This window comes from Ruminococcus sp. (genome assembly GCF_017549005.1).
Lineage (GTDB): Bacteria > Bacillota > Clostridia > Oscillospirales > Ruminococcaceae > Ruminococcus.
This window is the reverse complement of record NZ_JAFYYT010000054.1, coordinates 1-57,671: the sequence shown is the minus strand read 5'-3', so window position 1 is coordinate 57,671 and position 57,671 is coordinate 1. Positions and strand designations below refer to the sequence as shown.

General features: G+C 47.8%; 45 protein-coding genes, 1 tRNA gene and 1 other annotated feature (1 of these 47 running past the window's edge). Of the genes, 31 read left to right on the top strand and 15 right to left on the bottom strand.

Annotated features, from left to right (window positions below; genetic code table 11):
- Together IKW96_RS13460 and IKW96_RS13455 are read right to left on the bottom strand one after the other, a co-directional pair.
- Positions 1-476: the 5' portion of a hypothetical protein gene (locus IKW96_RS13460; RefSeq protein WP_296575931.1), read on the bottom strand. It extends 61 nt beyond the left edge of the window; the window shows 476 of its 537 coding nt (coding positions 1-476); the start codon lies at positions 474-476; its stop codon lies off the left edge, out of view.
- 27 nt (positions 477-503) lie between these two features.
- Positions 504-1,475 (bottom strand): RING finger protein, encoded by a 972-nt coding sequence (locus tag IKW96_RS13455; protein WP_296575928.1) that lies wholly within the window; start codon positions 1,473-1,475, stop codon positions 504-506.
- 211 nt (positions 1,476-1,686) lie between these two features.
- Here IKW96_RS13455 and IKW96_RS13450 point away from each other — a divergent pair, with 211 nt between their 5' ends.
- The 8 genes from IKW96_RS13450 (at position 1,687) to IKW96_RS13415 (ending at position 12,268) form a co-directional block, all read left to right on the top strand.
- Positions 1,687-2,955, top strand: coding sequence for an insulinase family protein (locus tag IKW96_RS13450; RefSeq protein ID WP_296575925.1), 1,269 nt, complete (start codon positions 1,687-1,689; stop codon positions 2,953-2,955).
- On the top strand, positions 2,952-4,232 hold the full coding sequence (locus IKW96_RS13445) for a pitrilysin family protein (protein ID WP_296575922.1): 1,281 nt from the start codon (positions 2,952-2,954) through the stop codon (positions 4,230-4,232). Before IKW96_RS13450 ends, IKW96_RS13445 begins: the two co-directional genes overlap by 4 nt.
- A complete protein-coding gene (gene lgt / locus IKW96_RS13440; protein WP_296575919.1) occupies positions 4,232-5,386 on the top strand; it encodes a prolipoprotein diacylglyceryl transferase in 1,155 nt (384 codons plus the stop codon). Before IKW96_RS13445 ends, lgt begins: the two co-directional genes overlap by 1 nt.
- Position 5,387: 1 nt before the next feature.
- Positions 5,388-6,245: a bifunctional methylenetetrahydrofolate dehydrogenase/methenyltetrahydrofolate cyclohydrolase FolD gene (gene folD / locus IKW96_RS13435; RefSeq protein WP_296575917.1), complete on the top strand. Its 858-nt coding sequence runs from the start codon at positions 5,388-5,390 to the stop codon at positions 6,243-6,245.
- 373 nt (positions 6,246-6,618) lie between these two features.
- Complete coding sequence (locus IKW96_RS13430) at positions 6,619-8,022, top strand: sodium-dependent transporter (protein ID WP_296575914.1); 1,404 nt, start codon at positions 6,619-6,621, stop codon at positions 8,020-8,022.
- Between the two features lie 248 nt (positions 8,023-8,270).
- A complete protein-coding gene (locus tag IKW96_RS13425) occupies positions 8,271-9,962 on the top strand; it encodes an MBOAT family O-acyltransferase (protein ID WP_296575911.1) in 1,692 nt (563 codons plus the stop codon).
- Positions 9,963-9,974: 12 nt separating this feature from the next.
- Positions 9,975-10,928 (top strand): GDSL-type esterase/lipase family protein, encoded by a 954-nt coding sequence (locus IKW96_RS13420; protein ID WP_296575908.1) that lies wholly within the window; start codon positions 9,975-9,977, stop codon positions 10,926-10,928.
- A 23-nt stretch (positions 10,929-10,951) separates the two neighbouring features.
- Positions 10,952-12,268: a protein kinase gene (locus tag IKW96_RS13415; protein WP_296575905.1), complete on the top strand. Its 1,317-nt coding sequence runs from the start codon at positions 10,952-10,954 to the stop codon at positions 12,266-12,268.
- Between the two features lie 106 nt (positions 12,269-12,374).
- On the opposite strand, the gene IKW96_RS13410 is transcribed toward IKW96_RS13415, so the two are convergent.
- Positions 12,375-13,646: a hemolysin family protein gene (locus tag IKW96_RS13410; protein WP_296575901.1), complete on the bottom strand. Its 1,272-nt coding sequence runs from the start codon at positions 13,644-13,646 to the stop codon at positions 12,375-12,377.
- Between the two features lie 276 nt (positions 13,647-13,922).
- Between IKW96_RS13410 and IKW96_RS13405 the strand changes: the two genes are divergently transcribed.
- A complete protein-coding gene (locus IKW96_RS13405) occupies positions 13,923-15,467 on the top strand; it encodes a trypsin-like peptidase domain-containing protein (RefSeq protein ID WP_296575897.1) in 1,545 nt (514 codons plus the stop codon).
- A gap of 150 nt (positions 15,468-15,617) precedes the next feature.
- Here IKW96_RS13405 and IKW96_RS13400 read toward each other — a convergent pair whose 3' ends face one another.
- Complete coding sequence (locus IKW96_RS13400; protein WP_296575893.1) at positions 15,618-18,239, bottom strand: valine--tRNA ligase; 2,622 nt, start codon at positions 18,237-18,239, stop codon at positions 15,618-15,620.
- Positions 18,240-18,323: 84 nt separating this feature from the next.
- Positions 18,324-18,560: a binding site (T-box leader), on the bottom strand.
- Between the two features lie 212 nt (positions 18,561-18,772).
- On the opposite strand from IKW96_RS13400, the gene prfB reads away from it, so the two are divergent.
- Entirely contained in the window at positions 18,773-19,891 is a 1,119-nt protein-coding gene (prfB, locus tag IKW96_RS13395; protein WP_296575889.1) for a peptide chain release factor 2, read from the top strand.
- 302 nt (positions 19,892-20,193) lie between these two features.
- Here prfB and IKW96_RS13390 read toward each other — a convergent pair whose 3' ends face one another.
- The 4 genes from IKW96_RS13390 to gdhA all read right to left on the bottom strand — a co-directional run bounded on the left by IKW96_RS13390 (position 20,194) and on the right by gdhA (position 23,627).
- Positions 20,194-20,580 (bottom strand): DUF4363 family protein, encoded by a 387-nt coding sequence (locus IKW96_RS13390; protein ID WP_296575884.1) that lies wholly within the window; start codon positions 20,578-20,580, stop codon positions 20,194-20,196.
- Positions 20,552-21,277: a DUF421 domain-containing protein gene (locus IKW96_RS13385; protein WP_296575879.1), complete on the bottom strand. Its 726-nt coding sequence runs from the start codon at positions 21,275-21,277 to the stop codon at positions 20,552-20,554. The genes IKW96_RS13390 and IKW96_RS13385 overlap by 29 nt, the downstream gene beginning before the upstream one ends.
- 96 nt (positions 21,278-21,373) lie before the next feature.
- Positions 21,374-21,997 carry an AAA family ATPase gene (locus tag IKW96_RS13380; RefSeq protein ID WP_296575876.1) on the bottom strand — a complete coding sequence of 208 codons (624 nt, stop codon included), beginning with the start codon at positions 21,995-21,997 and terminating at the stop codon, positions 21,374-21,376.
- Positions 21,998-22,259: 262 nt separating this feature from the next.
- Positions 22,260-23,627 carry an NADP-specific glutamate dehydrogenase gene (gdhA, locus tag IKW96_RS13375; protein ID WP_296575873.1) on the bottom strand — a complete coding sequence of 456 codons (1,368 nt, stop codon included), beginning with the start codon at positions 23,625-23,627 and terminating at the stop codon, positions 22,260-22,262.
- A gap of 361 nt (positions 23,628-23,988) precedes the next feature.
- On the opposite strand from gdhA, the gene IKW96_RS13370 reads away from it, so the two are divergent.
- From IKW96_RS13370 to IKW96_RS13360, 3 genes are read left to right on the top strand one after another with little or no spacing between them, the layout of a single operon-like run.
- Complete coding sequence (locus tag IKW96_RS13370; RefSeq protein ID WP_296575870.1) at positions 23,989-24,495, top strand: HD domain-containing protein; 507 nt, start codon at positions 23,989-23,991, stop codon at positions 24,493-24,495.
- Positions 24,496-24,525: 30 nt separating this feature from the next.
- Positions 24,526-25,791: an O-acetylhomoserine aminocarboxypropyltransferase/cysteine synthase family protein gene (locus IKW96_RS13365; RefSeq protein ID WP_296575866.1), complete on the top strand. Its 1,266-nt coding sequence runs from the start codon at positions 24,526-24,528 to the stop codon at positions 25,789-25,791.
- A 14-nt stretch (positions 25,792-25,805) separates the two neighbouring features.
- Complete coding sequence (locus tag IKW96_RS13360; protein WP_296575863.1) at positions 25,806-26,336, top strand: flavodoxin domain-containing protein; 531 nt, start codon at positions 25,806-25,808, stop codon at positions 26,334-26,336.
- Between the two features lie 103 nt (positions 26,337-26,439).
- On the opposite strand, the gene IKW96_RS13355 is transcribed toward IKW96_RS13360, so the two are convergent.
- Positions 26,440-27,096, bottom strand: a complete 657-nt coding sequence (locus IKW96_RS13355; RefSeq protein WP_296575859.1) for a hypothetical protein — start codon at positions 27,094-27,096, stop codon at positions 26,440-26,442.
- 313 nt (positions 27,097-27,409) lie between these two features.
- Between IKW96_RS13355 and IKW96_RS13350 the strand changes: the two genes are divergently transcribed.
- Positions 27,410-28,834, top strand: a complete 1,425-nt coding sequence (locus IKW96_RS13350) for a glycoside hydrolase family 16 protein (protein ID WP_296575856.1) — start codon at positions 27,410-27,412, stop codon at positions 28,832-28,834.
- 120 nt (positions 28,835-28,954) lie between these two features.
- Here IKW96_RS13350 and IKW96_RS13345 read toward each other — a convergent pair whose 3' ends face one another.
- Positions 28,955-29,419: a hypothetical protein gene (locus IKW96_RS13345; RefSeq protein ID WP_295092276.1), complete on the bottom strand. Its 465-nt coding sequence runs from the start codon at positions 29,417-29,419 to the stop codon at positions 28,955-28,957.
- Between the two features lie 206 nt (positions 29,420-29,625).
- On the opposite strand from IKW96_RS13345, the gene IKW96_RS13340 reads away from it, so the two are divergent.
- The 9 genes from IKW96_RS13340 to IKW96_RS13300 all read left to right on the top strand — a co-directional run bounded on the left by IKW96_RS13340 (position 29,626) and on the right by IKW96_RS13300 (position 39,230).
- Positions 29,626-30,600, top strand: coding sequence for a metal ABC transporter substrate-binding protein (locus tag IKW96_RS13340; RefSeq protein WP_296575853.1), 975 nt, complete (start codon positions 29,626-29,628; stop codon positions 30,598-30,600).
- Positions 30,601-31,323 (top strand): metal ABC transporter ATP-binding protein, encoded by a 723-nt coding sequence (locus IKW96_RS13335; protein ID WP_296575850.1) that lies wholly within the window; start codon positions 30,601-30,603, stop codon positions 31,321-31,323.
- Positions 31,316-32,185 carry a metal ABC transporter permease gene (locus IKW96_RS13330; RefSeq protein WP_296575847.1) on the top strand — a complete coding sequence of 290 codons (870 nt, stop codon included), beginning with the start codon at positions 31,316-31,318 and terminating at the stop codon, positions 32,183-32,185. Before IKW96_RS13335 ends, IKW96_RS13330 begins: the two co-directional genes overlap by 8 nt.
- 148 nt (positions 32,186-32,333) lie before the next feature.
- On the top strand, positions 32,334-32,879 hold the full coding sequence (locus tag IKW96_RS13325) for a cupin domain-containing protein (protein ID WP_296575844.1): 546 nt from the start codon (positions 32,334-32,336) through the stop codon (positions 32,877-32,879).
- A 39-nt stretch (positions 32,880-32,918) separates the two neighbouring features.
- Positions 32,919-34,595 carry an AMP-binding protein gene (locus tag IKW96_RS13320; RefSeq protein ID WP_296575842.1) on the top strand — a complete coding sequence of 559 codons (1,677 nt, stop codon included), beginning with the start codon at positions 32,919-32,921 and terminating at the stop codon, positions 34,593-34,595.
- Positions 34,596-34,730: 135 nt separating this feature from the next.
- A complete protein-coding gene (locus tag IKW96_RS13315; RefSeq protein WP_296575839.1) occupies positions 34,731-35,453 on the top strand; it encodes a sigma-70 family RNA polymerase sigma factor in 723 nt (240 codons plus the stop codon).
- Positions 35,450-36,784: a hypothetical protein gene (locus IKW96_RS13310; RefSeq protein ID WP_296575836.1), complete on the top strand. Its 1,335-nt coding sequence runs from the start codon at positions 35,450-35,452 to the stop codon at positions 36,782-36,784. Before IKW96_RS13315 ends, IKW96_RS13310 begins: the two co-directional genes overlap by 4 nt.
- 231 nt (positions 36,785-37,015) lie before the next feature.
- The gene (locus IKW96_RS13305; RefSeq protein WP_296575834.1) at positions 37,016-37,954 is read left to right on the top strand and encodes a hypothetical protein; all 939 of its coding nucleotides are present in this window, start codon (positions 37,016-37,018) and stop codon (positions 37,952-37,954) included.
- A 304-nt stretch (positions 37,955-38,258) separates the two neighbouring features.
- The gene (locus IKW96_RS13300; RefSeq protein ID WP_296575829.1) at positions 38,259-39,230 is read left to right on the top strand and encodes a hypothetical protein; all 972 of its coding nucleotides are present in this window, start codon (positions 38,259-38,261) and stop codon (positions 39,228-39,230) included.
- Between the two features lie 45 nt (positions 39,231-39,275).
- Here the strand turns inward: IKW96_RS13300 and IKW96_RS13295 are convergent, their stop codons facing one another.
- Positions 39,276-40,265: an SGNH/GDSL hydrolase family protein gene (locus tag IKW96_RS13295; protein ID WP_296575824.1), complete on the bottom strand. Its 990-nt coding sequence runs from the start codon at positions 40,263-40,265 to the stop codon at positions 39,276-39,278.
- Between the two features lie 279 nt (positions 40,266-40,544).
- On the opposite strand from IKW96_RS13295, the gene IKW96_RS13290 reads away from it, so the two are divergent.
- The 7 genes from IKW96_RS13290 to IKW96_RS13260 all read left to right on the top strand — a co-directional run bounded on the left by IKW96_RS13290 (position 40,545) and on the right by IKW96_RS13260 (position 51,659).
- Complete coding sequence (locus IKW96_RS13290) at positions 40,545-41,969, top strand: sensor domain-containing diguanylate cyclase (RefSeq protein WP_296575821.1); 1,425 nt, start codon at positions 40,545-40,547, stop codon at positions 41,967-41,969.
- A 434-nt stretch (positions 41,970-42,403) separates the two neighbouring features.
- A complete protein-coding gene (locus IKW96_RS13285) occupies positions 42,404-45,115 on the top strand; it encodes a CotH kinase family protein (protein ID WP_296575818.1) in 2,712 nt (903 codons plus the stop codon).
- Between the two features lie 494 nt (positions 45,116-45,609).
- A complete protein-coding gene (locus IKW96_RS13280) occupies positions 45,610-46,164 on the top strand; it encodes an RNA polymerase sigma factor (RefSeq protein WP_296575815.1) in 555 nt (184 codons plus the stop codon).
- Positions 46,151-48,160: a dockerin type I repeat-containing protein gene (locus IKW96_RS13275; protein ID WP_296575813.1), complete on the top strand. Its 2,010-nt coding sequence runs from the start codon at positions 46,151-46,153 to the stop codon at positions 48,158-48,160. Before IKW96_RS13280 ends, IKW96_RS13275 begins: the two co-directional genes overlap by 14 nt.
- A 176-nt stretch (positions 48,161-48,336) precedes the next feature.
- Positions 48,337-48,954 carry a pseudouridine synthase gene (locus tag IKW96_RS13270; RefSeq protein ID WP_296575809.1) on the top strand — a complete coding sequence of 206 codons (618 nt, stop codon included), beginning with the start codon at positions 48,337-48,339 and terminating at the stop codon, positions 48,952-48,954.
- A 193-nt stretch (positions 48,955-49,147) separates the two neighbouring features.
- Positions 49,148-49,714: a sigma-70 family RNA polymerase sigma factor gene (locus tag IKW96_RS13265; RefSeq protein ID WP_296575807.1), complete on the top strand. Its 567-nt coding sequence runs from the start codon at positions 49,148-49,150 to the stop codon at positions 49,712-49,714.
- A 13-nt stretch (positions 49,715-49,727) separates the two neighbouring features.
- A complete protein-coding gene (locus IKW96_RS13260; RefSeq protein ID WP_296575805.1) occupies positions 49,728-51,659 on the top strand; it encodes a hypothetical protein in 1,932 nt (643 codons plus the stop codon).
- A gap of 143 nt (positions 51,660-51,802) precedes the next feature.
- Here the strand turns inward: IKW96_RS13260 and IKW96_RS13255 are convergent, their stop codons facing one another.
- The 4 genes from IKW96_RS13255 to IKW96_RS13240 all read right to left on the bottom strand — a co-directional run bounded on the left by IKW96_RS13255 (position 51,803) and on the right by IKW96_RS13240 (position 57,124).
- Positions 51,803-54,778, bottom strand: coding sequence for a glycoside hydrolase family 11 protein (locus IKW96_RS13255; RefSeq protein WP_296575803.1), 2,976 nt, complete (start codon positions 54,776-54,778; stop codon positions 51,803-51,805).
- Positions 54,779-55,022: 244 nt separating this feature from the next.
- Positions 55,023-55,424 carry a hypothetical protein gene (locus tag IKW96_RS13250; protein ID WP_296575801.1) on the bottom strand — a complete coding sequence of 134 codons (402 nt, stop codon included), beginning with the start codon at positions 55,422-55,424 and terminating at the stop codon, positions 55,023-55,025.
- A gap of 16 nt (positions 55,425-55,440) precedes the next feature.
- The gene (locus tag IKW96_RS13245) at positions 55,441-56,757 is read right to left on the bottom strand and encodes a hypothetical protein (RefSeq protein WP_296575800.1); all 1,317 of its coding nucleotides are present in this window, start codon (positions 56,755-56,757) and stop codon (positions 55,441-55,443) included.
- A gap of 139 nt (positions 56,758-56,896) precedes the next feature.
- Entirely contained in the window at positions 56,897-57,124 is a 228-nt protein-coding gene (locus IKW96_RS13240; RefSeq protein WP_296575799.1) for a hypothetical protein, read from the bottom strand.
- A 470-nt stretch (positions 57,125-57,594) separates the two neighbouring features.
- Here IKW96_RS13240 and IKW96_RS13235 point away from each other — a divergent pair.
- Positions 57,595-57,671, top strand: a tRNA-Met gene (locus tag IKW96_RS13235).

Genomic DNA, 57,671 nt, shown 5'->3' with positions numbered 1-57,671 from the left:
TTCTTCTGTATGCTGTCAGCCGCCTCCGCTTTTCTGACGGTCTCCGACAGCTTTTTGTATGTATTCTTCTCCTGCTCAGTCATATCCTCCGCAGCTTTACCGAGAAGAAGCATATTGAAGTTCATTTTCAGGTCCGCAACTCCGTCAGCAACGATGTATTCTCCGCTCTGCGTCCTGAGATAATAGTAATCCACCTTGTCCGCATTGCAGACGAACATCATCTGCGACGGTATATACGAATCACAGCCCGCATATGCGCCGCCGTTATAGTCGCTTATCTTGTCCTTTTCCCTGAAAACCTTTACACGGGTTATATTCTCGGGATAATCCGTCTGCTCGCAGTAATTTATGAGATAATCCTCCCCGAGCCCGTTTTTCAGCTCATAGGTATAAGTCGGATAGTCCCTGAGTCCGCAGCCAGAAAGTATCAGGCAGAAAAGCGGCACGAACAGGATACGTCCCCTTCTGAAGCTCATATTATTCCCCCCTGTTGAATAAAAGCGTCACCTGATGCACAGATCGCTGAAATCCCTGACTGTCGTCAGCATTTCGTATCCCATGTACAGCGCAATCACAGCAAATACACCGATGCCGTACTTGATGATAGTGATGAGCACCATGTTCAGCGGTTTAACTCCGCCGACAGTCTTTATTTCCTCCGCAGGTCTGCGGTTTTTCTTTATTCTCTTCAGGGAGTTCAGTGAGAAACGGTAATAGAACCAGTTGGAGAACAGTCCGAATATCACTCTCACGACTATATCAGCCATAACGAATATCTCGCTCATCAGCTCGAGAGTAGGCTTGTTGCTTTTCAGAAAGCTTATTATATCCGAGGGAAGCCCCTTGTCATACATAAGAAGATTTGCAGGCAGATTGAATATTATCCCCAGTGACGCCGCAAGTATTGCCCAGCCCCACATTTTTCTGTTTGCGAAGAAAAGTGACGGGAACAGGAGACAGAAGAGGTTGAATGACGGCCTTACGCCCTCCTCCTTCATCTTCTTGAACTTCGGTATATAGTAGATAGTGCTCGGTCCCACAAAATCCGACATTTCCTTGACTGTCGCGCCGCCCATGTCCTCATCCGGGTCAAGTCCCAGGTATTTTATGGGATTCATCAGGTCCTCAGCGTCAGGCATTGTGAATGTATCTCTCCACGGTCTTTCGCCGTTTCCTCCCGTACTGCCGCTCTCAGGCTGTTCCTGAGCCGCGGTCAGCTCAGCTCCGCAGCGCTGGCAGGCTGTATCCGTTAGTCTGTTGGGGAAGCTGCAGAAAGGGCACACCTTGTACCGTGACGGCTTTCCCTTGCGCTCCCATTTCTCTCCCCTGGCATGAAGTTCCTCATTGGCGCACCTGTTTTTTATCTGATAGCACTCCCTGTGGTGTGGAGTTCCGCATTCGGGACATACTACTATATCGTCCTCATCTGTGAAGATATTATCGCAGACAGGGCATTTCTCTCCAATGTATCTCATATTCATGCCTCCTTTCTGATATCATTTATCGCTCTGCCTTATATTATACCACTTCTGCATGGAAAAAATCAAGCTTTTCAGTATATTATGAAGCCGCAGCCATAAAAATTCAAAAAAAATTAAAAATACTATGGCAATTCTTATCAGGTTGTGGTATAATAGTATATAGTTTTGCAAAAATAAAGCTTTTAATGATTGGAGTGCAAGCTTTATGACATACAACAGGACCGATCTTGGCGGTGGTATAGGTTTCACCTCCATTATCGACAGTAAATTCAAGACCTGTTCAATAGCTGTCTACTTCCTCACAGAGCTCAGCGCTGAAACTGCCGCTGTGAACAATCTCGCAGCAAGCATACTCACTGTCTCAAACAGCAGGTACAGAACGTATGCGGCTCTTTCGGAGAAGCTTTCCGAGCTCTACGGCGCAGGTCTCAGTTCTTCCACGCGGAAAAAGGGTGACGCACAGACCTTATGCATAAAAGCCTCATGGCTCTGCAATAAATACACTATCGACGGCGAGGACATCGGCGGAGAGATGAGGGAGCTCCTGAGAGACTGCCTTTTCGCTCCCAATGCCGAGAACGGCGCTTTCGACGGGGAATCGTTCAGGATAGTGCAGAAGGACCTCCTCGACAATATTAGCAGCGAGCTCAACGACAAGCGCACCTACGCCCTCATGCAGGCTGCAAAGACCGCATACCGCGGCGAGCCTGCCGCTACCTCAAGCTACGGCGTAAGGGAAGCAGCTCTTGCCGCAGGTCCGAAGGACGCCTACCGTGCATACAAGGAGCTCATGAGAACGGCTCAGATAGAGATATACTACGTTTCACCCGAAAAGGACGACTCTTTTGCGGAAATGTTCCGCGAAAGCTTCAAAAACACGGAAAGAGCGCCAAAAACAGTGGATTTCCGCAACCACAGCCCTCTCAAGCCCGAGGTCGAAACTGTTTCCGAGGAGTTCGACGTGAACCAGTGCAAGGCGGTACTTGCTTTCAAGACCGATTCCGACGACAGGTACGCTCTGAAAATGCTGAGCATAATCTACGGGGAAATGCCGTTTTCAAAGCTTTTCCTCAACGTCCGCGAGAAGCTCAGCCTGTGCTATTACTGCACCAGCAGCTCAGTATCGGTAAAGGGCTCGTTCTTCGTTGATATCGGCGTGGAACGCTCGAACATCGAAAAGGCAAAGGCGGAGATACTCGCCCAGCTCGAAGAGATAAAGAACGGCAATATCACCGATGAGGAGCTCTCAAGCTCGATTATGGCGCTGGACAACGCAGTACTGCAGATAGGCGATACTCCGTCCTCATATATAGGCTGGTATTTCGACTGCTTCTGCGACAGGGACCTCATAACTCCCGAAGAGCACTTCAGGCGCTTCACCGAGGTCACCAAAGAGAGGATAATACAGACTGCAAGGTCGCTGAGACCAGACAGCGTCTACCTCATGCTCAGCAAGGAGGTACAGGCTCAATGAAGAGAGAAACAATAACAAGTCAGCGCACAGGCGACAGCTGCGTACACATCAAGCACGACAGCGGACTTGATATCTATATATGTGAAATGCAGGGCTTCAGCGGTATCGACGCCCTTATCGGAACAAAGTACGGCTCTGTGAACACCATGTTCAGGACCGCCGCCGACAGCGGTTATACCACAGTCCCCGAGGGAATAGCACACTTCCTCGAGCATAAGCTCTTCGAGAACGAGGACTGCGGAGTTTTCGAGCTCTATGCAGGTACGGGCGCAATGTGCAACGCTTTCACTTCCTTCGACAAGACCTGCTATCTGTTCAGCTGCTCGAAGAATTACGAGGAAAACCTCAAAATACTCCTCGAATTTGTTCAGAAGCCCTATTTCACAAAGGAAAACGTTGAAAAGGAAATGGGTATCATCGGTCAGGAGATACAGATGACCAATGATAACCCCGAATGGCGCGTTTTCTTCAATATGCTCAGGTGTATGTACCATGCACACCCTGTAAAGACGGATATCGCAGGTACTGTCGCGAGCATTTCAAAGATAGACGCTCCCCTGCTCTACAAGTGCTACGACACTTTCTACAACCTCAACAACATGGTGCTTTCCATTGCAGGAAACATCAGCGCGGACAAGGTGCTGGAAATATGCGACAAGTACCTCAGACCCTGCGAGGACAAAGGGCTCGAAACTGTTTTCCCCGAGGAGCCCCTCGGTATCGTATCGCCCGAGATACGCGAGACCCAGCCTATCGGAGCTTCAATATTCCAGATAGGCTACAAGTGCAGACCTGCGTCGGGAATAGAGCTGCTGAAACAGGTTGCCGCCGCTTCCACGGCTTCTTCCCTGCTCACTGACCCTGCGCTCCCCATGTATGAAAGGCTTCTTAAAGACGGTATCATAAACTCCACTTTCTGCGGAGAGGTATTCTACGGGAACGGCTATTTCACCGTGATATTCTCGGGCGAATCCGAGGCCCCCGATACTATCCGCGAAGCTCTTGCCGCCGAGATAAACAGGCTCCTCACAGAGGGAATAAACGAAAAGGACTTCCAGCGTATCAAGAAATCAGCCTACGGCATGATGATAAGAGAGCTCAACAACGTGGAAGCCGTTTCAAACCTCATGCTCAACGCTCATATGGAAAACGTAGGTCCCTATGATTCCATAGAAGTGCTTTCCGAGCTCACAAGCGGCGATGTAACGGAATTCATGAAAAATGAAATGCACAGTGACAGATGCGTTCTGTCTGTAATAGGAAAGGAGACTGAATAATGACTACTGAAACATTTCTGGAAGAACACGAAATAGTCTTTCCGAAGCTTGGCTGGTCTTTCCACATCGACCCGACTGCCTTTACCATTTTCGGCTTTGAGATACAGTGGTACGGCATAATCATAACTCTCGGACTTATCCTTGCGTTATGCTACGTGCTGCCGAAAATGAAGCGCTTCGGTATCGACTACGACAGAGCCATAGACGTTATAATCTGCGGTGTCATCGGCGGAATAATCGGCGCAAGAGCCTACTACGTCCTGATGAAATGGGACGAGTACAAGTGGGACTGGAAAGCCATTATCAACACCCGCAACGGCGGACTTGCCATATACGGCGGTATCATAGGCGCGTTCCTTGTGGGATATATTGTCGCGAAGATACGCAAGGTCAGGGTGCTCCCCATGCTGGATATAACAGTCATAGGACTGCTCCTCGGACAGGGTATCGGACGCTGGGGCAACTTCATCAATCAGGAAGCCTTCGGCGTGAACACGGACAGTATACTCGGTATGACAGGCGGTACAATACAGCGCACTATCAGCAATAATATGCAGATAGGCGGCGATATGTACTTCAATAACGTGAAGGTGCTGTGGGAAAATCCCGTTCACCCATGCTTCCTTTACGAATCCGCATGGTGTCTGCTGGGATTTGCAGTCCTTGCCTTCCTGTCAAAGCACAGAAAGTACGACGGACAGATATTCCTCATGTACCTTACATGGTACGGCGCAGAGCGCTTCATAGTAGAGGGACTCCGCACGGACAGCCTCATGCTCGGAAATATCCGCATATCACAGGCTCTTTCGGCAGTACTCTTCGTATTGTCCGTAATTTTGCAGATACTCCTCTTCGCAAGGAGAAAACGTGACCCCGAGAGCATGACGCTCTATGTAAATACGGAGGAATCACACCAGCTTATCGAGGAATCGCGCAGAAAGCGCATGGGAATGTCCCATGAGGACGCAAAGATCGGCGACGACAAGGATCTCGATATACTTAACGATGACGATGACGACTTCGATATGTCGGAACTGGACGCCCACGACGATGACGATGACGACTACGACGATGAGGACGAGAACAGCAGCGACGAAAAGCACGAAGCCGACAGCCCGGCTGAAAAGTCCGGGGATAACAAGGAGGATAAATAAAATGGCACAGATCATTGACGGAAAAGCAGTTTCAGTAGCAGTAAAGGCAGAGGTTGCCGAGGAAGCTGCAAAGCTCAAGGAAGAAAAAGGACTCAAGGTAGGTCTTGCGGTTGTTATCGTAGGCAACAACCCTGCCTCAAGAGTATACGTCAACAATAAAAAGAAAGCCTGCGAGGCAGTAGGCTTCCAGTCATTCGAGTACGCTCTCGAGGAATCCACCACACAGGAACAGCTCCTCGACCTTGTAAACGTACTCAACCGCGACGACAGGGTAAACGGTATACTTGTACAGCTCCCCCTGCCCAAGCACATCGACGAAAAGGCAATAATCAACGCTATCTCCCCCGACAAGGACGTTGACGCATTCCACCCTGTCAACGTGGGCAGGATAATGATAGGCGACTACGCTTTCCTCCCCTGCACTCCCGCAGGCGTTATGCGCCTTATAGAGAGCACAGGCACGGATATCACAGGCAAGCAGTGCGTAGTCATCGGCAGAAGCAATATCGTAGGCAAGCCCCAGGCTATGCTGCTTCTCCAGAAGAACGGAACTGTTACTATATGCCACTCCAAGACCAAGAACCTCAGGGAAGTATGCCTCGGCGCTGATATCCTTGTAGTTGCTATCGGAAAAGCTAACTTCGTTACAGGCGATATGATAAAGGAAGGCGCTGTAGTTATCGACGTGGGCATGAACCGCCTTGACAACGGCAAGCTCTGCGGAGATGTAGAGTTCGAGTCCGCAGAAAAGAAGGCTTCGTTCATCACTCCCGTACCGGGCGGCGTTGGTCCCATGACTATCGCAATGCTCATGAAGAACACCCTCACAGCCGCTAAACAGCAGGCAGGGATAGAATGAGCCTTTAGCCGTTAGCAGAACTAAGAGCTAAGCCGTGTAGGGGCGGATATTATCCGCCTGAAAAATAAAAGCGCAGCAGGTATTATCCTTGCTGCGCTGTGTTTTTTATGGGAGCCAGGACATCTTTACTTTGGTCAGGAACCGTCGTTAAAGAAAAATCTGTAGCCGCTGTTTGCTATAAGTTCCTCCGGCGTTGTTTTGTCAGGAATGGAAAGCTCGATTCCCTGACCGGTTTCCGCATCTGATGTCTTATCCCATAAAGTTGTCACGGACGCGGATTTTTGTCAGACTTCATATTGATTTTTCTTATTACTAATGCTATAATTGTATTTGTATCGCACTATTCGACACCATACGAAAGGACAGTCACACTATGAAAGAAAAAACAAATCCCTCGTCAAGAGGCAGCTTCGGTTCAAAAATAGGCTTTGTGCTCGCCGCGGCAGGCTCGGCGATAGGACTGGGAAATATCTGGCGTTTTCCATATCTTGCCGCTAAGTACGGCGGCGGAATATTCCTGCTCATATACCTTATCTTTGCCATAACCTTCGGTTTTGCCCTCATGCTGACCGAGATAGCCATAGGCAGGCGAACGGGCAAGAGCGTTATCGGCGCATACAAGGAAGTTGACAAGCGATTTTCTCCCCTCGGAGTCCTCGCAGCAGTCATTCCTGCTCTTATACTCCCATATTACTGCGTTATAGGCGGCTGGGTGCTGAAATATATGACGGTTTTTGCCAAGGGCGACGGTGAAGCTGTTTCCGTTGCGGAATACGCGGTCAAAGGCTCGGACGAAACTCTCACGTTTTTCGAGCATTTCATCGGACTTCTCGAACAGCCCTCCGTGTTTTTCATAATTTTCGTGCTTCTCACGTCAGTTGTAGTCTTTTTCGGCGTTGAAAAGGGCATAGAAAAGGTAAGCAAGTTCCTCATGCCCGTGCTGCTTGTGCTGATAATCGGCATAGCAGTCTATACTCTTACCCTCAAAGGCGCGGGAGAGGGGCTGAAATACTATGTTCTCCCCAATTTCAAGGGCTTCACATTCTCAAGGCTCCTTCAGACCATAGCGGCAGCCTGCGGACAGCTTTTCTACTCGATGTCCATCGCTATGGGAATAATGGTCACATACGGCTCATATATGCGAAAAGAGGACTCCCTTGAGAGCTCGGTCCGTCAGATTGAGATATTCGACACACTTGTCGCATTCCTTGCCGGAATGATAATAGTTCCTGCGGTATTCGTATTCTCGGGCGGAGATGAGTCTGCCCTCAACAAGGGTCCCGGACTTATGTTCATCACTCTCCCGAAGGTATTCGCTTCAATGCCGGCAGGACAGGTATTGGGCACAGCTTTCTTCATACTCGTTACCCTTGCGGCGCTCACCTCCTCAATATCCCTTATGGAGACCGTAGTTGCGGTGGTAATGGAGAAGTTCAGACTAAACCGCGCAAAGAGCTGCTTAATAGTGATATTCGTTACCATTGCCGTAGGAATGCTCTCTGTCCTCGGCTACAGCACATGGTCTGATTTCAGCATATTCGGTATGCAGATACTGGACCTTTTCGACTTCACCACGAACAATATAATGATGCCGGTGCTCTCTCTCCTCACCTGCATACTCATAGGATACGCCGTAAAGACGAAGTACATCGAGGAAGAGGTTATGTACGGCGAAAAGCGTTTCCGCTCGAAGCTACTCTACAGCGTCATGATAAAGTACATCTGCCCCGTATGCATGGCAATGATACTTATCACGCCCTTTGTGACGGAAATATAAGTACATATGAACATGAAGTGAACGCCGTTTCCGGCGTTCATTTTTTACCCTGTCAAAAACACCGAAAAGCCGCCTGCCCGTCCGACTGTTTACTGCAAATTGCTACATTATCCCAAAGCTATTGACATTTAATTGGCAAACGTGTAAAATAATAATGTATGAGTTTTTATAATGCTATTTTCCGCAGATTTACAGGCAAACCAAACAGCGGAAGCTCTAACAAATGATTTAACTGAAGGGTGATATATTTGGTATTCAGCAGCTTGGAATTTATCTTCATATTCCTGCCTGTTTTTATGATAGCCTATTCGGCGTCTGAAAATAAATATAGAAATATCGTTTTAGTAACAGCGAGCGTTATAGCCGGCATAGATATGTTCTATGTCATGAGGCTCATAAGGCCGCTCCCCATACTTATCTATCTCGCGTCGGTGGTGTGGCTCCTGTTTGAATCCGCAACGGCTTCCGAGAAGCGGTTCCGATGTGTGGTCATACTCTTCGGAAGCGCAGTCGCAGGCTATATCCTGTTCCATAATATGGAGCTTTTCAAGCCTGTCCCGGTAGCCCTCTTCCTTGCAGCGGCAGTCTTTCTGCTCATGCAGGCGTATTCCTCATCGCGGATAGGTTATCAGAACCTTATCATATTCACGGGAAGCGTCATCTTCTACAGCTTCGGCGTAAAGAAGCCCGTTTATATCATGCTGTTCCTGCTGACGGTGCTTCTCAACTTCATAGTGGGACAGTTCATCGAGCACAGCCGCCATATCAAGAAGCTTTGGCTCACATTCGGCATTCTTTTCAACTTCTGGTGGCTGATCTTCTTCAAATACTGGACATTCGGCACTGAAAACATCAATCACTGGTTCGGACAGAGTTTCACCGTAAAGGATATTATCCTGCCTATAGGTATCAGCTTCTACACCTTCCAGAACGTCTCCTACATAATCGATGTATACAGAGGCAAGGCTCAGGCCGAAAAGAACCTCATAAACTACGGAGCCTACATAACAATGTTCCCGCAGCTCATTGCAGGTCCTATTGTTACCTACGACCACGTTGCCAAAGAGCTGAAAAGCCGTACTCACAGCATACACAATGTCGAGGACGGTCTCAAGACCTTTACCATCGGTCTCGGCTACAAGGTGCTCATAGCCAATCAGATAGGCGGACTGTGGAGCGACATCTCTGCCATAGGCTACGAGAGCATATCATCACGGCTGGCATGGCTGGGTATATTCGCCTATTCTTTCCAGCTCTACTTCGACTTCTGCGGATATTCCCTCATGGCCATCGGACTCGGAAAAGTAATGGGCTTCAATATTCCACGCAACTTCGACCACCCCTATATGTCGCTGACCATGACGGAATTCTGGCGCCGCTGGCACATGACCCTCGGCACCTGGTTCAAGGACTACATCTACATCCCCCTCGGCGGAAACCGCAGGGGCGAGGGACGAATGGTATTCAATATGCTGGTGGTGTGGCTGTTCACAGGACTGTGGCACGGCGCGAGCTGGAACTTCGTCATGTGGGGACTTGTGCTTTTCGCAATAATCATGAGCGAAAAATTCTGGACAGGCAAGACGCTGAACAGGATAAAGCCCCTCGGTCACGCCTACATGATACTGATAATCCCGCTCACATGGCTTATCTTTGCGATAACGGACTTTCACGAGCTGGGCATCTATTTCAGGAGACTTCTCCCGTTCCTGCCGCAGAAGACCTATGCCGTAATGGATAACGACTACATTGAAAAATGGAAAATATACTGGAAATACTTCGCTGCAGCCATAGTTTTCTCCACAAGGCTGCCCGAGCTGGTATACAAGAAGATCAAGCACTCATTCATTACAGCCATAGCGCTGATTGCGGTATTCCTCGCAGCAGTCTACTGTATGTACATGGGAATGGACGACCCGTTCATGTATTTCAGATTTTAAGGAGAGAAAGAATTGAGCAAGTTAAAACAATGCATATATACACTGATACTGCTGGTCACCTGCGTTGTGGCTTCGCCGTTCATATATAAGCAGATATGGGATAGCAGCAATATCAAAAAGCCAAAGGCTGCCGTAAAGGAGCCTACGGCGGTAACTCAGCCTGCCGAGACCACCACGACAGCCGGTCAGGACGTCACATCCGAGACTCAGACCACATCAGAGGGCACTGAGACTGCCACGGAAGCTCCCACAGAGCCTGCAACTCCGCCGTCAAGCTTTATTGAAAGCGGCCCCGAGTACTTCGACGACGCCCTGTTTATCGGCGACTCCCGAACAGTGGGCATAAGCCTCTACGGTACGCTGAAAAATGCGGACTATTTCTGCGACAAGGGCCTCATGGTGGCGCGAATAGACGAATCCACCGTGGACGGCATGACCGTATGGGACAAGCTCCGCAAGAAGCAGTACGCCAAGATATACGTAATGCTCGGCATTAACGAGATAGGCAACGATATCGAGGGAACAACCGCAAAGTACAGGCGCCTCGTTGACGGTATCCGCGAGATACAGAAGGACGCCCTGATATATTTGCAGGCAAACCTCCACGTTACAACCTCAGGCGAGACCCAGTATATCACCAATGAGAGAATAAATGCGCTGAATACAAATATACAGGGAATGGCTGACGACAACAAGAAGATATACTACCTGGACGTCAATCCCTTATTCGACGATGATTACGGCTATCTTACAGCCGAGTACGCAAGCGACGGCGTACACGTCCTTGCAAAGTACTACACCACATGGTGTGAATGGCTCTGCATGAATACCGTGGCTGCTGCCCCTGCCGCGACTACAGCCCCCGCTGCAACAGAAGACAAGCCGCAGACAGAATCCACCTCCGATACAGCAGAGACTACCACACAAAACAAGAAACCTCAGAACGAAGAATTTTCCAACCTATAAGCTGAAAGCGAAAGGAGCATAAAATGGCAGAACTCAAAGTAGGCTACACAGGCAGGACAGTATACAATTCCACATTCACCATACTCGAATTTCTCGGCGGCGGCGGACAGGGAAATGTATACCGCGTTGAGTGCAACGGCAAGCAGATGGCGCTCAAATGGTACCACAAGTCCACTATCGACAAGATGAAAAACCCCCAGGAATTCTACGAAAACCTCAAGGCAAACATAAAAAAGGGCGCTCCCACAAAGGCATTTCTCTGGCCTGAGGAGCTCTCCAACTGGATAGACGGCTCTTTCGGCTATATCATGCCACTCCGCCCGTCAGGCTATGAGGAGCTGACACGCTTCCTGCTTTGGGACCCCAAAACACGCCGCATGAAGGCAAGCTTCGCAAATATAACCGCCCGCTGCAACGCAGCCATCAATATCATCGAGGGCTTCCGCGCTCTCCACAACGACGGCTACAGCTATCAGGACCTCAATAACGGCAACTTCTTCATAGACCCGAAAAACGGCGATGTGCTCATATGTGACAACGACAACGTTTCCGAGCGCGGCGTCAACTTCGGAATTGCCGGCAAACAGCGCTATATGGCTCCCGAGGTAGTTCTCGGCGGAGCTCCCGACAAGCGTTCCGACCGCTTCTCGCTGGCAGTCATACTCTTCCGTATGCTGTTCATCGAGCACCCGCTGGAGGGCAAATACTCTACTCCTCCGTGCATGACTCCCGAGCTTGAAAAGAAGTTCTACGGCTCAGACCCCGTATTCGTTCTCGACCCCGAGGACGACCGCAATGCCGCAAACAATCAGCTCAACACCAATACTCTCCGCTTCTGGAAGATATATCCCGACTATATCCGCGACCTTTTCATAGAATCATTCGGAAAGAAGTCGGTACAGCCCCCTTACGACCGCGTTATCGAAATGACATGGCTTGACGCCTTTGTTAAACTGAGAAGCGAGACAGTCCCCTGTCCTCACTGCGGCAAGGAAACCTTTATCGCCCCGAAGTATTCCGTGAACTGTATGTACTGCAACGGTCAGCTGACCTGCACCGAAAGTATCAAGTTCAAGCGCTTCGAGCTCCCTGCATTCGGCGGAGCTAAGCTCTATGAGGGCATGGCAGGCGACACGGAGGGCGACTTCCATAAGATAATCGGTGAGGTGGTCCGCAACAAGAAGGACCCAAGCAAACACGCTCTCCGCAACCTCTCCAATGATACATGGAGCGTAAAGCTCCCCGACAATACGGTAAAAACAGTTGACCCACAGGGCATAATGCCCATAAACAAAGGCTTCGTCCTCACTATAGGCAGAAGCGAGGGCACTGTAGAATGATAAACACCCGAAACAGTTAAACTGTTTCGGGTGTTTCAGTTATCAGCAATCAGCAAAAAGGGCTGCCAAAGGCAGCCCCTACGATCTTGGTTCCGAGTTCTCAGCACTATTTATCTTCATCTTCTTCGTCATCATCGTCGTCGGTGGGGAGCACCTCGATAATGACCTTTTCTACGTTCTGCTCGTTGACCTCAGCGGCAGTAATGCGGAAAATTCCGCTTTCGGCAGTCTCGCCTGCCTCGGGGATATGCTCCATAACATCTGTCACCCAGCCGCCCACGGAGGTGTAGTCCGTAGTTATCATGTCCTCGTCAAGATCCAGCATTTCAAGCATATCGCTTATGCTCATATCGCCTGCCACCTCGTATTTGTCAGGTGCAAGCATCATTATATTTGTCTCTATCTCGTCGTCCTCGTCGTAGATCTCGCCGACGAGCTCCTCGATGATGTCCTCGAGGGTGACTATTCCCTTAGTACCGCCGTACTGGTCAATGACTACCGCAAGGTGTACCTTTGAGCGCTGCATATCGCGCATAGCCTCGCTTATGAGCTTTGTATCGGCAATGTGGGGAACTTCCTGAATGATAGGCGTGATATCGCTTCCGCCCTCCACCAGCATTTTGAAAAACGCCTTGTTTGTGATGATACCCTTGATCTCATCAAGACTTTTTTCATACACAGGCAGACGGGAGTACATCTCACGGCTGAAAAGCTCCTTTATCTCGTCGATAGTCGAGCCAAGCTCAACGCCGATGACCTTAACGCGGGGAATGAGTATCTCATTTACGGTTATCTCGTCAAATTCAAGCGCACTTTTTACCAGCTCGCTCTCCTGCTCCTCAATAACGCCCTGCTCTTCGATCTCATCGATCATGTACTTTAGCTCGTCCTCGGTAACGCTGGGAGCTTCATCACCCTTTGAAACAAGGGACGAGAGCTTATTGAGCAGCCACACAAAGGGCTTGAAAAGTCCCACCAGGAACGTAAGGGGCGGAGCGAATGCGAGCGCAAGCTTCTCCGCGTTTTTCTTGGCATAGGATTTCGGCAGTACCTCGCAGAACACCAGCACAAGCACAGTGACAACAATAGTTGACAGCGCAGGACCTTTCGGCCCCACAAGCTTGATAAAAATAAGGGTGCTAACCGACGAAGTGGCGATATTCACGATATTATTGCCGATAAGCACTGCTGTGAGGACTTCGTCGAAGCGGTTTGCGAGCCTGAGAGCTTTTTTCGCTTTTTTGCTGCCCTGTGCCTCGTAGTTTTTCAGGCGAAGCTTGTTAACACTGGAATAAGCCGTTTCAGTCCCCGAAAACAGGGCTGAAAAGATCATCATAGCAATGACGAGAACTATCTTCCATATATCTGAACTGTCCATATTATTCCTTTCCTTATATAATAATGTTACTATTATAACATATAATAAAAAATAATGCAAGTCTTTGACGCAGCCCTTTACCATTCATGCGGCGGAATACCGACTGTCCTTAACATCAATTTCACAAAGCGCCGGGAATTGTGATAAAATTTACACATAAAATTCTCAAAAACAATACAAATGCCGCAAATCAATATCACAAAGGGCTAATATAATATAATCACAGGCTGAGGGAGAACCTCAGAAATAAAATAACCGAAAAGGAAAGTGAATATTATGAATGAGTATAATTACAATTTTAATAACAATGAAAACCAGCAGAACAACGGCGAGGGCTACAACGGCTTCAGTACAGACGGACAGCAGCCTCAGGAGCAGAAGCCCAGGAAAAAGCATTCCTTCTTGAAGGTAGCTGCTTTCGTTGTAGCTATGGGAGTCGTTTCCGCAGGCTCTATCGAGGGCTACCGCATATTCAACCGCGAGAGCAATATCCGCAGCGCAGCAGTAGTTGATGCGGAAGACGGCAAGAAAACCGAAAAGGCCACAACTGCCACAAAGGAAGCAAAGTCCGAGTCAGTAACAGCTCAGAACGTAAGCATAATCAAGCCAGAAGAGGTAGGCGGCAGCACTCTTTCAACAGAGGATATCGTTGAGAAAATGCTCCCGTCTGTAGTAGGTATAGAATCCACATTCACAACAGAAGTGCGGCAGTCAATGAACGACTTCTTTGATTTCGGCTTCGGCGGTGGATTTGACTTCGGCTTCGGAAACGGAAACAACGACGGCGGTACTACTTCAAAAGAGTACAAGGGAACAGGTACAGGCGTTATCATATCCGAAAACGGCTATATCGTAACAAACGCCCATGTTATCTATGACAGTGAGAACGGCGGCGAACAAGCAGACAGCGTTTCTGTTCTCCTTAACAACGATGAAGCATTTGAAGCAGAGATCGTCGGCTATGATGTTGACTACGACCTCGCAGTTTTAAAGATAGACGAAACAGATCTCACAGCAGCTGAATTCGGCAACAGCGACGAGCTCATGCTTGGCGAGTCAGTAATAGCTATCGGCAACCCCCTCGGCTTTGACCTTATGGACACAGTTACAGGCGGTATGATCTCAGGTCTCGGACGTCACATCACTATCAACGACAAGACCATGAACCTTATTCAGACCGACGCAGCTATCAACTCGGGCAACTCTGGCGGACCGCTCATCAATAAGTACGGTCAGGTAATAGGCATCAACTCCTCAAAGATGTCCTCCTCATACGGTTCATCTGAGGCTTCTATCGAGGGTATCGGCTTTGCTATCCCATCCAACCTTACAGCTAACGTTATCGACGACCTTATGAAGTACGGCTACGTAACAGGTAAGCCGCAGCTCGGTATATCCTGCTATGACGTTACCGAAACTGCTGCAAAGATGTACAATCTCCCTGTAGGTATATTCGTATCCGATGTCAAGAAGGGCAGCGGCGCTGAAAAGGCAGGCCTCCAGAACGGCGATATCATCGTAGCTCTCAACGGCAAGAAGGTAAAGAGCTATGAGGAGCTCTCAGCTGAAAAGAACATTTACTCCGCAGGTGACGAGGTTGAAGTAACATTCATCAGAAACGGCGATGAAAAGACTGTAAAGCTCATACTTGACGAGGTAGATAAGCCGCAGGCTGACGAAGAGAACGAAGAAAAGACTTCCAAGAAGTCAAAGAAGAGCGCTTCCGACAATGAAAATGCCGAGGAAGACAACGGCGGCGAAGAGGAAGCTCCCGCAAGAAAAAACAGAAATAACGCAGAAGCTCCTGATATTGCAGAATAACACCCAATGCAATCTTCATTGATACTCCTTTACATAAAAAAACGGAAACAGCACTCCCGAACTTTCGGGAGTGCTGTTTTTTCAGTACGCTTATAATAATACATATATCGGCAACATCTTTATGAAGAAGTTTTTCCACGATAAAACATATTACTTCTTGAAAGCAGCGATAGACTGCTCTATCTTAGCCATTTTCTCCTCAGCCTTTGCAAGCTTTGCCTTCTCGGCGTCTATGAGCTGTGTGGGAGCCTTTGCGATAAAGCCCTGATTATTGAGCTTTCCGCTGAGGAAGTCGATATCCTTCTGTACCTTTGCCTTTTCCTTTTCAAGACGTGCTATTTCCTTATCCTTGTCAACAAGCTCGTCCATAGGAATGAATATACGTGCGGAATCGGTAACAGCGTTTGCCGAATCAGGTATATCGAACTTGTCCCCTGTCTCGACTGCTGAAGCGGAAGCAAGCTTCTCGAAGAATACAGCGCAGGAGTTGAAAAGCTCCTTGTCGGCAGTCTCGATGAAGAGCTTGGCCTTTACCGACGGAGGTACGTTCATTTCTGTACGTGTATTTCTTACAGCCTTGATAGCTGAGATTATCTTCTCGAATGCCTTCTCCTCGGCGTTGAAGTCGATAGAAGCGTCATATGTGGGGTAAGTCTCCAGGATTATCATTGACTTCTCGTTTGTGAGTACCTGCCATATCTCCTCGGTAATGAACGGCATGAATGGGTGAAGGAGCTTCAGCATACCCTGCATAGCCCATACCAGAACTGCCTGAGCCTTTGCCATTGTCTCGCCGCCTGCCTGTATTCTCGGCTTTGTGAGCTCGATGTACCAGTCGCAGAATACATCCCAGATAAAGTCGTATATCTTCTGTGAAGCAACGCCAAGCTCATATCTTTCGAGGTTCTCGCCTACTTCCTTTGCAAGCTGATTGAACTTGTTCACGAGCCACTTGTCCTCGAGCTCCAGCTCCGCAGGAAGTCCCCTGAACTCAAAGTCCTCGGGAAGGTTCATCATAATGAAACGTGAAGCGTTCCAGAGCTTATTCGCAAAGTTACGGGCAGCCTTTACCTTGTCGTCGATATAACGCATATCATTTCCGGGCGAGTTTCCTGTAGCCAGCATAAATCTGAGAGCGTCAGCACCGTATTCGTTGATAACTTCAAGAGGGTCGATACCGTTTCCGAGAGACTTGGACATCTTGCGTCCCTGGGCGTCACGTACAAGTCCGTGGATAAGAACTGTATCGAAAGGAACTTTTCCCATGTTCTCCAGTCCGCTGAACATCATTCTGATTACCCAGAAGAAGATGATATCATAGCCTGTTACGAGGGTATTTGTAGGATAGAAATACTTCAGGTCCTCGGTATTCTCAGGCCAGCCGAGAGTCGAGAAAGGCCACAGTGCCGAGCTGAACCATGTATCAAGGGTATCGGGGTCCTGTCTCATGGGCTTTCCGCACTTGGGACAAACCGCGCTGCTCTCCTTGGTAACGACCATTTCGCCGCACTCGTCACAGTAGAATGCAGGTATCTGATGTCCCCACCATATCTGACGGGAGATACACCAGTCCTTGATGTTTTCAAGCCAGTGGAAGTATATCTTATCAAAACGCTCGGGAACGAACTTTGTATCGCCGTTCTTTACAGCCTTGATAGCAGGCTCTGCAAGGGGCTTCATCTTAACGAACCACTGAGTCGATACCTTTGGCTCAACTGTAGTTCCGCAGCGGTAGCAGGTACCTACATTATGGCTGTACTCCTCTATCTTAACAAGAGCGCCTTCCTTTTCGAGGTCCTCAACTATCTTCTTTCTTGCCTCATAGCGGTCCATGCCTGCGTATGCGGGATAATCGTCATTTATTGTAGCGTCGTCGTTCATTACGTTGATAACCGGCAGATTATGACGGAGACCTACTTCAAAGTCGTTGGGGTCGTGAGCAGGAGTTATCTTAACTACACCTGTACCGAAGTCCATTTCAACATAATCATCAGCAACGATAGGTATCTCGCGGTGTACGATAGGCAGGATAACAGTCTTTCCTACAAGAGCTGTATAGCGCTCGTCCTTCGGATTTACTGCAACAGCCGTATCGCCGAGAAGAGTCTCGGGACGTGTCGTAGCAAGCTCCAGATAGCCGTCGCTGTCCTTTATCTTATAGCGGAGGTGCCAGAAATGACCTGCCTGATCCTCATATGTTACCTCTGCGTCGGAAAGGGAGGTGCGGCACTTGGGACACCAGTTGATTATACGCTCGCCTCTGTAGATGAGACCTTTTTCGTAGTACTTGATGAATACTTCCTTTACAGCCTTTGAGCAGCCCTCGTCCATAGTGAAGCGCTCGCGTGACCAGTCGCAGGAAGAGCCAAGCTTCTTGAGCTGTTCAACGATACGGCCGCCGTACTGCTTCTTCCACTCCCATGCGCGCTTCATGAAGCCCTCACGTCCGAGGTCCTCCTTTGTAACGCCTTCCTTGCGCATAGCTTCAACTATCTTAGCCTCAGTAGCTATAGCTGCGTGGTCCGTACCCGGGAGCCACAGTGCGCTGTAGCCGCTCATTCTCTTCCAGCGGATAAGTATATCCTGCAATGTTTCATCAAGGGCGTGTCCCATATGGAGCTGTCCTGTGATGTTCGGAGGGGGAATAACTATAGTGTAGGGCGTTTTCTTTGGATCAGCCTCTGCACGGAAGCAGCCCTTGTCGTTCCATGCGGCGTAGATACGATCCTCAAAGTCCTTGGGGTTATAAGCCTTTGCAAGTTCCTTTGCCATTTTCATTCTCCTTTTCGTGACAGTCAGCCGACGTCACCGTGTTTTTGTCGGTCAGAGCAAATAAAAAGCCCCGAACCGTTAAAGGTTCAGGGCGAACTAAGTCCGTGTTACCACCTGAATTCGGGTATTACCCCGCACTCTGCGGAGCCTGTGAGCTCCTTCCCCTGTAACGTGAGGATCACGCCGCATACTACTGAGCATCTGCTGTTGGCACGCGAAGCTCCGAAGCTACTTCCGCAAGTCCCTCATACTGCCTTTCACCATACGGCAGCTCTCTGAAAATCGGGTATCTCACGTACTCCTCTTCATCATTGCCTTTGAATACCTTATAATTATACATGATAATTTTTCATTTGTCAAGACGGAATTATCAGAGCTAAGAACTAAGAACTAAGATTGTAGGGGACGGTGTTCCCTACACGGCTAAGGGCTGAGAAATTTTCACACAACGCGAAAAATTCTCTTTTTCCCCTTGCAGTCCGTCCGAAACTGTGATATAATATATGTATCTATGTTTGAAAGGATTTGAAACTATGATAATACTCGACGAACTCAGAGTAGAAATGACAGGCTACCGAAAGGAAATGTCGGAGCTTGCCGACGTTCTGAATATAGAAGCTGCAAAGAAGCGCGTTGCCGAGCTTGCCGAAGAAACAGGCAGGGACGGTTTCTGGGACGACCTCGAAAACTCCCAGAAAGTGCTCAAGGAGCAGAAATCACTGGAAAGAAAGATCGAGAATTTCAACAAGCTCAACGATAACCTTGAAGATATAATCGCTCTTATCGAGCTTTCTATCGAGGCTGACGACGAGAGCGACGTTGAAGAGATAAAGCGCGAGTCCGAAGCTTTCAAAACAAAGCTGGAGGACGAAAAGCTGTCAACTCTGCTTACAGGCGAGTATGACAATGCAAACGCTATCCTCACCTTCCACGCCGGCGCTGGCGGAACAGAGGCTCAGGACTGGGCAGAAATGCTCTACCGTATGTACAACCGCTGGGCTGAGCGTCACGATTTCAAGGTCGAGCTTCTTGACTATCTTGACGGCGATGAAGCAGGTATGAAGTCCGCTTCTATACTTATCGAGGGCGAGAATGCTTACGGCTATATGAAATCCGAGTCAGGCGTTCACAGACTTGTACGTGTCTCTCCGTTCGACGCTCAGGGCCGCAGACACACCTCTTTTGCAGCACTTGAAGTAATGCCCGAGCTCGATGACTCTATCGAAGTTGATATCCGTCCCGAGGATATCGAAATGGAAGTTTACCGTTCAAGCGGCGCAGGCGGGCAGAAAGTCAACAAGACCAGCTCTGCTGTACGTCTTATCCATAAGCCTACAGGTATCGTTGTTTCCTGTCAGACTCAGCGAAGCCAGTATCAGAACAAGGACTACGCCATGAAGATGCTCCGTTCAAAGCTCGTTGAGATCAAGGAAAGAGAGCACCTCGAAAAGATCGAGGATATCAAGGGCGTTCAGAACCAGATTGCCTGGGGCTCGCAGATACGCTCATACGTATTCATGCCATATACTCTTGTAAAGGACACCCGTACCGGCTTTGAAAACGGCAATATCCAGGCTGTTATGGACGGCGACCTCGACGGATTCATCAATGCTTATCTGAAGTCACTCTCTCACGGAACACTGGAAAAGTAAATCGTAATGAGTAATTGACCGGCTCGCATATCAAAAAGCGGAAAAGCCGAAAAGGTCCTTGTAAACGGCAGTAAAATAAAGAACCGCGCCGGTGAATACGGCAAATATATATACAACGTAAAATATGATGATGTCGGGTTCTCTTTCTGTATCTATCAGACAAATTGCTGGAACTGCGAAGATTTCGACATATCATTCAGCGTTGATACTGCAAAACAGACTGTATCATGCACAAAATTCCGGAAATAATTCAGGGACGCCAAAGGCGTCCCTTTTCAATGCACTAATAACTGTTCACTTTTTCAAAAAACGCTATTCCAAAGCGGCGTTTCGCCGCTTTTTAGCATTTCAAGGAGCTCCCGCAGCTCAGAAAGCTCCGCTTTCAGCTCCTCGCCATCACTTTCCGCAAGCTGTATTATCCTTGCGCTTATCCTGTCTGCTTCTACAAGCTTGTCGTACTTCAGCAGAACAGACGCCCAATGCCGGAAGCTTTCCCACTTTTCTCCGAGCTCCTGTGCGCTCCCTGTGAGCGCTTCACTTTCTCCGTTTTCTGACATGATACTGAGCTTGTTTATTTCCCCGAGCATTTCATCGCAGCGGCGGTTCACCCAAACGCTCGTAAAAACACTGAATGCTATCAGTATCAGCAGAATTGCCGCGCTAAGCCTTACTCTTGTCGTTCTTTTCACCTCCGAGCCTTACTTTTCGGGGCGTATTCCCCTTTTTATCAGCTATGAAACAGCTCCCGGAGCTGTCGGCAGTCATGATGAAAACGTCGTTTACTCTCATATTATTGGCGGAAAGCAGCTTTTCTACAGCGCTTCTGCTCAGTTTCAGCGACTCCATAGCCTTTTCCACATATATTCCGTCGGATATTATCAGCACGGGCGGGTCGGTCTCTTCTGCGGAGATACCCATATCACGCCGCGTGGGAGTTTCCGCGGACTGCTTCTTCATCACTGAAACACTGCCTGTGGTCTCGACTATTGCGAACTGCACCTCGTCGGGGTCGAAAATGTCCTTGCTTCTCAGAGCCATAAGAAGGTCGTCCACCGAAAAACGAAGCTCCCGAAGTATATCCCTCTCTATCCGCCCGTTCCGTATGACTATTTTAGGACTTCCCGATATGAGCTTTCTCAGCCTGGGAAATCGAAGGTTTATCCATGAGGTAATGACTTCAAAGCAGACCAGTGACAGAATAGGCGTGACTCCTACGATTACGGGAATATTCACGTCTTCTATGGGAAGAGTCGCGATGTTCGAGACAAGTATGGTTATGACGAGTTCCGAGGGCTGAAGCTCCCCGAGCTGGCGCTTTCCCATGAGCCTTACCGCGAATATGACAAGCAGATACAGCATGACCGATCGTATCAGTACTACACACATAAAAACAGCTCCTTTACGGTTATTCTGCCGCAAAGGAGCTGATATATTCAAAGCCGCGCGTTACTTTGTTGCCTATATAGAAACTTATTCTTTATATCAATCAGCAAAGCGTTCATTATATTCCTGATATGCCTTGACTATCATTTCCGCACAGAGTTCATCGCCGAGAACTCCGCTGTTCAGGCACAGGGCATACTGATCCTTGTCCTGCCATAGTCTGCCTGTATTGACGTTATAAAAGGTCTCGCGGCGCTTATCCGCCTTTTTCATTATGGACTCCGCCTTGCCCTCACTTACGCCGTATTCCTCTATCGCCCTTTTTACGCGGACCTCGGGGTCTGCATAGATATACACATTGAAGCAGCCCTTGTCCTCGAGGATATAGCTTCCGCACCTGCCGACTATGACGAACTTCTTCTCCCTGTCGGCAATTTCATTGATTATGCGGCTCTCCATAAGAAAGACCTTGTCGGACAGAGGAAGATTTTCTTCCATAGTCCTTGCTGGATTTGCCGACAAAAGCAGTGAATACAGGAAGCTTGTGGGAACATTTTCCTCTGCATTCTCAAGATATTCGGGAGCGATCCCGCACCTTTCAGCCGTCATTTCAAGTATCTGTCTGTTATAGCATTTGATACCGAGCTTTTCAGCGGTGAGTCTGCCGATATTGCTGCCGCCGCTTCCGTATTGTCTTTCAATAGTGATTATAGTTTTTTTCATTTTATTATCTCCCCCATGGTATAATTCTTATTACATAATATGATAAAATAACTACATTTCATATTATATCACATTTTGCACATATTTCAACATTAACAACAATAATTATTGTTTAAATGGTTGAGTTTCTATGTTTTCACCAATTCAGGGCTTACTTAATTGTGCATTATTAAATATAAAAAGTCTCCCGTCGGTTAGCACAACGGGAGACCTGTTAGTTTACTTTACTGCTCTTACTGATGAGTCACTATCAGTTTTTTTATCAAACGCAGCCCTGAGCCTTCATTGCCTCTGCAACCTTGAGGAAGCCTGCAATGTTAGCGCCTGCCATGTAGTTGCCAGCCATGCCGAACTCCTTAGCAGCTTCGTCACAAGCCTTGAAGATAGACTTCATGATGCCGTGGAGCTTCTCGTCAACCTCTTCGAATGTCCAGCTGAGTCTCTCGCTGTTCTGGCTCATTTCGAGACCTGATGTTGCAACGCCGCCTGCGTTAGCAGCCTTTGCAGGACCATAGAGAATGCCGTTTGAAAGGTATGTCTCGATAGCCTCAGGTGTTGAAGGCATATTTGCACCCTCAGCAACAGCAAAACCGCCGTTTGCAACGATAGCCTTTGCAGCGTCGCCGTTGATCTCGTTCTGTGTAGCGCAAGGAAGTGCGATATCGAGCTTTATGCTGCCAGCATTGCACTTGAGTGTCCAAACGCTGCCCTCGTGGTACTCAGCGTTCTTGTGTGAAGTTCTTGAAGCGTACTCCTTGATTCTGCCGCGCTCAACCTCCTTGATCTGCTTAACGAGATCAAGCTCGATTCCGTCGGGATCGTAGATGTAGCCGTTTGAGTCGGAAACAGTAACGACCTTAGCACCGTACTGTGTTGCCTTCTCTGTAGCGTATATAGCAACGTTGCCTGAACCTGAGATAACAACTGTCTTGCCATCGAAGCTCTTGCCGTTTGCCTGGAGCATTTCGTTTGTGAAGTAGCAGAGACCGTAACCTGTAGCCTCTGTTCTTGCGAGTGAACCGCCGTATGTAAGGCCCTTACCTGTGAGAACGCCAACGAACTCGTTGCGGAGTCTCTTGTACTGACCGAACATGAAGCCGATCTCTCTTGCGCCTGTTCCGATATCACCTGCAGGAACGTCGCAGTCTGCGCCGATGTGTCTGCAGAGCTCTGTCATGAAGCTCTGGCAGAAACGCATGATCTCTCCGTCGCTCTTGCCCTTAGGATCAAAGTCAGAGCCGCCCTTTGCACCGCCCATAGGAAGTGTTGTAAGGCTGTTCTTGAATACCTGCTCGAAACCGAGGAACTTGATGATTCCGAGATATACTGACGGGTGAAGTCTGATACCGCCCTTGTAAGGTCCGATAGCAGAATTGAACTGGATTCTGAAACCTCTGTTTACCTGTACCTTGCCGTTGTCGTCAACCCACGGTACACGGAACATAACCTGTCTCTCAGGCTCAACTATTCTCTCGAATACGCCTGCGTCGATAAGATCCTGTCTCTTCTCAGCAACAGGCTGGAGAGTCTCAAGAACCTCTGTTACAGCCTGGATGAATTCAGGCTCGCCCGGATTTCTTTTCTTAACTTTTTCTAATAATTCGATAAGATACTGATTTTTTAACGCCATTGTTAAAAAACCTCCTTTACTAAATTCTGCAGATGCAGTTCATTATTGATTATAACACTACTGTTTCCATTTTGCAATACTTTATTGCTGTAAATTTGCAAATTTCTTCGTTTTAATCCCCAACGCACAAAATTTTTGACGAAGTTTGTGCATACTGACTATATTTCTTTCAACAACCGCCTTTCCCATCTTGGTGTGAAGTTCAGGTCTGAGGCTCGATGCGCTCTCTGCGGCGCTGCATATGAATATAATGAGTTTTTTTGTTATCTGTATTGATTTTTGCTCTGAGATATTGTATAATATCAATAACGGCATGACTGTATAATGAGAGGGAATCATTATATAAAGGAGGCTTTGCTCTATGCTCAAAGCCATTTGCTCAGCAAAAGAACTGACGGATAACAGCTACTATGACTGCGTCAGCGATATAATAGAAAGCAAACAGATACAGGAGCTGAAATCCATTACCCATCATGTCTCCACTACCCGTTTCCAGCACTGCATTAACGTTTCATACTACAGCTATGTAGTTTGCAGGAAGCTCAGCCTCAATGCGCGTTCAGCCGCAAGAGCAGGGCTTATGCACGACCTTTTCTATTACGACCGCAAGGAGTACAACTCCACAAAGTCGAAGGGTCAGGCTTCACACAGCAGAAAGCACTCGCTGGAAGCCTGCGCCAACGCCGCGAAGATAACGTCTGTCACCAGACTCGAACGGGATATGATAGAAAAGCATATGTGGCCCATGACAAGGCCAAAGCCAAGCTACAAGGAGACATACATAATCACGATAATCGACAAGTATTGCGCTGTCCTGGAATTCTGCGTCCCCAGGGTGCAGAAGATAGTCCGCAGGAGACCGCAGTAACATATATTTTACGACGGAGGTCACACTATAATGAAAATCGAAACAAAATGCCTGCACGCAGGCTACACCCCAAAGAATACAGAGCCGAGAGTAGTGCCTATTGTTCAGAGCACTACCTACGTATACGACTCAACAGACGACGTTGCCGCTGTATTCGATGATCCTACAAAGAGCCTTATCTACTCACGCTTTGAGAACCCCACCGTTATGGCAGTTGAGGAAAAGATCAATGCCCTCGAGGGCGGCGTCGGAGCTATGTGTACCTCCAGCGGTCAGGCAGCTTCGCTTCTTTCACTGCTCAATATCCTCAAGGCAGGCGACAGCTTCATATCGGCAGCCACTATCTACGGCGGTACCGTTAATCTCTTCGCTTTCACCCTCAAGAAGCTTGGCATCGAGTGCATTTTCGTTGACGCCGACGCCCCGGAGGAAGAGATACAGGCTGCTTTCAAGCCGAACACCAAGGCTGTTTTCGGCGAAACTCTCGCAAATCCAGCACTTTCTGTATTCGATATAGAAAAGTTCGCAAATATCGCTCACAAGAACGGCGTTCCGCTCATCATCGACAATACATTCCCTACCCCTATCCTTTGCAGACCTTTCGAGTACGGAGCCGATATAGTTATCCACTCCACCACAAAGTACATGGACGGTCATGCTGTTCAGGGCGGCGGTGTTATCGTTGATTCGGGCAATTTCGACTGGACAAACGGCAAGTTCCCCGAGTTCACAGAGCCCGATGAAAGCTACCACGGCACTGTCTACACAAAGGCTTACGGCAAGGCTGCTTACATCATCAAGGCAAGAATGCAGCTCATGAGAGACTTCGGCTGCTATCCTTCAGCTCAGTCCGCATTCTACCTCAATCTCGGCCTTGAGACACTTCCTATCCGTATGAAGCAGCACTGCGAGAACGCTAAGACCGTTGCTGAGTTCCTCGAGGCAAACGATAAGGTAGAGTCTGTAAATTACCCCGGTCTTGCCGGAAACAAGTACCACGAGCTCGCAAAGAAGTACCTCCCCGGCGGTACAAGCGGCGTTATCTCGTTCATCATCAAGGGCGGCAGAAATACCGCTATCAAGTTCATGGATTCACTCAAGCTTGCTTCCAATGAAGTACACGTTGCAGATATCCGCACCTGTGTGCTCCACCCTGCAAGTGCAACTCACCGTCAGCTCACAGACGAGCAGCTCGTTGCCTGCGGCATAAACGGCGGTCTTATCAGACTTTCCGTTGGCCTTGAAAATATCGACGATATCCTCGACGACCTCAAGCAGGCTTTCGCAGCTATCTGAACAGGTGATAAACAATGAAAACTCTGATAGTATACTTCTCGCAGACGGGCTTCACGCAGAAATATGCCGAATGGCTTGCCGAAGCTCTCGGCGGCACGACTATTACCATGAAGGAAGCCTCCAAAAAGGAGGACAGCTTCTTCAATGACTTCGACGCCATAATCTTCGGCAGCTGGCTGTCTATGGAAAAGATCGCAAAGGCCGACTGGTTCACCTCGAGACTTGACAAGTGGAAGGGCAAAAAGCTGGCTATATTCGGCGTGGGAGCAAGTCCTGCCGAGTACTCGGGAATACAGGGCATTCTCGACAAAACGCTCACCGACGAGCAGAAGAAGGTCGCAAAAGCTTTCTACTGCGTAGGCGGCCTTTGCTACGAAAAGATGTCCTTCGGCTCGAAAATGCTCATGAAGACCTTTGCGGCTATGCTCAAGGGCAAGAAGAACAAGTCCGAAACCGACAAGGCTATGATAGAACACGTCGCCTCGTCCTGCGACTTCAGCGATAAAAAGTATATCGAGCCTATTGTGGCTTATATTAAAGGATAATTCAGAACAGGCTGAAGAAGAGCGCCTTCTTCAGCCTGCTTTTTTCCGCTACAGCAAAACAGGCAGATACCTGTACGTATCTGCCTGTTTTTTTGATGTATGATTACTTGACTCTTGTAAGAGTGTCTGTCTTCTTTGAGTCAGTGATTGTGAGAGTGTCGCCTTTTATGGTGTAATCTCCCGACATAGCGCTTCCGTCGCTGTTGAATATTGCGGAAGAGCCTGAGATATTGAGCTTCTTATCGTCGATTGTATATGTGAATATGTTGTTGAAGATAAGCTCGCTGTGAGGACCTTCAAAATTAAGTGTGATGTCAAGAGGCTTGCCGTTCTTTTCGGTCTCCTCCTTCATGCTGTCGGCAAAGTTGTCGTAAAGCTTGCCGCCCTCAAGAGTGTATTTTCCGTAGTAGCCGTCATTGCCGCCAAGCTTCTTCATAACGAGGATCTGCTCGCCCATTACGTCTACCGTAACGGTGTCGCCCTCTTCCTTTACGTAATCGTTGGAAATTACAGAACCGCCCAAGCTGAAGCCCTCGTCCTCAAAGTGGAACATTGATGAGGCGTCCTCATACATGGAACCCTTTCCGTTTTCATGGAAGATGAGTCCCGCGCTTTCGACTTCCTGATTGTCAACTCCACTGAGCGCCCATTTACCGACAATGTCGGCAGACTTCTTCTTGCTCTCGGACTTGCTTCCGCACGATACAAAAGCACATACCGCAAGTGAGCAGACAGCTATTGACGTTACAATTTTCTTCATAAAATGACCTCCAATAGGATCGTTATTATTCCAAACGTCTATAGTTTACGCAGGAGCTTTCCGTTTTTCGGGGTATTTCCGAAAATTTGCCGGAAATCCCATTCCTGCGACACGATACATTATATCACGGTGTCTGCCCGATTGCAAGCATGATTTGAAAAAGTCGCCGAAATGCAGTCTTTATTCATTAGTTTTGCTACGAAAAGCAGTAATTTTGTACATAGTTCAGAGAGATATTTCTTGACTTTGCCCTGTTTTAATGCTAAAATTAAGTCGTAAAGCACGGCAATACACTACAGATACGGAGGTAATCATGAAAGCCTTGAAAATACTGACAGCTGCGGCGCTGCTTCTTGCTTCCGTGCCATTTCCGGCATATGCGGGCGGCAGTCCAAAAACTGACTTCAACGGTGACGGTATCGTTGATATATTCGACATGGTAAGCGCAAGAAAAAAAGGCGCTTCCGCAGAGGAGCTCCGCGTTCTCGGCAGCTTTCTCCTTGGTAATGAGACGGAACGCTCCGCGGATAATGACTATGAGCTCATCTGGAGCGACGAGTTCAGCGGCGACAGGCTCGACGAGAGCAAGTGGTCATACGAACTGGGCAACTGGAAGCTCGACGACAGCGGAAACTACGTAACCAACGGCTGGGGCAACAACGAGCAGGAGTTCTATACATCGCAGAATACTGCGGTAAAGGACGGTATCCTTACCATTGCCGCCCGTAAGGAGAGCTGGGTTGACGAAAAGCAGGGCAGCTACGACTACACCTCGGCAAGGATAAATACTCAGCATAAATTCTCGGTGTGCGGCGGAAAGATCGAAGTCCGCGCAAGGTGCGATTCGGGCAAGTCACTGTGGCCTGCCATATGGATGCTCCCCGAAGACAGCGCTTACGGCGGCTGGGCTTCATCAGGCGAGATAGACATAATGGAAGGCTGGGGCAGCACTCCCGACAAGATCTGCGGAACTATACACTTCGGCGGTGCATGGCCGAACAATACCTACCTCACCAACGACTATATCTTCAAAAACGGCGACGGTACTCAGAACTGGCATACCTACAGCATCGAATGGGAACGCGGCGAGATACGCTGGTACGTGGACGGCGCCCTGTACAGCACTCAGTCGGACTGGTACTCCGAGGGCTTCAGCTACCCTGCCCCCTTTGACCAGAATTTCTATGTGATACTCAACCTTGCAGTGGGCGGTCACTTCGACGGTATCGACGGTATTTACGCTGAACCTGCCACATTTGCCGACGGCGAGAAGCACTTCGATATCGACTACGTCAGGGTCTATGAGAAAAAAGGCTCTGATTTCAGTCCTACGGAGATGACTTCCCTTTCCCTCGATAATTATATCGAGGGCGCTGAGGCTTCCGTAGTCAACAAGGAGGGCTGTACCGTTGTGGATATCAAAAACGCAGGCGAGCTTGAGTACGCAGTTATGGGACTTCTCCGCTCGCGTGAGGTAAAGGCAGGCGAAAAACACACCCTTTCATTCGATGTGAGCTCAACTGTCCCGAGAAATATGGTGGTCACTGCCGAGGACAGCTCCTACACGCGCTATCTCGATGAAAAAGTGGAGATAACTCCAGAGAAGAAGCATTTCAGCTTCGATGTCACCTTTGCAGCCGATATGGCGGCGGATATAAAGTTCCAGCTGGGAAATATCGACAATGCCGCTTCTCTCGGAGCGCATGAAGTGACGCTTTACAATATCTCATGGACATAATATGCGAAAACAGGCAGAAGAAAAACTCCTTCTGCCTGTTTTTAGTTCAGCTCCGTCGGCGCAAGCCGATACCTTATTACGCATTAAAAAGGACGTACCCGAAAGGTACGTCCTTTGTTCTTAGTCTTTTCTGAAAAGCTCTCTGAGAACCATTCCGCCACCTGCCGCAACCATGCCGAACATGACTATGAATACGTAAGCATTGGTGCTGCGCCATCTCAGATGTGTGGTCAGCATTACGCTGAGAAGTACGATAACTATTCCTATCGACAGTACCACCCAGCCGAATATCTTCCTGTCCATAAGGAAAAGCATTGCAATTCCTGCGATTATAGGAAGCATTATCAGTCCGTTGGGAAGTCCTATACTGCCTATCCTGAAGAAATATCCGCCAAGTCCCCACGAACTCTCTACCACGATATTCTGGAATATCATGAACAGGCCGCCGCCAAGCAGAAGAAGTCCTATGAAGAATGTAAGCAGTCGGTTTCCTTCGCTTTTTGATGATGAACGAGCTCCGTTCCTTGTCTCAAGGAGATCCTTGTACATTTTGTCGAGCTCTTTGTCTTTTGTGTTTTTCGGCATAATACCGCCCCCCTATATCAAATTTACAAGGATATTATACATGAAATTACTCACATTGTCAAGTATATCGCCGAAAAAATCATCGTTTTTTCATTTTATCCGCCGAGTTATATGAAATTAACTCATGACTATTGACAGAAGCTTTTAAATAAAGTATAATATAAATTGAAAATGATTATCAAATTCAAATATCAGGAGCTCATGACATGGATTTGCTTAGAAAAGCTTTATTTTTTATGGCAGCTGCGGTTATCGCGGCTGCTTCTTTGAGCGGCTGTGCGGAAAGCCGCAAGGCCGACGACGGCAGGCTCAGTATCGTCTGCACCAACTTCTCCGAATACGACTGGACAAAGAATATCATAGGCAGCACTGACAGCGCCGATATCACATATCTTCTCGGCAGCGGCGTGGATATACACAACTATCAGCCAAGTACTCAGGATATGCTCACTATCTCAGACTGTGACGTTTTTATCTACTCGGGCGGCGAGTCCGAGACATGGGTGGACGACGCCATTGGGAATGTCAGGAACAAGGACATTAAGGTTTTAAGGCTGTTTGACGCTCTCGGTCAGAGACTGAAAGAAGAAGAGACCAAAGAGGGCATGGAGTCCGACGAGGACGAGGAACACGATGAGGGTATCGAATACGACGAGCATATATGGCTCTCGCTGAAAAACGCAGAAGTCCTTTGCAGCAGCATATGCGAAAGCCTTTGTGAAGCCGACCCGTCAAATGCAGACGCTTACCGCTCAAATCTTGACAGATATGAGGAAAAACTGAAAGCTCTTGACGGAAAATATACGGAAATGGCTGAAAGCTCCGACGTAAGGACTATACTTGTGGGCGACCGTTTCCCGTTCCGCTATCTTGTTGACGACTACGATATCGACTACTATGCCGCCTTTGCAGGTTGCTCCGCCGAGACCAACGCAAGCTTTGAGACCATTGCGACCCTTGCAGGCAAGCTGGACGAGCTTAAACTCGGAACGGTGTTCATACTGGAAAACTCCGACGACTCCATCGCAAGGTCGATAATCGACAACTCAGATAGCAAGAACGCCGTTATCGAAAAGCTCAGCTCCCTGCAGTCCGTAACTCAGAAGGACGTTGAGTCAGGCGTTACATATTTATCGTTAATGGAAGAAAACCTGGAAACTCTGAAGAAGGTGCTTGGATAAATGGGTGCATTGCTTAGATGTGAGAACGTTTCTCTCGGCTACGAGGGCGACGTAATCACAAAAGGTCTGAATTTCACCGTGAGCAGCGGCGATTACCTCTGCATAGTCGGCGAGAACGGCTCGGGAAAAAGTACGCTTATAAAGGCTCTGCTCGGTCTGAGAGCGCCCCTTGACGGAAAAGTCGAGCTCTGCGGAGAAGTTGGCAAGAACGAGATAGGATATCTCCCGCAGCAGACTATGGTACAAAGAGACTTCCCTGCCTCGGTGCGCGAGATCGTGCTTTCGGGCTGCATGAACCGCTGCGGTCTGCGCCCCTTTTACAATAAGGAAGAGAAGAAGCTCGCTCACGACATGATGAGGAGACTTGAGATAGAGCCCCTCACAAAGCGCTGCTACCGCGAGCTTTCGGGCGGTCAGCAGCAGAGAGTCCTCCTTGCGAGAGCTCTCTGTGCGGCAAGGAAGATGATACTCCTGGACGAGCCTGTAACAGGTCTCGACCCGAAAGCTACAAACGAGATGTACGAGCTTATCGGCAGTCTCAACAAAAAAGACGGTATCACCGTCATAATGGTCTCACACGATATGAACGCAGCTGTGAGGTACGCCACGCATATACTCCACATCGGCAGAAAACAGCTGTTTTTCGGAACTAAAGAGGACTACATGACCAGCAGGATAGGTCAGGCGTTCATCTCTGTAATGGGAGGTGAGGACAGTGAGTGACCTGTTTGCAAAGCTTCATCAGTCATTTCAGCTCCCCGTGGTAAGATATGCCCTTATTGTGGGACTTCTTATCGCTCTGTGCTCCTCTTTGCTGGGAGTTACACTTGTAATGAAGCGTTTCTCGTTCATAGGCGACGGTCTTTCACACGTTGCATTCGGCGCAATGGCAGTCGCCACTGTGACAGGGATAACCAACAATATGCTCATTATCATGCCTGTCACCATAGTTTCGGCAGTTCTGCTGCTGAGAACAGGCAGCAACACAAAGATTAAGGGCGACGCGGCAGTTGCCATGATATCGGTGGGAGCTCTCGCTCTCGGCTATATGCTCATGAATATCGCCGCAAGAAAAGGTATCGGCAGAACTTCGGGAAACGTTACCGCCGATGTGTGCAGCACGCTTTTCGGCTCCACTGCTATACTCACTCTCAAACCTGCGGACGTGTGGATCTGCATTGCTATGTCGGTCATCGTCGTTACCGTGTTCCTTGTATTCTACAATAAGATATTCGCCGTTACTTTCGATGAGAGCTTCGCAAAGGCTACGGGAATACGCTCGGATATGTACAATCTGCTCATTGCGGTGGTCATTGCGGTGATAATCGTAATAGCCATGAACTTCGTAGGCTCGCTGCTGATATCGGCTCTAATAATCTTCCCTGCGCTTTCTGCAATGAGAGTCTTCAAGAGCTTCCGCAGCGTTATAATCTGCTCTGTGGTGATATCCCTGCTATGCGCGTTTTTCGGCATAATAATCTCTATACTCGCCGAAACTCCTGTGGGCTCCACCATAGTTTCCGCAGATATCACTGTATTCTTCATATTCTGTATCATTTCCGCCGTGCTGAAGCGCGGAAGATAAACAGCTTTGTTAAAAACGTCAAAACACTTTCACTTTTAAACGTGAAAGTGTTTTCTTTATCATAAATCGGCGCCTATCTTGACAAAACAGCATAAAATATGATATCATTACTAATGTATACTTTAATTTTCATAAAGGAGGTTGCGCTATGGAAACCATCAATGAGATCGCAGCACGTATCAAAGAACTGCGTGAGGTGTGCGACTACACACAGGAAAAGCTTGCTCAGGAACTCGGACTTTCAGTCGAGCAGTATGCAGGCTATGAACAGAACGGAGATTTTCCAATAAGCGTCATCTATGAGATCGCAAATAAATTCGGAGTCGATTTTAATGAGCTCGTCACAGGCGAACCCAGCCGTATCGACACTTTCCAGGTCGTGCGACGCGGTAAGGGCAGAAGTATAAGCCGTTTCCCCGGCTACCGCTTCAAGGATCTTGCTTTCCGCTATGCCGATAAGGTAATGCAGCCTCTTTTAGTCACACTTGAACCCTCCGATGAGCCTGCAAAGCTCGTAAGACATTCAGGTCAGGAGTTCAACCTCGTCCTCAAGGGCACTGTTGCCGTAGTATTTGAGGATCAGGAGATAATCCTCAACGAGGGAGACTCTATTTACTTCAATCCGACTTATCTTCACGGACAGCGCTGCGTTGGCGATTCAAAGGCAAGATTCCTTACTATGATCGCTGAATAATAAGCCGCCTTCGGCTAATAAAAAGGAGTTCTTAATATCATGCTTTTAGACCGATACCTTCCTCGTATAGAATTTGATTCATACGAGGATTTCAAGGAAAACTACCGCGTAAATGTTCCCGAAGACTTTAACTTCGGCTGGGATATCGTTGACGAATGGGCAAAACAGGAGCCCGAGAAAAAGGCTCTCGTATGGCTCAGCCACGACAAACAGGAAAAGACCTTTACTTTTACGGATATATCAAAGCTTTCAAACCAGACCTGCCACTACTTCCGCAGTCTCGGTCTGAAAAAGGGCGATGTAGTCCTTCTTATACTGCGCCGCCGCTGGGAATACTGGGTAATAGCCACAGCTCTCCATAAGCTGGGAGTCATTCTTATCCCCGGAAATCTACTTTTCACTACTCACGATATCGCTTACCGCGGCAATATGGCTGAGATATCAGCTATCATCGCCTGCGACGACGAATACATACGCGGTCAGATCGACGGAGCCGCTCCCGAGATAAAGACTCTCCGCAAGAAGATAGCCGTTGCAGAACCGCGCGAGGGCTGGGACTACTTCGAGGACGAGATAGCAAAGTATCCCGACACCTTCGAGCGTCCCACAGACGATCAGGCTACAAAGGCTACCGATACCATGCTCATCTACTTCACATCGGGCTCAACAGGTATGCCGAAGATGGTATGTCACAACTTCGCACACCCGTTAGGTCACATAGTTACCGCGAAGTACTGGCACCAGGTACAGGAGAACAAGCTCCATATGTCAATATCCGACTCGGGCTGGGCTAAGTTCGGCTGGGGAAAGATATACGGACAGTGGATTTGCGGCGCCGTACAGTTCGCATATGACTTCACCGGCAGATTCAACGCAAAGGATATACTTGAGGTAATAAGCCACTACAAGCTGACAACATTCTGCGCTCCGCCTACTATGTACAGATTCATGCTCCAGGAGGATATGACAAAGTACGATCTTTCCTCCATTCAGAACTTCTGCAACGCAGGCGAGCCCCTCAATCCCGAAGTATTCAACCGTATATATGAGCTCACGGGCAAGAAGATGCGCGAGGGCTTCGGTCAGACAGAGGGAACCGTTCTCATCGCAAACTTCCCGTGGATAGACCCGAAACCAGGCTCAACAGGCAAGCCCTCACCGCTTTACAATATCCACCTCCTCCGTCCCGACGGCTCTGAGGCTGACGACGGTGAAGAGGGCAGCATCATGGTATGCGGCATAGACAAGGAGCGTCCTACAGGACTGTTCTGCGGCTACTACAAGAACCCCGAGCTCACGGAAGCCGTTCTCGGCGGTAAGAATTACGACACAGGCGACGTTGCATGGCGCGATTCCAAGGGCTATTACTGGTTCGTGGGAAGAAACGACGACGTTATCAAGTGCTCGGGCTACCGTATCGGACCATTCGAGGTAGAGAGCGCTCTCCTCACCCACCCTGCCGTTGTTGAATCGGCTATCACAGGCGCTCCCGACCCCATAAGAGGTCAGGTAGTAAAGGCTACTGTCGTACTTGCAGAGGGATATACTCCTTCACCCGAGCTCACAAAGGAGCTTCAGGATCACGTAAAGCACGAAACTGCGCCTTACAAGTACCCCCGTGTAATAGAATATGTAAAGGAGCTCCCGAAGACTCTCGGCGGCAAGATCAAGCGCGCTCAGATACGTCACCAGGACGAGGAAAACTCCGCAAAGTAACAAAACTTAACGCCCGGACCCTGCTGTTCGGGCTTTTTTTGAAAAATTCTGAAATTTTTTTGAATTTCCGCCAAAGCACCCCGTTTTTGATGTGCGGGCTGCGTAAACTATAAGTAATATTGGGGGGTGGCAAATATGACTTCTGATGTACATCAAATCATATCCCAGGTCTACAGAGCAAAAAAGGACAGCCACGCAGCAGATGAGCTCATATCTGCTTATATGCCCTTTATTAAGTCTGAAACTTCCAAGTTTCTCAACCGTCCGCCCGATCAGAGCGATGACGAACTCAGCATTGCGATGTTCGCATTCTATGAAGCTATTAAGAATTATTCAAGATTACGCGGCTCTTTTTTGAAATTCGCCGCTTTACAAATAAAAAATCGCCTGATAGATAACTACCGTAAAGAAAAGAGAAATAAAGGTCAAATATCCCTGGACGTAAGTGAAGATGATAAAACAGACCTGAAAGAAACGATCCGAGACGAACACGATGATTACGCAGAAAACGAACTAAGAGACGCAACAAAGCAGGAGATCGAAGAGCTTTCAGCCCAAATGAAGGATTTTGGTGTGACTATGGACGATGTTGCGGAGAATTCTCCGCGGCAGCGACGTACACTGGAGATATGCCAGAAAGCTGTTTATTACGCAAGAAACAATCCTGAGATCCTCGATGACTTTCTGAGAACTAAACGCGTTCCCCTTGCAAGAATAGCAGAGGGAGCAAATGTGGAAAGAAAGTCTCTTGAAAGGCACCGACGCTACCTTGTCGCCGTTCTGCTCATATGCACCAACGGATACGAGATAATGCGCGGCCATATCATGCAAGTATTAAAAGGTGGTGAAAACAAATGAAATACATCGTTATGGAATGTCACAAAGGATATGCTGTACTAATGGACGAGGAAGCACGCTACATGAAAGCTGCAAATCTCAGATACACCGTAGGACAGACCGTTACTGCTCCCGTGCTCATGGAATACGGAGCCGAGGAGGAAAGACGGATAAGCTTCTACGTTACAAGATTTGCCGCAGCCGCCGCTTGTCTCGCGATAGCAGTTTCAGCAGGTTCATTCTATTATACACGTAATTTCAAAACTCACTCTACCGTCCTGATATCTGCTAAAACAAATATACGAATGGATCTTAACATAAAGGGAGAAGTTCTTCACCTCAGCGGCGGCGACGCCACGGCTGACGAGCTCCTCAGGGACTACAACGGCAAGGGCAAGGATAAGCTCACCGCTGCAAACGAGATCCTTGATATGGAAAAATCACAGGGTCTCAACACCGAAGATGACGTTGTCAACATCTTTATAAAGACCGACGCCGACGAATACAATATCTTCAAGGAAGAATTTGAAAACGGCATTACGGATACTAAGGTAAACGTCTATGAATTCGGTGTTCCAAAGCCTCACGAGCCTGCAAAGCCGGAGGCTCCCAAGCCCGACGGCCCGAAGCACAAGGACGACAAGGCTCCCGAAGCTCCGAAGGTCCATGAGGATAAGGGAAATATTCCCGAAGCTCCAAAGCCTCCTCAGGAGGAGGTCAAGGCTCCCGAAACTCCGAAGCCCGATAACGGCGCAGCTCCTGCTGCACCGTCACAGCCCGAGGCTCCCAAAAAGCCTGAGGCTCACGATACTCCCGAAGCTCCTGCACCCGAGCCCGCAAAGCCCGAGATCAAGAGCGGAGAAAAGGCTGTTCCCAAGCCTGATGACAACAAGGCTGAACCTCCTAAGCCTGCGGAACCTGCCGCTCCTGCTGAACCTGCCAACAATAATCACTTTGTTCTCAGGGATAACAACGGCATCATTGAGATAACCCGCGAGGCAGTGGAAAAAATAAAGCCGCTTCTTCCCGCACCTGCCCCTCATGTGCAGGACGCGGTCATTATAGAAGAAAATCGGGAAGCACTGCCCGAAAACGAGTTCCCGTCTCTGTCTTCCGACGAAGCAAAGGAAACTCCTCAGGATAAGCCTGAGACACCCGAAGCGCTTTCTCCTGCCCCCGCAGAAGAAATAAAACCGGAAAGCGTCAGGGAACCTTCGCCTGCATTCAGATTCTCAATTGAACGGGTAATGCCAGGTGATGTGAAAAAGGATACCCCACGGGATGCACTGCCCGGGACGGAAGTATCCTGCCCTAATACCCAACCCTCTGTTTCCCCTGTTTCCCTTCCCTAAGAAAACATGAATTACTATAAGCAGAAAAGACATTGCACAGCAATGTCTTTTCTGTTTCTGTGCCGAAAAACAGCCGACTTCAGGGGCTTCAAAAAAAATATTTGGATTTTTTCCAAAAAAATTCATAATTACCCCACTTTTATAAAACGGACTCCGTAAACTGTTAACATAAAGCAAATAAAGCTTATATCTCCCATGCGGAGAAAATTTATCAAAAAGGAGTAATTACCTATGAAAAGCAAAAAGAACATTCTTGCTGCAATAGCTGCTATGTCAGTAATGGCTTCAGCTATGAGCCTCAACGCATTTGCTGCTGAGGAAGCAGAGACAACTGAAGAAGCTGTTGCTATCACAGCAGTTGCTGAGGACGTTGCAGAAGAAGAAGCTGCTGAGGAAGCAGTAGAAGTTGAAGCACCAGAGCTCATCGTTCCTGATGCAGAACTCGACGAAGCAGAGAAGCCTGTTCCTCCGGAGCCTCCTGTAATCCTCGATGTAACAGAGTTCATCGACCAGATCCGTACTTTCATCGATGCTAACAGCATTGATATTCTTACAGATACTATCCTCGAGAACTGGGATCAGATCGAGAAGGTAGACGTTCACTTCCACGCTAACGAGAAGCCGGTTCCGCCTGTTCCTCCTGAGGACATCGAAAAGCCTGAGGTTGACGAAGAGGCAGCTGAGGCTGAGGAAGCTGAAGAAGCTGAGGACGCAGAGGATATCGAGAAGCCCACAAAGCCCCTCGGCCCTGTACACCTCGAGCTCACAGATCTCTTCATGCAGTTCCGCGATAAGGTAGATCTCAGCAAGATCGACTTCATCGACGAAGACACAATGGAGAAGATCCTCAACGCTAAGGACGTTCACGCTGACGTTCACTTTGTAAATCCGAACAAGCCTGAGCCTCCTGTACCGCCAGTAGCTCCTGAGGACGGCGAGCTTCCTACACCTCCGGCACCTCCTGTAGCTCCTGAGGACGGCGAGCTTCCTACACCTCCGGCACCTCCTGTTCCTCCTGTAGCTCCTGAGGCTCCTAAGGGACCTGCTCACGAGCACCTCGGACCTAAGGAGAGAGAAGCTCTCAAGGCTGCTGAGGCAGAGGCTGAAGAGACAACTGAGGCTGTAGCTGAGGAAACAACTGAGGCTGCTGCTGAGGCTGACGCTGAATAATCAAGTTAATACTTCTGATCTGCCCTTGCCTGCAAAGGTTTTCCCCGAAGGGCAGATCATCAAACAATCCAATCCCAATCCCCTTATCCTCTTTTACCCCCTTTTACCCGCCTGATATCTGCACATCTCGGTAAAAGCGCGGATATCAAGATTGAATATGATAAAAGGATGCGCCGCAAGCTGTTTTTTGCGGCGCTTTTTTTTGCGTTTTCTCCGCGATTGTTGCTTTTTCCTGTATTTTATGCTATAATATTATTACTTAATAACTTTGCCTTTCCTTAGGCTTATTCAAGGAGGAATCCCAATGAAAGTAAGGTTTCATCTGCCTGATTTTGCAAGGCTTTTCAAATTCAACTCGGTTTTTCTTACAATGCTCGAAAACAGCCCCGAGCTTTTCCGCGAGGGAGTTGAGATAGCTTCAATCTACGGCATTTTTCCGCCCTCATTATGGAACGGCGGACGTGTTATGCACGGTATGTGCCAGAAGGACTTCGTAAGAGGCGTTACAAAGTACTTCAACGGCAAGGGAATACCGCTCCGCTTCACATTCACAAACCCTATGATCGAAAAAAAGCATCTCAGCGACGAATTCTGCAACATGGTAATGCATATCGCTGACAACGGCATGAACGAATGTATCGTTATGTCCCCGATCCTTGAGGACTACATAAGAAAGACCTATCCAAATTTCAAGCTTACAAGCTCAACCTGCAAGAGAATAACCGAGCCCGAAAAGCTCTATGAGGAGGTTGAAAAGGACTATCATATCGTAGTCATCGACTACGACCTCAACAACAGGTTCGATGTCCTTGAAAAGATACCGGATAAGGGAAAATGCGAGATACTTGTGAACGCCTGCTGCAATCCGGGCTGCGCTAACCGCTCTCTCCACTATCAGACCATAGGTCTCGAGCAGATAGCTTATGCCAACCACGTAAGAAAATACCCCAATGCGCCCTTCGATTCCGATAAATTCGCAAAGGAACACCCCGAGGCAAAGGCTGTATTTGAATGTAAATGCGAGCACAGGAGCCTTTTCGACATAAAGTCGCTCAGTACCCATATAACTCCCGACGATATCTGGAACAAGTATGTTCCTATGGGCTTCAGTCAGTTCAAGATAGAGGGCAGGACCTTCGATATGTTCAACCTGATGGAGCATTACCTCTATTACATGGTAAAGCCCGAATGTGTGGATCAGGCAAGACTTATCTTCCTTAGAAACCTCAGTCTCAACGGAGCTATTATCGTTCCCGATCAGGAAATGCCGCGTTAAATGCAAAACCGTAAGAAAGCTTTTCTTTCTTACGGTTTTTTATGTTCAGTCTTTCTTTTTCTTCTTTTTGTGTACTACTACGCCGATAATAACTGCGGTCAGAGCTATAAGTCCTGCACAGCCGCCGTATATAGCTCTTTTCCAGTACACGGTGAGTTCCTTCTTGCCGTACTCTATGGTAGTATAGCTGAAACCTGCTGCGCGGAATGCCGCGTCAACGTCGTCTGCAATCTGCCTGTGTCCTTCTGCGTTGGGGTGAATGTCGAACTTGCCGATATTCGTGAGAGTATCGGACTTCCCTTTGAAATCTGCTGCAACGTCTATGACCTTATAGCCGTAAAGCGAGTTCTCGGAGATCATACTGTTTAACTTACCGATCTTTTCGTTGGAAAAATCCGTTATCATGTGGAATTTGCTTAGCGACTCCAGCGGATCGTAAAGAGTCTGGACAAATACCGTTCCGTCCGTCCTCTCGGAAAGCTCCTCGGATATAGTCCTGATATTCTTCTCAAACTGCACAAGGGCTTCATCAACGTCCTTATCCATGTTCAGAAGCGATGAGGCAGCACTGAAAACATCGATATCCTTAGCTTTGAAGTCGCCATTTTCGGTTATTCCCATATTTTTCAGTGCGTTGAGCATTATTTCAAGCATATCGTTTCCGCCGATAGATATTACCACAGCGTCGCTGTCAATCAGATCCTCGTCAAGTGAGCCGCTCTGTATAAGCGCGAGAAGATCGGCAGACGTAGCTCCCGAAACAGCCTTGTTCACCATTTCGTGGCCGCACTCCCCCTCCAGCTCGGCTTCGTATTTTTCTTTCAGTATATTCGCATAGGAACGGCAGTGATAAAGATCGTCGGCAGAATAGCCCTCAAGTCCGTAACCTGCGGCGACAGAGTCACCGAGGAACATCATTTTCGGCGGAACTTCTGTATTATGTACGACTTCCTTTTTGGGAGTCACTGTCATTTTACATGAAACAAGGCTCAGCACCATAGCGGCTGCACCTAAAAAAGCGGCTGCTTTTTTCATTCTAAAGACCTCTTTTCCGAAAAAGCGTTCAATAAACTCTTTCTCATACCGGATACTCCCCTATTGTAGCAGATACAGCCCGAAAAGTCAACAAGCAGGGGGAGTTTTAGTTATATGATTGACTTTTACACGTGTTTTTGGTATAATACTTACATAAGCCAATTTCCTTTATTTTGATTTTTTTAAAGAAAATGTAACTTTCAACATATTCTGCTGGACAATCACAAAAAAATATGGTATAATCATAAACGAAGTAATTTTAGAACGGAAGGTGAAGCTATGGATCTTCAAGCGCTTGCCGACAGCTTTGAGCCAATGACCTGTATCATTTCCGTGGAGGTATTTCCCGACGGAAGCTACGGCAACATCCGTATAGTTGCAGGCAATAAGCCGTATGTCAATTCTATAGAAAGTCCCGACAATATCGCCTTTGCGGAAATGCTGGACAATACATTTGTGCCGGATTCACCTTATGAAAGATATATCCCCAAGGATCTGAATTTCGAGAGCGCCTGCTATGCGTCTGCGGTGCTGAAAAAGACGTTCCACACATATATGCACCCCGAAAGATACCCATTCTGGGTAGATATGTATATGATACCCATCACCTCCGACAAACCGAATACTTATTACTGTATATATACTCAGGAACTCACCCCCGAAGCAGACACAAAGCGTATGTCCAATGTAGATTCATCGGTATCGGCTTCTGTTCTTGAGACCTGCATAAAGCTCCGCAGCACCGATGATTTCAGACACACTATGGACGAGGTAATCTCCGATATACGCGAAATGTGCGGAGCCCAGGTATGCTGCATATTCCTTACCGATTTCAGCGAGAGAGAGTACTCTGTGCTCTGCGACGCATCAGCTCTGGAGCTGGGACTGCTTCCTGTTGAAGAATACCTAAAAAACAACTACTCCGACTTTTTCAGTATTGTCGAGACCTGGAAGGACACTATCGCAGGCAGCACCTGCCTTATAATCCAGAATGAGAGCGATATGGAGGTCCTCCGCGAGAGAAATCCCGTTTGGTGCAAGTCGATGGAGGATTCGGGGATAAAGAGCATAGTTCTCTATCCCCTTTATTTCAACGGTGAAACTCTCGGCTATATATGGGCGATAAACTTCGATACTGAGAATACCGTAAGGATACGTGCTACACTTGAGACTACCTCTTATTTCGTGGCTTCCGAGATAGCGAACAATCAGCTTCTTGAGCAGCTTGAGACCATGAGCACAGTTGATATGCTGACGGACGTTTACAACCGCAACGCCATGAACAAGCGTATCGACGAGCTCATAAAGAGCAGCAGCAAGCCGGAAAGTCTTGCAGTCGTATATGCCGACCTCAACGGTCTCAAACAGGTCAACGACAGCGGCGGTCATGTTGCAGGCGATAATCTGCTCAAAGCAGCAGCTGATGTGTTCAAGGACGTTTTCTTCGACGGCGAGATCTACCGTGCAGGCGGCGATGAATTCATGGCTATAGTCACCGGTATTTCCCGTGAAGAGCTGGAAAACCGCGTGAAAAAGCTGAGCGATTACTCGGAGACCGACGGAAATGTCAGCTTTTCACTCGGCTACTGCTATGACGACGTTGACTGCGATATCCGTAAGGCTATGAGCGACGCCGATAAGAGTATGTACAAAAACAAGCAGCAGTTCTACGAAAAACACCCCGACCGCAGACGGAAGGGCTGATCTTTACATAATAAAATTCTCGTTTTAATTATATGAGGGCATGATAATAATTATCATGCTCTTTTTTATTAAAATCTCTCGTGTTACACCGTTTCCGAGAGGGGCAGCTGCGTATTCTTTACTGTGAAGATTTTTTACGCGGCTATTCCCTCTCATACTATTTTTTGCAGCTATATCCTACAGTTCCTGCACAGCTCGGTACAGGCTTATGTCAAAAGCAGAAAAAACGCGGAGTTCATGCGAAAATCCTCGTTTTTTACCCTAAATCTGCCTTTTTTCGGTTGAATCCCCTGCCTGACGTATGATATAATTATTATGCAATTAAAAGATACTTTTATATAAATAGAGATAATTACAGATAAATATTTTAAAGAATAGCAAAACGTAAAAAAGACCTGCTTTATAAGCAGGAATAGTAAATATAGGAGGAAAACATGAAAAAGCATTTCAAAAGCAAAACCGTTTCGGGGATATTATGCCTTGGCATAATAATGCAATCCGCTGCATATCTCCCTGTAAACGCCGAGGACAGCGCAGCTGTCACACTGAATGAGGTCTGCGCCAAGAACAGCACCTATCAGGCTGCTGACGGAAACTTTTACGACTGGATAGAGCTGTACAACAGCGGCAGTCAGGAAGCTAACATTTCGGGCTGGGGACTTTCCGACAAGGAAGAAAAGCCCTATCTTTACACCTTCCCCGAGGGTACGGCTATCAAGGCAGGCGAAAGACTGGTAGTCTTCTGCGACAGCGACGCAGCTGCAAATGACAGCAAAATAGCTCCCTTCGGACTTTCCACCTCGGGCGAGACCATAGTTCTCACGGACGCACAGGGCAAAACTGCTCACACTATCACCTTCGGCTCAATTGCCGAGGACGCCTCATACGGACAGTATCCCGACGGAAGCGGCGAGTTCTACACCCTCAAATGTACTCCTGCACAGACAAATACTGCTCCCGAGGGCAGCAATGCCGTACACCAGCCTGCTTTTTCACAGGACAGCGGCTTCTATGACAACAGCTTCTCACTTACCCTCACAGCCGACGAGGGCTGCACAATATACTACACCACTGACGGAAGCGACCCTACCACAGAGTCCGAGAAGTACTCCGGACCTATCACCGTTGAGGATATGTCCGACACTCAGAACCGTCTGAGCGCACGTACCGATATAGTTCCCGGCAGAGCGGAAGCTCCGCGCAGCACCGTGGACAAGGCTGCTGTAATACGCGCTGTATCGGTCGACAGCGAGGGTCGCATAAGCGATACCGTTACAAAGACTTATCTCATAGGCAAGACGAATTCAGGCTATTATCCGAAAATGAAGGTCGTTTCACTGGTTACAGACCCCGATAACCTTTTCGGCTATGAAAACGGTATATACTGCCTCGGACAGGCATACGGCGGTCAGCAGCAGCCTGACGACAAGCCTAAGGAGGACGACAAGCCAAAGGAGGGCGAACGTCCCAAGGAAGATGAAAAGCCCAAGGAGGAAAACGGTCCCGAGCACAGGGAGCCCGAGGATAACAGAGTTCCCCGTCAGAGAGCCGGCAATCCGTGGGAAATGCCTGCAAACTATACAATGCGCGGCAGAGACTGGGAGCGCGAGGCTTCATTCACTCTCTTCGACAACGGCGAAAAGGTCCTTGAGCAGAACGTGGGTATCCGCATAAAGGGCAACTACTCAAGAAGCCTGCCGCAGAAAAGCTTCACCGTTTATACCCGTGAGGACTACGGCACACCCGAATTCGACTACGACCTCTTCTCGGGCAAGGCTACAAAGGCTAAAAATGGCAAGGCTATAAAGAAGTACGACGGTCTTGTCCTCCGCAACGGCGGAAACGACAATACTTACGCTTTCTTCCGCGACAGCATAAATCAGAGCCTTATCACCGACAGAGCCTTTGCATATCAGGCTACTACCGAGTGCATAGTGTTCATAGACGGCGAGTTCTGGGGCATTTATCAGATGATGGAAAAGATCGGCAAGGACTATCTCAGCTCCCACTACGGCGTTAAGAAAAGCAGCGTAGCCATGATAAAGAACGGCGACCTCGATGAGGGCTCAGAGCAGGACCTCAGCGACTGGAACGAGCTCTGCAAGGGCGTTGCAGGCGGAAGCATTTCCTATGACGAATTCTGCAATAAGGTCGATGTACAGGGCTTCATGGACTATTTTGCAGCTCAGATATACTGGGCTAACGCAGACTGGCCGCAGAGAAACTATACCGCATGGCGCTCCGACACTATCGACGAGACCAATCCCTATGCAGACGGAAAGTGGAGAATGATACTCTTCGATACAGAGTCGGGACAGGGACTTTACGGCAGCAGTGACAAGTCCTTCTCTGCCGACTGCTACAGACGTATCAGCAGCACAAACAGCGATATAGGCAAAATGTTCACAGCTCTCATGAAAAACGATAAGTTCAGGCTCGATTTCTCAAGAACTATGATGGATCTTGCGAATTTCAACTTCACAACAGAAAAAACAGCAGAAACTATCAACTACTATAAGAACAACTACAGACAGCAGGTACTCGATACATTCGCACGATTCAATTCAAACAGCCTTTCAGGCGGAAGCGGAGAAAACAGATTTGACGGCGCTATATCCACAGTACTCAATTTCTATTCAAAGCGCTATTCGTATGCGGAAAGCACTACACGTTCCGCTGCAAAGCTCTCGGCTGCTCCGTATAAGCTCACCGTCAGCAATCACGCCGGCAACGGCAGCATAAAGCTCAACACCCTCGACCTCGGCAAGACCGACGGCTGGAGCGGCAATTACCACTCCGATTACGATATGACTATCACCGCTGTTCCCGAGGAGGGACGCACATTCTCACACTGGATAGTCAAGGGCGCACAGATAACCGATGGCGATAAGACTTCTGCAACTATCAGCTTCAAGCTCACATCTGACGCTACAGTTGAGGCTGTTTATACCTCCGACGTCCGCGGCGACGCAAATTCCGACGGAGAATTCAATGTTGTAGACCTGGTGCTCCTGCAGAGATGGCTCACAGCCGACAACAGCGTGGAGCTTGCAAACTGGAAGAACGCTGACCTCTGCGAGGACGGAATAATAGACGTATTCGACATAATCGCAATGAGGAAAGAGCTTTTAAAGGGAAATAACTGAAATATAAAGGGAAATTTTTGAGAAAATCAATATAGATCCAAAAAACATATCAGATATACAGGCGATATTCTTTTCTCCGCTTGTTTATCGCCTTATCTACACTTCTTCGGCGGCAGTTTCGGACTGCCGCTTTTTTCTCCCATTTTTTCCATTTCCCATTGCAATCCGAGCCTGCTCATGTTATAATTTAATATAGAAAGCGGACGCATTTCACGAAAACGTAATACTGAATGGTAAAATTACTTTCCCGGCGGTTTTTATATGTCCGCCGCCCGATATACGGACCAGATACGGTATCTGTACCGGCAGCAGCCCCGTCCGCAAATAAAACAGAAAATTCTGCTGCCATTATCGGAAATATTTTTCTGCGATATTTCGGCAAAAATCGCAGCTCAAAAAATTTTTTTGAAAAAATTCCTGAAATTACTAAGATAATCGGAAAAAATTTACGTCTAATATAGTGAAAGGCAAAATTTTCGGAAAGGAGCCTGTCAATGGATAATGGTGCAAGTAGCTACAGCCGTTATCTTGCCGGTGATGATGCCGCTATGGGAGAGCTGGTCCGCGAGTACATGGACGGGCTCATCGCATTTCTGAACAGCTTCACCAATAATCTTTCTGAAGCAGAAGAGCTGATGGAAGAGACCTTTTTCCGACTGGCTTACAAAAAGCCGCGATATACGGGGAAAAGCTCCTTCAAGACCTGGCTGTACGCCATTGCAAGGAATCTTGCGATAGACAGTCTCAGGAAGCGCAAGGGCTGTAAATCTGTGTCCTTTGACGATTGTACGGAGCTTAACTCTGATATTGATGTGGAAGAAGCTTATATCAAAGAAGAGAGAAAAGCTATCATTCACAGGGCTATTTCAAATCTGAAAGACGAATATCGTCAGGTGATACACCTGATATATCTCGAAGGCTTTTCAAATGCTGAAACGGCGGTGATAATGAAGAAGAGTAACAAACAGATCACAAATCTTTTATATCAAGCCAAAAAAGCTCTGAAAACTGAACTTGAAAAGGAGGGAATTACGTATGCGGGACTATGATAAGGTCACTCAAGCCGTGCTCAGACGGCGCGATGAGCAGATAGCAAAGGACAAGCGAAAAGCAATGATCGTGAAGTACAGTGCTGCTGCCGCCGCGTTTGCTTGCTGTACTGCGGCAGTGATCGGTAAGGGTATGTACCGATACAATAACGCAGTAATTCCGCCTGAGATCAATAACGTTGCGCCTGCGGAAACCACTCCGGATCAGGATCAGATGAGCACAACAACAGCTTATGACACAAACAAGACGACGAGGACAACAACGGCGTTGTCGGGAACTGTTACGGAAACGACCCGTAAACGGGCAGATACTTTAGTGACAAGCTCGGTTACTACCGCGGCTTTCTGCACTGTCACTACTGACAAGAAATTAACCGATAATACAGTGAAAAACAGCGCCGTCACGTCTTCACCCATCGCGGCTGTACCTGTAGTCGCTACAACTGCAGCAGAAGTTCAGCCCGATGTTCCCATCCATGAAGTGAGAGTAGATATGCAGAGGATACCTGTATTCCTCTCTGCACTCACTGCTTCGGTCTCAAACGTTATCTCAAACGTCAATACCGAATACTATGTCAGCGATGACAGATACCCGAATCAGAAAAACGGTATCGAGAATATCAGAAAGCTCAGTATGCTTACCGACCTTGACAGTAACGGTAAGTCTGACCTTGAGGACTGCCGCCTGCTGTATCAATACTGCTCGGGCAGCGGAAACGATGCTCCCGGTAACGAATTGAATATCCCACAGGAGACTGTTCAGCTCATAGCTGAAAATGCCGACTACAACCAGGACGGTAAGATAAGCTCTGAGGATGCTGATATCCTCGTATGCTTCTGTCTTATCAACAACAGGGTGACGTACAGCGATGTTTCACCCGCTGCCTATGGCGATCCGGACAGCGCCCTCCAGTCGGGAAACAGCAGCGAATCATCATTTGCATATACGGTCAGCAGCTTTGCACACAAACTCATGATCGACCACTATATCATAGAGGATATGGTGGACAAGGATATTATCGATCTCGATGTGAACAAGAACGGAAATGTGGATATCGAGGACTTCACCTATCTCAAGATCAACGGCGACAATTACCTCGATAACTATATCGTTCCCGTTGAGGGCGGATATACAACAGCTCCCCGTCCGAATGCGATCGTTCTTCCCGATAATATCAAAAAGAACTGCGACGCTGTGTACCTTGCAAGACCTTTCGTTAAATACGAGTATACAGATGAAGTTTCTTGCTTCTTAACAGGACTGGAAGACTATTTTGCTTCCCATATGACACTTATGCCCGAGTTCTTTGAAAATGATTTCTACGAGAGCATAGTCAGATATGCAAAGGAATACTCCATCGGCGACAGCCTCTACTACCGTGCTGTCGAAATAGGAGTTATCCCCGAAGAGGACAGCTATTTCCACTTTGATAATGAAGTTTTCGAGAACGGCTTCAAGACCTACTGCGAAAACGTAGCCTCGGGAAAACAGGCAGCTCCCGACATTAATATGGACGGAGCAGTGGACCACAAGGACTACGCTGTTGCAAGCGATTACATTTTTGAAGTCGCTGCAAATACAAATAACAGCAGCCTTAAAATACCTGCTGATGTGTGGAAGAACATCAACAGCAGCTGTGACTTCAATCAGAACGGAACGAGCGGCGATATCTACGATATCTTCTTTACGCAGATGTATGTGCTGCTCACCAATGACGAGGATATCAATGATACGCCTCCGGATAAGACTGACTCGCAGAACACCTCAAATATTGATCCTTACGCTCTTGACGGCGACGTTAACTGTGACGGAACTGTTGATATGGCTGACGCCGTACTCATAATGCAGTATCTCTCCAATCCAAACAAGTTCCAGCTTACAGACCGCGGAAGGCTCAACGGAGATATCGACGGAAAGAACAACGGTATCACTCTTACAGACGTACTGGCGATCCAGAACCGTCTGCTCAATCACAAGCAGAATTATACTGAATGAGTTACACGCAGCTCATTTCATATAATAAAATTTACCCCTAACTGATATTTTAAATGCGAAAAAGGCGTAAGGAAACGAATTTCTTTACGCTTTTTTTGTTGCCCTGTTTGACTTTTCCACTGGGGACTGATATAATGTTCCTATGACAAAAATTATAAAAACTCCGGGAGACAAAAATGCTGTACTTTATGTTCAATAAACCGCAGGGCTGCGTAACTGCGCGCTCTGACGCAGTCCATAAAACAGTTATGGACTACTTCCCTGCCGACCTTGCCGCGAAGCTCCACCCTGTGGGCAGGCTTGATATGGATACCTGCGGACTCCTCATTCTCACCGACGACGGCGACCTGGATTTCAGGATAATGCAGCCCTCAAAGCATATCAGCAAGACCTATTTCTTCTACGCTATCGGCTCTTTGGACGAAGAAAAGGTGAAAAAGCTCGAAAACGGCATTGAAATGGCGGGAATGACCGCAAAAAAGGCGGTTTTTACCCTGATAAGAAATTACCGTATCCGCGAGCTTGCGGACTTCATGCCCCCTGAACGCCGTGAAAAATACATGAAAAATCCCGACGGAGCGGCTTTTGCCGCCACTCTGACTGTTCATGAGGGAAAAAAGCATGAGGTTAAAAGAATGCTGGAAGCTGTGGGGTGCAGGATATTCTACCTCCGCAGGGAAAGCATAGGCGGACTTTCTCTCGATAATGACATGAAGGAGGGAGACTTCCGACCTCTGACAGCTGAGGAATATGAGCTCCTTATAGGTGGGATACCGCCTCAGACGAGGGAGTAATAACTTTGCTTACAATTAATTAGTATGAACTGCCCTGAAGGCTGCCGACGTGGGCAGTTACGCAAACGTCAGCCAGTTATCAAACGCAAAAAATTTTTTCTGAAAGTTTGTGACACTTTCGTTCTCAGTCTTGAATGTTATTTATGAAAGCACAATTTCCATGGAAAACTTTCAACGATTCAGGAGGATAAACATGACAGGTAAAGAATACTGCGCTCTGTATAAAAAGTCCAAAGACAGGGCTTATGACGCGCTTTTTGAATGCTATTGCGACTATGTGTACGCTATTGTCTATAATAAACTCAGAAGCGCTGCTTCAAGGGAAGACATCGAAGAATGCGTCAGCGATATCTTCGCGGATATTTTCTTCGGCTACGACACCGCAAGCAGCTTCGCAGGTGATATGAAGGGCTACGTGGGGACTGTTGCCAAACGCCGCGCTATCAATGCCTTTCACAGTCTTGCCGCAAGAAGCGGTCATTTCTCTGAGGAGGCTGAGGAGAAGCTTTTCAATATCGGCTCTGACGATGATATCGAGCATGACTCCGATATGGCTGAGACACGCAGTATACTTATCAGCAAGATAAACGAGCTGGGCGAGCCTGACTCTACCATTATCCTTCAGAAATACTACTATGACCGTTCTTCTTCGGAGATAGCGGAGCAGCTTTCCATGAAAGCCTCTGCTGTGAGAATGAGGGCAGCAAGAGCTCTCGATAAGCTGAAAACCACACTGGCTTCTGCCGGTATCACATTATAAGGAGATGCGGAATATGAAAGAGAATCGTGAATTTGATATGCTTGAAAATGCAGACGACAAAACACTGGAGCTTCTTTCAGAGGTCCCTGTGCTCACAAAAGAAGAAAAAGAGAGGTTGCTGGCTATGAGCAAGAAAAAGCTGGACAAAATGAACAGAGAAAGTAATATAAATATAAACAATGACGGATACGAGGTAAGCGGTGTTGAGCGCTATCACAGACCAAAGTGGCACGCTGTCGCTTCTGTTGCTGCCTGCATGCTGCTGGTCTGCGGCATAGGCGGAACAGTTTTCACGCTGAACAAGAACAGAAATGCAATAAAGACACCGTTCAGCGACTCTGATACTGTTTCTACGGTGGGCTCCACATCTCCTGCGGAAGATACTAAGATAATCGCAGGCAAGCTTATTGGAAGCTTTTATGATGCAAGTGAACTTATGGAAGGTTTACCTATGAGCATAGAGCTTGACAATGATGATACGCAGACAGTGGAAGGCAATGACGGCTCGCCGGTTGTATACACAAGGGTCGCGAGCAAATGGAGCACTGCCGACGAGCTGAACCATTACCTGACAGATACGTTCTCGGGAATAGTTCTCGATGACTTCAGCGCAGCTTTCTTTGACTACACCGGTCGTGAGCCTGCGTTCAGAGAGATAGACGGAAAGCTCTATTTCAGGAAGGAACATGATTACACTGAACCTGCTGATGAAGAACGCAATGTTATAGGCAAAGCAGCAATTGAAGTTGAAAACTATGACGGAACCAGCTTTGATATATCTTTGACCACAGATTATTATGATACCGTCGTTATGCCCGATACACCGTGTTATGGCCATGCTGTTCTTGAGGGAGGAAAATGGAAGCTTGACAGCTTCAGAACTGATGTTGCTTCGTCTCAACTCAGAGCAGAGCAGGATCCGGATAAGTTTGATAAGGAAGACGCTATGGATCTGCTGATGTCATTTGAAAATGCTGACAGAATGCTTGCAGGAGACATCAAATTAAGAACCGACCGTGGAGATATTAAGTATCTGGATCTTTCTTCGCCCTCCGACGGCAAGGGAACAGCTGTATATTACAGAGTCATCATGTCAGGCATTTTAGACATGGATATGATGAAAAACGAAGTTACGTCAGCTGTTACGGAACCTGCGCTCAGCAAGTCATACGCCTTTATCTATGACGATGAAGCCTTTGAAGCACCAATGTTCAAGGAATTTGACGGAAAGCTCTACTGCCGTGATTATGCAAGGGGAAACCGCTATAACTTATCAGGAAATCCTGAGGTTATAAGCAATGAAGACGGAACATATACAATTATCGCACTAAACTCAATACCGGGGGGTACGGAAAAGGTTAAGTTCACAGCTGTATATGAGGATAAATGCTGGAAGATAAGCGACTTCGGTTATCCAGATGACGAACAGCCTACAGCCGCAGACAGCGACGCCCCGGGCATTGCAAAAGAAGCTCCGAATATGCTGAATGATGTAATGAAGGTCATGAACGGAACAGTTATAACAGATGAAATCGACCACCTCGATAACGACACGATATATAAATACTGCGGAATGACAAATCCTAACAATATCGCTTACTACAAAGTCGATGATCCGCGTTTTTCAACTCTTGACGATATTAAGAGCTTTATCAGCGAACGAACAGTCGGCTCGTACAGAGAAGACTTGATAAACGCAATTACAGCTCATTCTGATTCGGACGGATTCCCAGTTTATATCGAAAATGTGGAAAACGGAAAGCTCTACAGCCGCATTTCAAGATTCGGAGGCCTTAATTTTACAGGAGATGTCGAGGTAATGAATTCAACTGAAACAACAATGACTGTACGTGCTAAGGTTGATGATCCGACAGACTCATATATGCTCATATTCCTTGAACTTGATGACGGGAAATGGAAGATATCTACATTCAAATATATGTAAAAACAAAAGAAAAAGCCGTGCTGCCTAATAGCACGGCTTTCCCTTTTTCTGATTTGTCCCTTACAATTCAGTTTTTGGAATTATATCAACCTGTACGGCGAGTTGTGCAGATACGCCGTACAGACCAATACCGAAAAGAATCATTATGACATTGTCCAGCTGTCGAAGCTTACATCACCGTTTGCGATGAAGTAGATGTCTGATGCACCGCTCGGATAATCAGCAAGTACTGTGTCGATCTCTGTCATAGAGCCGCCTGCAGGTACTTCAATGTAGCTGATAGCAGTGCCGCTTGTTCTTGAACCTGCAACTACCTTGATGATAGCGCCGTTCTTTGAAGAAGCCTTTGCCTTGAGAGTTCCGCTTGAAACCTTGGAGAAGTCTACCTGACTTACCTTAGCCCACTCGCCCTTCTTGAACTCTACTGTAGTATTGCCTACGCCTGATACGCTTATGCCCTTTGACTCGTTAGCCATTGTAGATGCGCGTACTGTCTGTGTAGGATCGAGGTTCTCGATCTGCTTAACGCCTGTCATATCACCCTTTGCACTGAGTGTGCCGTTTGACGGATTATATGTACACTCGTTGAGCTGAGTTGAACGGTAGTTTCTGTCCTTGCCGCCGTTCATACGCATTTCCTGCTGACGTGAGTGGTATGCTACATAGTACTTGTCCTTGAAGAAGATGATCGAGTGGTGGTTGTTACCGCCGTTGTCGATACCCTGTGTACCTGTATTCTTGAATACGTTACCCTTCAGCTGGCTCGATGTCCACGGTCCGAGAGGATTCTTTGATGTCATGTAGAGGATGTCAGCGTTGCCGAAGCCTACGCCGTTGATGTTTGTACCGTTAGGTACGTTCCAGTTAGCACAGTATGAGTAATACCATGTATCACCGATCTTGATAAGACTGGAGTCCTCGAAGAGGTATGGAGTCTGCATTGTCTGCGGGCTGCCGTCCAGTGATATCATATCTGAGCCGAGCTTTACACAGCGTCCTGTCTTCGGGTTGGATACGTCTCTGTTGTCAACGCCGCCGCCGAAGAAGAGGTAAGCCTCGTCTGTTTCCTCGTCATAGTATACGCCCGGGTCGAACATCCATACAACGTCAGAGCAGTTAGGTGACTGACCTGTAAGGAGTGCGTGACCGAGAGGATCCGACCATGGACCTGTCGGGCTGTCAGCTGTAAGAACGCCGATACCGCCGCCGCTGTTAGCGAAGTAGAGGAAGAACTTGGGCTTGCCGTTGATCATCTTCCATGCTGCGTCAGGTGCCCATGAGCATGATGCCCACTTGGCTGCACCATTCTGGGTTCTGCCGTTTCTGCCTGCTACAGGGATAGCACCGTGGTCTGTCCAGTTAACGAGGTCGGCAGATGAGATACAGTTGATAGTACCAACGTCGTATGAGTTCTCCTGTATTGTATTGCCGTTATACTCAAATGCGTCGTTTGTGGTGTAGATATAGAGTCTGCCGTCATATACCATCCAGCCTGGGTCTGCGCCGAAACGCTGTGTGGTAAGAGGATTGTTCTCGTTGTCCTTCTTCCATGATTCAGCAAGGCTTACCGAGCCGAACTTTGAAGCGAGTTCTGAGAGATCTACCTCAGGCTTGTTTACAGGGAATTCTGTTATCTTCTTGAGGATATATTCCTGGATAAGAACAAGGTCTGCTGTTTCAAACTTCTTGTTCTGATCTACGTCGGCTGCCTTCTGAGTCTTTGAATCGTCAAAGCCGCCTGCAAGAAGTCCCTTTCTTGCGGTTATCATATCAAGCGAGTCTATCTTTTCATCGAAATTGAGGTCGCCGAGGAGTACCTGACGTACCTTGGGCTGACCTGCGCCGTCAACTGCTGTGCCCTTAGGAGCACCGATAGCCTCGTCTATATAGAAATCAACATACTCGTTCTCGTCTGTCGTTTCAACATAGAGCTGAAGATCAGTTGCACCCTCGGGGATAGTGTAGCTTGTATTTGCAAGCTGTACCCACTCGCCCTTAGGAGCGGAAGCGATAGCTACCTGATCATACTTCGTTGTTGAGCCGTCTGAATACTGGAGTGAAAGCTTGAACTCCTGAGTATCGGAAGAACCGCTTGTATAGCAGGCATTTGTGGAGAAGCTGTATGTCTCTCCTGCCTTGAAAGCGCTGCCGAGCTCGAGGCTCGCACCGTTCCAGCTGTTTGTTCTGCCGCTTACATACAGCGACTTGCTGCCTGCAAACTTGGCTGTACTGCTTGTCTCAACAGTAGCAGCGCCTCTGCCTGACCAGCCGTCCGATGAGCTCTCGAATGTGCTGTGATACCAGTATCCGTCTGCGTCCTGCCCTGCCTTTGTTGTAGTGTCTTCTATCTCAGTTGTTGTGGTATCGTTGTCTTTCTTTTCGTCGTAATTCTCGTAAACTCTTACTTTCTTTACATTAGCCGAGCCGTTTGATCTGTAGCCCTCAATGTTGAGAGATACCTCATAGAGAGTACCCGACATATCGAGACCAGCCTTCGACCATGCGTCGAAATGCTTGGAAACGTCAATTGTTCCGCTCATATTATTCTGAGTGTTGTTTCTTGAACCGCTTGTCTGACGAATGCTCCAGTACTGCGGGAATGTAGCCGTACCGTCGAGAGAAGGCTGATTGTAGCGCATTGTCTTTGCTATGTCATATGTATTGCCGTTAAGTGTTACGCTGCCCTTTCTCTCTGCACCGTCTCCGGGTGGACGCCAGTCTCCCCAGCCTTCAACGATGTAGTACTCCATAAGAGGATTTCTCGTCCAGCCGTATACACACATATAGGAGTTTCCTCTTGGTGTGTACTCTACGTCGTACTCGAGAACTATATTGCTGCCTATCTGTTTATAGTTCTGTTTTTTGCTGTCGTAATTTTTTCCCATACGAGCGAGGAAGTTCTCAATGTTGCTCCAGGAACAGGTAAACGAGCCTGCACTCGGATTCATTGATGCCTGACCCTGTCCGTTCTGATTCCACATTTCGTAGTCGTAGCCGCCGACATTGCCTCTATTCTGCTGATCGGCTGCGTCTACAACAGAAACGGAGGGGATTCCCGTTGCAAGCATCAATGCGGACACTGTACCGCTGATCGCTCTTTTCAGTGTTTTTAAATTCATAAGATATCAACTCCTTATTTTACTTGGGTTTTGCCTATGCCTATAAATAAATGAATTAAATACATACCTCCTTCTTAGTTAAAATGTGACAAAGTCCCCATGATAACCTATATTTTTCACTTATACTATACATCTTTTGTACAGATTTGTAAAGTAAAATCAAAACAAAAAGCAATAAATGTTCAAACAAAAGCAAGAAATGGCAAGCTTCAAACATTTTCCGATACAAATGCTGTGCGAAATGTCACGGCAGACTGTAGGGGTAAACTTCCACCTGTTCGCAGCTCAGTTTAAAGCTCAGCACATCGTCCGCGGCGAAATGCTGCTCATCTTCCTCGATATACAGCATCTGCAGCCAGTCCTCCGCAAAGCGCAGGAAATACACCTCGCCGTCGTATTCCTCACAAATGGCTGTAAAGCGGACTCCGTCACCCTGCAGATAAACGAATGGTTCCTCCCCGGAGCTGTGCTTTGTCACTTCATCGCAGGATATGTCCGCTAATGTAAGCTCCGCACGGTACGTACTGCCGGGCACGGGCTTTATCTGTCTGCTCCGCCATATTCCCCTGAAAACACCTATACCGGTCTCACACTCGGCGACGGTGATACTGCCGCGTTTTTCAATGTTAAGAAGCTTTATCAGCATAATCCACTTCCTTTCGCTATCGGTCGTTCAGCTCGTCCTCAAAATCGCAGGCAGGAACAGCTCCGCCGCAGAACGTCTTCAGAAATGAGATAAGCTCCCTGAGTTTTTCAGTATATACGTCCTTTTCAGCTTTCCCGCTGCTGTATACTTCAATATAGTATCTCCAATAGACAAAATCCGTTTTGTCACGGGAGTATTCCTTTTCGTCATAATAATCATTCCGCCTTACGTCCATGTCGCACCATTCCGTGGAAAGACTGTGCAATATCGGATCTTCATCTGAAGCTCCCGCGTATTTGCTGATCTTTCCGAAAAAACTGCTGAACTCCAGCGAAGAGTCCACAAATATTTTGCAGAACATAGCATTATCTTCCTCTGTATTTCCGAAAGATGTCTCCGTGCTGCTCACTCCGTTAAGAATATTGTATACAAAGCCCTCCATCTTATTCATTTCCAGCTTTCTCACGCTGTCTGTGGGAATGAGCACTGCGATACCGTTTTTTACCGTATATTCGTACAGCTTCATGAACATGTATGACTGTATCGAGCATTCCGTGCTGTTTATCCACGGAAATATCAGGTACCTCTTCCCTTCCGATATGCCTATGGCACAGGAGCACAGATACGACCAGTGCCATAATTGCTGCAAACGCATATCGAACACTTTCGGCTGTATATCAAGAGCTTTTACAAGCTTGGAATTTACGTCGATAAGGCTTCTGAACCTGCGCCTTTTCTGAAAAAAGCCCTTTTCACGCAGGTTAACATAGAAGATATCCCTCCGAAAGTCGTCAATAGGAACAGGCTTGTCATCAAGGAATACGCTGCCCCCGTTTTTAAGGCTCTTAGCCGAAACTTCACTGCGTAACCTTTCCTGATACTGCTTATCCCCGGTCATCACAAAATTCAGACCGCTTTTCAGCATCATGTCCGTATTTTGGCTGTTTATTAAAGGCGCCATGGTCTCGGACAGCCATTCGTGATAGTAGTCGTATTTCTCCTCACACCACCAATCAAGCAGTGTGTTCAGCTTTTTTATATCCTCGTCGGTGCTTGTGCATTTGTACTGCTCAGGATCGCGGTTCACCGTGACCTTATGAGCGTTATCTGCCGAAAATTCGATGATATATATACAATATCCCGTCCAGCTCCTGTGTGCATAGAGCTTGTTTCCTTCCATGTACCAGAACCACTTGTCCTCCATTTCCTGAGGAATATTGCCGCGGCGCAGGACTTTGAGCTGCTTTTCGTCAAAGGCTCTGTTCAGTATAAATGTTTCGTTTTTTTCGGGCATATCAGAGCTTTTCCAGTCCGATCTCTTTGCAATTTCCATTGGTTTCACACCTTTTTATGTATTTCAAACGTTTTTAAGCTCTCACTAAACATTAATGCTCCCCTAGCAAATTTTTATAAAAATAAAGCGGCCATTTGTCGGAAAACAAACAGACCGCTTTCGCTCTTTCAGGATATGGTTACACGTTCAGGAACTTCTCGATCACTGACATGATCTCCTCAAGCCTTTTTTCGCCTATACCCTTAATATTTCCAAGCTCACTCTGAAGCGCTGAAAGGTCGATGACACGCTCTTCACTGCCTGTCAGCTCCGCGCCGTATCGAAGTATGAATTTCGTGAGCTCATCGCGATTCATTTTCTTGATCTTTCTGTAAGTTTCTCTGTCGATTATTTCATTTTCAGTCATTAAAAACTTCTTCCTTTCATTTGCAGCCGGAACTGTAATCTGCCTGCAAGAGCTTTCCATGATCAGCATCGCTCTATGCACAGCACACCGCCAACGATTCCTGTAAAAATACTCTCAGCAGCCGCAAATCTCCTTTTTATCCAGATATATGTCTCTAATTTAAAGATACCACATAAAACCGCCGATGTCAAGACGGGAAATCCGCTGAAAAGCCGAATTTAAAGCAAAAGCACCGAAAAAAGCTTTGTTTTCGCGCCTTCCGGTAAATATGAACTTTTTATAAAACTTTTCCATTCACTCCATATGCCGCAAAAGAATGTTTTGTTTCCTCAAAACCTGCACTTTTTACAAAATATCCGCTTTTTGGCCGCACAGCATTAGTTAAAACAAAAAAATATCTATCCCGGTGTTGACATCACTCCCCTCCTGTGGTATAATAATATAGTCGCAGATGAAACTGCACTATATATCGCGGTGTGGAGCAGCTAGGTAGCTCGTCGGGCTCATAACCCGAAGGTCGTTGGTTCAAATCCAGCCGCCGCAACCA

Excerpts from the sequence above, each read along its gene's own strand:
- IKW96_RS13370 (WP_296575870.1), top strand. The coding sequence starts at position 23,989 with ATGCTCAAAGCCATTTGCTCAGCAAAAGAACTGACGGATAACAGCTAC.
- IKW96_RS13280 (WP_296575815.1), top strand. The coding sequence starts at position 45,610 with ATGGATAATGGTGCAAGTAGCTACAGCCGTTATCTTGCCGGTGATGAT.
- IKW96_RS13240 (WP_296575799.1), bottom strand. The coding sequence starts at position 57,124 with ATGACTGAAAATGAAATAATCGACAGAGAAACTTACAGAAAGATCAAG.
- IKW96_RS13315 (WP_296575839.1), top strand. The coding sequence starts at position 34,731 with ATGACTTCTGATGTACATCAAATCATATCCCAGGTCTACAGAGCAAAA.
- IKW96_RS13290 (WP_296575821.1), top strand. The coding sequence starts at position 40,545 with ATGGATCTTCAAGCGCTTGCCGACAGCTTTGAGCCAATGACCTGTATC.
- IKW96_RS13305 (WP_296575834.1), top strand. The coding sequence starts at position 37,016 with ATGAAAAGCAAAAAGAACATTCTTGCTGCAATAGCTGCTATGTCAGTA.
- IKW96_RS13455 (WP_296575928.1), bottom strand. The coding sequence starts at position 1,475 with ATGAGATACATTGGAGAGAAATGCCCTGTCTGCGATAATATCTTCACA.
- IKW96_RS13295 (WP_296575824.1), bottom strand. The coding sequence starts at position 40,265 with ATGAAAAAAGCAGCCGCTTTTTTAGGTGCAGCCGCTATGGTGCTGAGC.
- IKW96_RS13340 (WP_296575853.1), top strand. The coding sequence starts at position 29,626 with ATGGATTTGCTTAGAAAAGCTTTATTTTTTATGGCAGCTGCGGTTATC.
- IKW96_RS13405 (WP_296575897.1), top strand. The coding sequence starts at position 13,923 with ATGAATGAGTATAATTACAATTTTAATAACAATGAAAACCAGCAGAAC.
- IKW96_RS13270 (WP_296575809.1), top strand. The coding sequence starts at position 48,337 with ATGCTGTACTTTATGTTCAATAAACCGCAGGGCTGCGTAACTGCGCGC.
- IKW96_RS13360 (WP_296575863.1), top strand. The coding sequence starts at position 25,806 with ATGAAAACTCTGATAGTATACTTCTCGCAGACGGGCTTCACGCAGAAA.
- IKW96_RS13325 (WP_296575844.1), top strand. The coding sequence starts at position 32,334 with ATGGAAACCATCAATGAGATCGCAGCACGTATCAAAGAACTGCGTGAG.
- IKW96_RS13380 (WP_296575876.1), bottom strand. The coding sequence starts at position 21,997 with ATGAAAAAAACTATAATCACTATTGAAAGACAATACGGAAGCGGCGGC.
- IKW96_RS13385 (WP_296575879.1), bottom strand. The coding sequence starts at position 21,277 with ATGTGTGTAGTACTGATACGATCGGTCATGCTGTATCTGCTTGTCATA.
- IKW96_RS13345 (WP_295092276.1), bottom strand. The coding sequence starts at position 29,419 with ATGCCGAAAAACACAAAAGACAAAGAGCTCGACAAAATGTACAAGGAT.
- IKW96_RS13355 (WP_296575859.1), bottom strand. The coding sequence starts at position 27,096 with ATGAAGAAAATTGTAACGTCAATAGCTGTCTGCTCACTTGCGGTATGT.
- folD (WP_296575917.1), top strand. The coding sequence starts at position 5,388 with ATGGCACAGATCATTGACGGAAAAGCAGTTTCAGTAGCAGTAAAGGCA.
- IKW96_RS13445 (WP_296575922.1), top strand. The coding sequence starts at position 2,952 with ATGAAGAGAGAAACAATAACAAGTCAGCGCACAGGCGACAGCTGCGTA.
- IKW96_RS13450 (WP_296575925.1), top strand. The coding sequence starts at position 1,687 with ATGACATACAACAGGACCGATCTTGGCGGTGGTATAGGTTTCACCTCC.
- IKW96_RS13410 (WP_296575901.1), bottom strand. The coding sequence starts at position 13,646 with ATGGACAGTTCAGATATATGGAAGATAGTTCTCGTCATTGCTATGATG.
- IKW96_RS13245 (WP_296575800.1), bottom strand. The coding sequence starts at position 56,757 with ATGGAAATTGCAAAGAGATCGGACTGGAAAAGCTCTGATATGCCCGAA.
- IKW96_RS13365 (WP_296575866.1), top strand. The coding sequence starts at position 24,526 with ATGAAAATCGAAACAAAATGCCTGCACGCAGGCTACACCCCAAAGAAT.
- IKW96_RS13430 (WP_296575914.1), top strand. The coding sequence starts at position 6,619 with ATGAAAGAAAAAACAAATCCCTCGTCAAGAGGCAGCTTCGGTTCAAAA.
- IKW96_RS13300 (WP_296575829.1), top strand. The coding sequence starts at position 38,259 with ATGAAAGTAAGGTTTCATCTGCCTGATTTTGCAAGGCTTTTCAAATTC.
- lgt (WP_296575919.1), top strand. The coding sequence starts at position 4,232 with ATGACTACTGAAACATTTCTGGAAGAACACGAAATAGTCTTTCCGAAG.
- IKW96_RS13350 (WP_296575856.1), top strand. The coding sequence starts at position 27,410 with ATGAAAGCCTTGAAAATACTGACAGCTGCGGCGCTGCTTCTTGCTTCC.
- IKW96_RS13265 (WP_296575807.1), top strand. The coding sequence starts at position 49,148 with ATGACAGGTAAAGAATACTGCGCTCTGTATAAAAAGTCCAAAGACAGG.
- IKW96_RS13285 (WP_296575818.1), top strand. The coding sequence starts at position 42,404 with ATGAAAAAGCATTTCAAAAGCAAAACCGTTTCGGGGATATTATGCCTT.
- IKW96_RS13255 (WP_296575803.1), bottom strand. The coding sequence starts at position 54,778 with ATGAATTTAAAAACACTGAAAAGAGCGATCAGCGGTACAGTGTCCGCA.
- IKW96_RS13400 (WP_296575893.1), bottom strand. The coding sequence starts at position 18,239 with ATGGCAAAGGAACTTGCAAAGGCTTATAACCCCAAGGACTTTGAGGAT.
- IKW96_RS13320 (WP_296575842.1), top strand. The coding sequence starts at position 32,919 with ATGCTTTTAGACCGATACCTTCCTCGTATAGAATTTGATTCATACGAG.
- prfB (WP_296575889.1), top strand. The coding sequence starts at position 18,773 with ATGATAATACTCGACGAACTCAGAGTAGAAATGACAGGCTACCGAAAG.
- IKW96_RS13310 (WP_296575836.1), top strand. The coding sequence starts at position 35,450 with ATGAAATACATCGTTATGGAATGTCACAAAGGATATGCTGTACTAATG.
- IKW96_RS13335 (WP_296575850.1), top strand. The coding sequence starts at position 30,601 with ATGGGTGCATTGCTTAGATGTGAGAACGTTTCTCTCGGCTACGAGGGC.
- IKW96_RS13415 (WP_296575905.1), top strand. The coding sequence starts at position 10,952 with ATGGCAGAACTCAAAGTAGGCTACACAGGCAGGACAGTATACAATTCC.
- IKW96_RS13275 (WP_296575813.1), top strand. The coding sequence starts at position 46,151 with ATGCGGGACTATGATAAGGTCACTCAAGCCGTGCTCAGACGGCGCGAT.
- IKW96_RS13250 (WP_296575801.1), bottom strand. The coding sequence starts at position 55,424 with ATGCTGATAAAGCTTCTTAACATTGAAAAACGCGGCAGTATCACCGTC.
- gdhA (WP_296575873.1), bottom strand. The coding sequence starts at position 23,627 with ATGGCGTTAAAAAATCAGTATCTTATCGAATTATTAGAAAAAGTTAAG.
- IKW96_RS13260 (WP_296575805.1), top strand. The coding sequence starts at position 49,728 with ATGAAAGAGAATCGTGAATTTGATATGCTTGAAAATGCAGACGACAAA.